49 protein-coding genes and 5 pseudogenes (2 of these 54 running past the window's edge) are annotated in these 57,671 nt (G+C 67.4%); 28 read left to right on the top strand and 26 right to left on the bottom strand.

Annotation, left to right across the window (positions count from 1 at the left end; all coding sequences use genetic code 11):
- The 3 genes in view from H4W31_RS26500 to H4W31_RS26510 are tightly spaced (at most 48 nt apart) and all read left to right on the top strand, a layout consistent with a single transcriptional unit that may run on beyond the window.
- Positions 1-648: the 3' portion of a serine/threonine-protein kinase gene (locus H4W31_RS26500; protein ID WP_225945688.1), read on the top strand. 699 nt of this gene lie to the left of the window's left edge; 648 of the gene's 1,347 nt are visible here — the last part of the coding sequence; its start codon lies beyond the left edge, outside the window; the stop codon is at positions 646-648.
- The gene (locus tag H4W31_RS26505; protein WP_225945689.1) at positions 645-3,569 is read left to right on the top strand and encodes a DEAD/DEAH box helicase; all 2,925 of its coding nucleotides are present in this window, start codon (positions 645-647) and stop codon (positions 3,567-3,569) included. The genes H4W31_RS26500 and H4W31_RS26505 overlap by 4 nt, the downstream gene beginning before the upstream one ends.
- Positions 3,570-3,617: 48 nt before the next feature.
- On the top strand, positions 3,618-4,781 hold the full coding sequence (locus H4W31_RS26510) for a hypothetical protein (protein ID WP_192769133.1): 1,164 nt from the start codon (positions 3,618-3,620) through the stop codon (positions 4,779-4,781).
- An 85-nt stretch (positions 4,782-4,866) separates the two neighbouring features.
- Here H4W31_RS26510 and H4W31_RS26515 read toward each other — a convergent pair whose 3' ends face one another.
- Both H4W31_RS26515 and H4W31_RS26520 read right to left on the bottom strand, forming a co-directional pair.
- The gene (locus H4W31_RS26515; RefSeq protein ID WP_192769134.1) at positions 4,867-5,193 is read right to left on the bottom strand and encodes a hypothetical protein; all 327 of its coding nucleotides are present in this window, start codon (positions 5,191-5,193) and stop codon (positions 4,867-4,869) included.
- The gene (locus H4W31_RS26520) at positions 5,190-6,728 is read right to left on the bottom strand and encodes an EAL domain-containing protein (protein WP_225945690.1); all 1,539 of its coding nucleotides are present in this window, start codon (positions 6,726-6,728) and stop codon (positions 5,190-5,192) included. The genes H4W31_RS26515 and H4W31_RS26520 overlap by 4 nt, the downstream gene beginning before the upstream one ends.
- Positions 6,729-6,736: 8 nt before the next feature.
- Between H4W31_RS26520 and H4W31_RS44860 the strand changes: the two genes are divergently transcribed.
- Positions 6,737-7,519, top strand: a complete 783-nt coding sequence (locus H4W31_RS44860) for a recombinase family protein (protein ID WP_225945691.1) — start codon at positions 6,737-6,739, stop codon at positions 7,517-7,519.
- Positions 7,520-7,632: 113 nt separating this feature from the next.
- Here H4W31_RS44860 and H4W31_RS26530 read toward each other — a convergent pair whose 3' ends face one another.
- Positions 7,633-8,091, bottom strand: coding sequence for a hypothetical protein (locus tag H4W31_RS26530; protein WP_192769136.1), 459 nt, complete (start codon positions 8,089-8,091; stop codon positions 7,633-7,635).
- Positions 8,092-8,111: 20 nt separating this feature from the next.
- On the opposite strand from H4W31_RS26530, the pseudogene H4W31_RS26535 reads away from it, so the two are divergent.
- The 4 genes and pseudogenes from H4W31_RS26535 to H4W31_RS44440 form a co-directional block, all read left to right on the top strand.
- Positions 8,112-8,771: pseudogene (locus H4W31_RS26535) on the top strand (transposase family protein); the annotation flags it as partial.
- Positions 8,772-9,107: 336 nt separating this feature from the next.
- Positions 9,108-9,950, top strand: coding sequence for a helix-turn-helix domain-containing protein (locus H4W31_RS26540; RefSeq protein ID WP_192772403.1), 843 nt, complete (start codon positions 9,108-9,110; stop codon positions 9,948-9,950).
- Positions 9,951-10,061: 111 nt separating this feature from the next.
- A complete protein-coding gene (locus H4W31_RS26545) occupies positions 10,062-10,694 on the top strand; it encodes a hypothetical protein (RefSeq protein ID WP_318783420.1) in 633 nt (210 codons plus the stop codon).
- Between the two features lie 46 nt (positions 10,695-10,740).
- On the top strand, positions 10,741-11,016 hold the full coding sequence (locus H4W31_RS44440) for a chorismate mutase (RefSeq protein ID WP_192769138.1): 276 nt from the start codon (positions 10,741-10,743) through the stop codon (positions 11,014-11,016).
- Between the two features lie 35 nt (positions 11,017-11,051).
- Here the strand turns inward: H4W31_RS44440 and H4W31_RS26555 are convergent.
- Both H4W31_RS26555 and H4W31_RS26560 read right to left on the bottom strand, forming a co-directional pair.
- A pseudogene (locus tag H4W31_RS26555) lies at positions 11,052-11,778 on the bottom strand (ISL3 family transposase); the annotation flags it as partial.
- Between the two features lie 97 nt (positions 11,779-11,875).
- A complete protein-coding gene (locus tag H4W31_RS26560; RefSeq protein ID WP_192769139.1) occupies positions 11,876-12,043 on the bottom strand; it encodes a hypothetical protein in 168 nt (55 codons plus the stop codon).
- A gap of 660 nt (positions 12,044-12,703) precedes the next feature.
- Between H4W31_RS26560 and H4W31_RS44865 the strand changes: the two genes are divergently transcribed.
- Together H4W31_RS44865 and H4W31_RS26570 are read left to right on the top strand one after the other, a co-directional pair.
- Positions 12,704-12,931: a DUF1702 family protein gene (locus H4W31_RS44865; protein WP_192769140.1), complete on the top strand. Its 228-nt coding sequence runs from the start codon at positions 12,704-12,706 to the stop codon at positions 12,929-12,931.
- Positions 12,931-13,755, top strand: a complete 825-nt coding sequence (locus H4W31_RS26570) for a helix-turn-helix transcriptional regulator (RefSeq protein ID WP_192772404.1) — start codon at positions 12,931-12,933, stop codon at positions 13,753-13,755. The genes H4W31_RS44865 and H4W31_RS26570 overlap by 1 nt, the downstream gene beginning before the upstream one ends.
- A 21-nt stretch (positions 13,756-13,776) precedes the next feature.
- Here the strand turns inward: H4W31_RS26570 and H4W31_RS45035 are convergent.
- The 3 genes and pseudogenes from H4W31_RS45035 to H4W31_RS26580 form a co-directional block, all read right to left on the bottom strand.
- Positions 13,777-14,082, bottom strand: a pseudogene (locus tag H4W31_RS45035) (IS701 family transposase); the annotation flags it as partial.
- Between the two features lie 103 nt (positions 14,083-14,185).
- A complete protein-coding gene (locus H4W31_RS26575) occupies positions 14,186-15,883 on the bottom strand; it encodes a reverse transcriptase/maturase family protein (RefSeq protein WP_225945693.1) in 1,698 nt (565 codons plus the stop codon).
- Positions 15,884-16,484: 601 nt separating this feature from the next.
- A pseudogene (locus H4W31_RS26580) lies at positions 16,485-17,135 on the bottom strand (IS701 family transposase); the annotation flags it as partial.
- Between the two features lie 529 nt (positions 17,136-17,664).
- Here H4W31_RS26580 and H4W31_RS26585 point away from each other — a divergent pair.
- On the top strand, positions 17,665-19,440 hold the full coding sequence (locus H4W31_RS26585) for a reverse transcriptase/maturase family protein (protein ID WP_192769141.1): 1,776 nt from the start codon (positions 17,665-17,667) through the stop codon (positions 19,438-19,440).
- An 85-nt stretch (positions 19,441-19,525) separates the two neighbouring features.
- On the opposite strand, the pseudogene H4W31_RS26590 reads toward H4W31_RS26585, so the two are convergent.
- The 5 genes and pseudogenes from H4W31_RS26590 to H4W31_RS26610 form a co-directional block, all read right to left on the bottom strand.
- A pseudogene (locus H4W31_RS26590) lies at positions 19,526-19,837 on the bottom strand (transposase); the annotation flags it as partial.
- Positions 19,838-19,890: 53 nt separating this feature from the next.
- Positions 19,891-20,292: a hypothetical protein gene (locus H4W31_RS44870; RefSeq protein ID WP_192769142.1), complete on the bottom strand. Its 402-nt coding sequence runs from the start codon at positions 20,290-20,292 to the stop codon at positions 19,891-19,893.
- A 705-nt stretch (positions 20,293-20,997) separates the two neighbouring features.
- On the bottom strand, positions 20,998-21,399 hold the full coding sequence (locus tag H4W31_RS26600; protein WP_192769143.1) for an SgcJ/EcaC family oxidoreductase: 402 nt from the start codon (positions 21,397-21,399) through the stop codon (positions 20,998-21,000).
- A 14-nt stretch (positions 21,400-21,413) separates the two neighbouring features.
- Complete coding sequence (locus H4W31_RS26605; RefSeq protein WP_192769144.1) at positions 21,414-22,598, bottom strand: acyl-CoA dehydrogenase family protein; 1,185 nt, start codon at positions 22,596-22,598, stop codon at positions 21,414-21,416.
- Between the two features lie 210 nt (positions 22,599-22,808).
- Positions 22,809-24,044 carry a cytochrome P450 family protein gene (locus H4W31_RS26610; protein ID WP_192769145.1) on the bottom strand — a complete coding sequence of 412 codons (1,236 nt, stop codon included), beginning with the start codon at positions 24,042-24,044 and terminating at the stop codon, positions 22,809-22,811.
- Between the two features lie 314 nt (positions 24,045-24,358).
- Here H4W31_RS26610 and H4W31_RS26615 point away from each other — a divergent pair, with 314 nt between their 5' ends.
- From H4W31_RS26615 to H4W31_RS26650, 8 genes are all read left to right on the top strand, one after another.
- Positions 24,359-24,538 (top strand): hypothetical protein, encoded by a 180-nt coding sequence (locus H4W31_RS26615; protein WP_192769146.1) that lies wholly within the window; start codon positions 24,359-24,361, stop codon positions 24,536-24,538.
- Positions 24,539-24,595: 57 nt separating this feature from the next.
- On the top strand, positions 24,596-26,053 hold the full coding sequence (locus H4W31_RS26620) for a cation:proton antiporter domain-containing protein (RefSeq protein WP_192769147.1): 1,458 nt from the start codon (positions 24,596-24,598) through the stop codon (positions 26,051-26,053).
- Between the two features lie 194 nt (positions 26,054-26,247).
- Positions 26,248-26,547 carry a transposase gene (locus H4W31_RS44875; protein WP_192769148.1) on the top strand — a complete coding sequence of 100 codons (300 nt, stop codon included), beginning with the start codon at positions 26,248-26,250 and terminating at the stop codon, positions 26,545-26,547.
- A complete protein-coding gene (gene hppD, locus H4W31_RS26630) occupies positions 26,528-27,640 on the top strand; it encodes a 4-hydroxyphenylpyruvate dioxygenase (RefSeq protein ID WP_225945695.1) in 1,113 nt (370 codons plus the stop codon). Before H4W31_RS44875 ends, hppD begins: the two co-directional genes overlap by 20 nt.
- Positions 27,641-27,674: 34 nt before the next feature.
- Positions 27,675-28,949, top strand: a complete 1,275-nt coding sequence (locus H4W31_RS26635) for an NAD(P)/FAD-dependent oxidoreductase (RefSeq protein WP_192769149.1) — start codon at positions 27,675-27,677, stop codon at positions 28,947-28,949.
- Between the two features lie 17 nt (positions 28,950-28,966).
- Positions 28,967-30,724 (top strand): non-ribosomal peptide synthetase, encoded by a 1,758-nt coding sequence (locus tag H4W31_RS26640; protein WP_192769150.1) that lies wholly within the window; start codon positions 28,967-28,969, stop codon positions 30,722-30,724.
- A gap of 17 nt (positions 30,725-30,741) precedes the next feature.
- Positions 30,742-30,963 (top strand): MbtH family protein, encoded by a 222-nt coding sequence (locus H4W31_RS26645; protein WP_192769151.1) that lies wholly within the window; start codon positions 30,742-30,744, stop codon positions 30,961-30,963.
- A gap of 40 nt (positions 30,964-31,003) precedes the next feature.
- Positions 31,004-32,092: a DUF2855 family protein gene (locus H4W31_RS26650; protein ID WP_192769152.1), complete on the top strand. Its 1,089-nt coding sequence runs from the start codon at positions 31,004-31,006 to the stop codon at positions 32,090-32,092.
- A gap of 77 nt (positions 32,093-32,169) precedes the next feature.
- On the opposite strand, the gene H4W31_RS26655 is transcribed toward H4W31_RS26650, so the two are convergent.
- The gene (locus H4W31_RS26655) at positions 32,170-33,390 is read right to left on the bottom strand and encodes a cytochrome P450 family protein (protein ID WP_192769153.1); all 1,221 of its coding nucleotides are present in this window, start codon (positions 33,388-33,390) and stop codon (positions 32,170-32,172) included.
- A gap of 465 nt (positions 33,391-33,855) precedes the next feature.
- On the opposite strand from H4W31_RS26655, the gene H4W31_RS43160 reads away from it, so the two are divergent.
- On the top strand, positions 33,856-34,212 hold the full coding sequence (locus H4W31_RS43160) for a transposase family protein (protein WP_264084083.1): 357 nt from the start codon (positions 33,856-33,858) through the stop codon (positions 34,210-34,212).
- Positions 34,213-34,472: 260 nt separating this feature from the next.
- Positions 34,473-35,513, top strand: a complete 1,041-nt coding sequence (locus H4W31_RS26665; protein ID WP_192769154.1) for an NAD(P)-dependent alcohol dehydrogenase — start codon at positions 34,473-34,475, stop codon at positions 35,511-35,513.
- A gap of 224 nt (positions 35,514-35,737) precedes the next feature.
- On the opposite strand, the gene H4W31_RS26670 is transcribed toward H4W31_RS26665, so the two are convergent.
- The 11 genes from H4W31_RS26670 to H4W31_RS26720 all read right to left on the bottom strand — a co-directional run bounded on the left by H4W31_RS26670 (position 35,738) and on the right by H4W31_RS26720 (position 47,435).
- The gene (locus tag H4W31_RS26670; protein WP_192767359.1) at positions 35,738-36,874 is read right to left on the bottom strand and encodes an IS701 family transposase; all 1,137 of its coding nucleotides are present in this window, start codon (positions 36,872-36,874) and stop codon (positions 35,738-35,740) included.
- 65 nt (positions 36,875-36,939) lie between these two features.
- Positions 36,940-37,739 (bottom strand): IS5 family transposase gene (locus tag H4W31_RS26675; protein ID WP_404825733.1). Its coding sequence is split into 2 segments (ribosomal slippage): positions 36,940-37,400 and positions 37,400-37,739, totalling 801 coding nucleotides; the frame shifts between segments, so codons are not numbered across the junction.
- A 61-nt stretch (positions 37,740-37,800) separates the two neighbouring features.
- On the bottom strand, positions 37,801-39,087 hold the full coding sequence (locus H4W31_RS26680) for an IS256 family transposase (RefSeq protein WP_192768751.1): 1,287 nt from the start codon (positions 39,085-39,087) through the stop codon (positions 37,801-37,803).
- Positions 39,087-39,545: a transposase gene (locus tag H4W31_RS44880; RefSeq protein ID WP_404825624.1), complete on the bottom strand. Its 459-nt coding sequence runs from the start codon at positions 39,543-39,545 to the stop codon at positions 39,087-39,089. The genes H4W31_RS26680 and H4W31_RS44880 overlap by 1 nt, the downstream gene beginning before the upstream one ends.
- On the bottom strand, positions 39,496-40,785 hold the full coding sequence (locus H4W31_RS26690; protein WP_192769156.1) for an aminotransferase-like domain-containing protein: 1,290 nt from the start codon (positions 40,783-40,785) through the stop codon (positions 39,496-39,498). Before H4W31_RS26690 ends, H4W31_RS44880 begins: the two co-directional genes overlap by 50 nt.
- Entirely contained in the window at positions 40,778-41,467 is a 690-nt protein-coding gene (locus tag H4W31_RS26695; protein ID WP_192769157.1) for an aspartate/glutamate racemase family protein, read from the bottom strand. The genes H4W31_RS26690 and H4W31_RS26695 overlap by 8 nt, the downstream gene beginning before the upstream one ends.
- Positions 41,468-41,547: 80 nt before the next feature.
- Positions 41,548-42,966, bottom strand: a complete 1,419-nt coding sequence (locus H4W31_RS26700; protein WP_192769158.1) for an FAD-binding oxidoreductase — start codon at positions 42,964-42,966, stop codon at positions 41,548-41,550.
- A complete protein-coding gene (locus H4W31_RS26705; protein WP_192769159.1) occupies positions 42,956-44,530 on the bottom strand; it encodes an MFS transporter in 1,575 nt (524 codons plus the stop codon). The genes H4W31_RS26700 and H4W31_RS26705 overlap by 11 nt, the downstream gene beginning before the upstream one ends.
- Before the next feature lie 18 nt (positions 44,531-44,548).
- The gene (locus H4W31_RS26710) at positions 44,549-45,052 is read right to left on the bottom strand and encodes a DUF6069 family protein (protein WP_318783421.1); all 504 of its coding nucleotides are present in this window, start codon (positions 45,050-45,052) and stop codon (positions 44,549-44,551) included.
- A gap of 13 nt (positions 45,053-45,065) precedes the next feature.
- Complete coding sequence (locus H4W31_RS26715) at positions 45,066-45,878, bottom strand: SAM-dependent methyltransferase (RefSeq protein WP_192769160.1); 813 nt, start codon at positions 45,876-45,878, stop codon at positions 45,066-45,068.
- 105 nt (positions 45,879-45,983) lie between these two features.
- Complete coding sequence (locus H4W31_RS26720) at positions 45,984-47,435, bottom strand: condensation domain-containing protein (RefSeq protein WP_318783422.1); 1,452 nt, start codon at positions 47,433-47,435, stop codon at positions 45,984-45,986.
- Between the two features lie 277 nt (positions 47,436-47,712).
- Between H4W31_RS26720 and H4W31_RS26725 the strand changes: the two genes are divergently transcribed.
- Both H4W31_RS26725 and H4W31_RS26730 read left to right on the top strand, forming a co-directional pair.
- Positions 47,713-48,327, top strand: a complete 615-nt coding sequence (locus H4W31_RS26725; protein WP_192769161.1) for a dihydrofolate reductase family protein — start codon at positions 47,713-47,715, stop codon at positions 48,325-48,327.
- A 165-nt stretch (positions 48,328-48,492) separates the two neighbouring features.
- The gene (locus tag H4W31_RS26730; RefSeq protein WP_404825625.1) at positions 48,493-50,055 is read left to right on the top strand and encodes a 4-hydroxyphenylacetate 3-hydroxylase family protein; all 1,563 of its coding nucleotides are present in this window, start codon (positions 48,493-48,495) and stop codon (positions 50,053-50,055) included.
- A gap of 51 nt (positions 50,056-50,106) precedes the next feature.
- Here the strand turns inward: H4W31_RS26730 and H4W31_RS26735 are convergent, their stop codons facing one another.
- A complete protein-coding gene (locus H4W31_RS26735) occupies positions 50,107-50,784 on the bottom strand; it encodes an O-methyltransferase (protein ID WP_192769163.1) in 678 nt (225 codons plus the stop codon).
- Between the two features lie 210 nt (positions 50,785-50,994).
- On the opposite strand from H4W31_RS26735, the gene H4W31_RS26740 reads away from it, so the two are divergent.
- The 5 genes from H4W31_RS26740 to H4W31_RS26760 form a co-directional block, all read left to right on the top strand.
- Entirely contained in the window at positions 50,995-52,368 is a 1,374-nt protein-coding gene (locus H4W31_RS26740) for an extracellular solute-binding protein (RefSeq protein ID WP_225945697.1), read from the top strand.
- A gap of 224 nt (positions 52,369-52,592) precedes the next feature.
- Positions 52,593-55,079: a bifunctional YncE family protein/alkaline phosphatase family protein gene (locus H4W31_RS26745; RefSeq protein WP_192769164.1), complete on the top strand. Its 2,487-nt coding sequence runs from the start codon at positions 52,593-52,595 to the stop codon at positions 55,077-55,079.
- A 155-nt stretch (positions 55,080-55,234) separates the two neighbouring features.
- On the top strand, positions 55,235-55,672 hold the full coding sequence (locus H4W31_RS26750) for a DUF2306 domain-containing protein (RefSeq protein WP_192769165.1): 438 nt from the start codon (positions 55,235-55,237) through the stop codon (positions 55,670-55,672).
- A 64-nt stretch (positions 55,673-55,736) separates the two neighbouring features.
- Entirely contained in the window at positions 55,737-57,293 is a 1,557-nt protein-coding gene (locus H4W31_RS26755; protein WP_192769166.1) for a 4-hydroxyphenylacetate 3-hydroxylase family protein, read from the top strand.
- A gap of 168 nt (positions 57,294-57,461) precedes the next feature.
- A protein-coding gene (locus H4W31_RS26760; RefSeq protein ID WP_192768751.1) for an IS256 family transposase crosses the window boundary here: on the top strand, positions 57,462-57,671 show its 5' end (the start). The gene runs 1,077 nt beyond the window's last position; the window shows 210 of its 1,287 coding nt (coding positions 1-210); it begins with the start codon at positions 57,462-57,464; the stop codon falls past the right edge of the window.

Below are 57,671 nucleotides of genomic sequence, written 5' to 3' on the forward strand. Positions count from 1 at the left end.
CGCCGCGACGAGGTACGCGCGCAGGGCCACCTGTTGCGCAAACTCGGCGGTAGGGGCGGGCTGCCGTCGCTTGACGATCTCACCGAGGAGGCCGCCGCCACCACGCTGGTCACGGTGCTGCCTTCCGGGCCTAGCTGGCGACAGGCGTTCGGCCCCACCGATACGCGGCTGGCCCGATTTGCCGCCGCTGGCGTACTCGGCGCGGCGGCCGAGGTCTGCGCCACCTTAGCGGTGCTGCACGGAGCAGGGACGAGTCACCGGGCGCTCGGTCCCGACAGCATCGTGCTCACCGGACGCACCCGGCGCGCGGCGCTGGTCGACGGCGGTCTGGCCGTCCTCACGCCGCAGCCGGGCGAGGGAATTCCCGGTTACCGTGCCCCGGAGCAGCACCGGGGTGGCGGATGCGCGACTCCGGTCGACATCTACCAGGTGGCGGCACTGGTCTATCACTCGATGACTGGTCATCCGCCGTCGCCGTACGCGACGCCACCGATCCGGGCCAGCCTGCCCGAGTGGTCCGAACACCTCGACGACCTCCTGCTGCGCTGCCTTGACCCGGACCCGTCCCGCCGCCCCGTCGGGCCACGCGCGCTCGCCGCCGCGTTCCGCGAGGGACGTCGACTGCTCTCCCAGGGAGATACCCGTTGACCATCGCGTATCTGCTTCTGCCCGGCCCGGTCGCGGTCGTACCGTCCGGGAAGGCCATCGACCAACTCGCACAGGCCGGCCTCCGTGATCCGTCCGCGCTGATCAACGAGTTCGGCAGCCTGGCCTCGTTCAACGCGCTGCCGGCTCGGGTCGAGCCGGACCGGTCCAGGCTGGTCGTCTACGGCAAACGTTGGGCGGCCTGGCTCTATCCCAGCGACCACGGTGACGCGTATCGACTCGGTCACGTCTCACCGCTTTCCTTCAAGGACCAGGAACGGCTCCTCAAGGGGGCGCTGGTGCTTGGGGGTACGGCCGGCTGGTGGGCCTATCACCACGTCCGTGACGTTCCCCAGCGGTTGTCGTCACACTGGCCCCTGCTCTGTCGTGCCTGGGCGAATCTCGGCGTCACGCGTTCGGAGGTGACGCCCACGATGCCCGTGCACCACATCGAGTACCTCGATCTGCTCACCGATGTCGTCGAGGCGACCCGGGACATCGAGATCGCCCGACAACGCCAAGCCCCGGCCCTGCCGTACCGCAGGCTCGACAGCACCCGTGAGGAGCGGCACTCCGCCCGTGGCGTCTACACCTTCCAACTGCTTCGTAACGCCACGGTGGGCAGAGGTGCGCAGGTCTTCCTGACCGATCAGCCTGACCTGCGGGGGAGGGTGCTACGGGTCGAGGACCACGAGGTAACCGTGCGGTTCGACAACACGGTGGACTACGCCCGGATACCTAAGCAGGGTGCGTTGCAGGTGCTGCCCAGCGACCGGGTCTACCGCGCGCAACTTGACGCGGTGGAGGTTCTTCGGGAACGGTGTGCCGCCCAGCCCCACCTGCTCACCCAGTTGGTCGACCACCGTGTGGCGCCGTACCGGCCGGACACCGGCGCCCAGCCGCGCGAGATGCTCGACCCGGCGCAGTTACACGCCTTCCGCGCCGCCCTGACCGTGCCCGACCTGCTGTTGGTACTTGGCCCGCCCGGTACCGGAAAGACCCGTGCCATCACCGAGATCGCCGCCGCCAGCGCCGGACGTGGGCAGCGAGTACTGGTCACCTCGCACACCAACCGTGCGGTGGACAACGTACTCGAACGACTACCGCCGGACGTCCGGGCGGTCCGGGTCGGCAACGAGGATGCGATGACCGCGCACGCGCGCGGGTTCATGGTGGAGACGCAGGTCGAGGCCCTGCGGCAGGAGATCCTGGCCGCGACCGAGGGCGCGGCGTCCCGGCTGGCTCCCTTCGTCGGTGTCGAGGACCAGGCTGGGCGGTGGCTGGATTACCTGGCTGCCCGACTCGCCGAGGCCCGACTCGCGGACGGGGACGTCCGGGCCCGCGCGACCGAGTTGGCCGCTGCGGTCGAGCGGGCCGCCGCACCGGTCGCCGCACAGCTCGCCGCCGCCGACCGGGGGGTACGGGAATCACGCGCGAGTCTGGCGCCGCTCGCCGAGAATCACCGCAACCACGAGGTGCGCGCCGAGGCGGCGAGGCGGCGGGCCGCCTCGGGGATGCTGGCGTTCTTCTTCCGTTGGCTCGCCGACCGCCGGGAACGGCGTCTCGCCGCGAGCTTTCAGCAGCTCAGCGCAGCGCAGACGGCGATGCGACTGGCCGAGGAGTCGTACGGTGCTGTTCGTGCCCGAGCCGACGCCCTGATCGCGGCCGACCCTGCAGTCAGAGCGGTCACCAGCGCTCGCGACAGTGCTTGCCAGGTCCGTGAAAAGGTGCTGGGCGAGGCCGCGCGGGCGGTGGAGAAGACGCGCGAGGTGCTCCGTCCGGCGGTCACCGTGCCAGTCGGGGTGCCGGACGACCTAGCCGGCTGGACACGGCTGGAGCAGGAGCTGACCTCGGCGGCGACCCTGGCCCGCCTCCGGGCCGGGCTGCTCACTCAATGGCGTGACCAGGTGGCTGTAGCCGAGCAGGATTTGCATCGAGAACTGGTGCGGTACGCCGATGTGGTGGCCGCCACCTGTATCGGTACCGCCACCACCGCCCTCCTGGCCGAGCTGGAATTCGATGTGGCGATCGTCGACGAGGCCGGGCAGATCTCCACGCCGAATTTGTTGGTGCCGTTGGTTCGGGCACGCCGAGCGGTGTTGGTCGGCGACCACAATCAGCTGCCGCCCTTCCTCGACGACGAGGTACGCGACTGGGCCGACAACCTCGCCACCGATGTGCCTCCCGCAGTCGCGACACTAATCGGTGACGTGCTGCGACGCAGCGCCTTCGAGAGGCTCTATCCCAGCTTGGGCGACACCAACCGGGTCATGTTGCGGGTGCAGCGGCGTATGCCGGCGGAGCTGGCCCAGTTCGTGTCGGCAGCCTTCTATCAGGGACTACTGGAAACCGAGCATCCCGGAGGTCCACCGGATCCGGTGTTCCGCGCGCCGCTGGCGATGATCGACACGTCGGACCAGCCGGCGACGCGGCGGCGGGAACAACCCGATCGCTCGGCGGATGGGTTGGGGCGGCCCGGCTACGTGAACGAGCTGGAGGCCAGATTGATCGTCCAGTTTCTGGGCCGGTACGCCACTCGGTACGCCGACTGGGCGGTCATCGTCCCGTACCGGGCACAGGCCGAGTTGATCACCCAGCTGCTCACGAAGGAACTGGGTGATACCGGGGTGGTCGACAACGTGGGCACCGTCGATTCGTTTCAGGGCGGTGAGCGGGACCTGATCGTCTACGGGTTCACCCGCAGCAACCACCGGGGCGAGATCGGGTTCCTCAGCGAACTCCGACGCCTCAACGTGGCGATCACCCGGCCCCGGCGTCAACTGGTTCTGGTGGGCGACACGGCGACATTGCGTACCGCGCGCGATCCGGGTTTCGCCGCGTTGATCCAATCGTTGACCGACCACCTCGACGCGGTGGGCGACCGCCGGCCCTCCCGGGAAATTGAGTCGGTGCTCGGTGCCTGACGGAACGGCGTCTGCAGTGCTGATCAGCCCGGAGAGCAGGTTGTTGCCATGAGCCGGATCATCTATCCCGCCCGGCGAGCCGTCGAGCACGCGGTCACCGTGCCAGGTGTGCGTCCGTTGCGGCTCTTCCCGGTGCTGTGGCCACTGTGGCAGGTCGAGACGACCGCACAGGTCTACGACGAGCAGCCGTACGAGTTGCTGGATCGCTTCTTGGTGCGGGGCGTTCTGGAGGCTGGGCTGACCCGGTCGGTGGACTTGACCGCGTTCTACGGCCTGCCGCATTCGCTGGTGGAACGCTGCCTGACGTTTCTCACCCTCATCGGACACGTCCGCCAAGGCGAGGGGTTGGTCACGCTTACCCCGCTCGGGGAGAGTTCCGCCCGAGCCGGCATCCGCTACGTTCCGAAGGAAAGCCGTCAGCAGCTTCTCGTCGAACGCTTCACCGCCCGGCCACTTCCACGCAGCCACTACCGGGGTTCGCTGACTTTGCTCCCGACCCCAGACGTGCCGGCCGAGCAGGTCAGCGACGGATCGCGCTTCGTCCCGCTCTTCTCTCCCTGGGCCTTCCGGCCTGAGATCGTCACGCAGCTTGGGGAGCGTCCCGATCGATTCGACTTCAATCTGCCCAAGCAACTGCGGGATCTGCGCGTGCTCGGGGAACAGGACGCCTACCTGCCGGCGTACCTCATCGAAAGCGCCGATGGCCGGTTGCTGGCGTACAGCGGGGTGGCCGGGGAGCGAGACACTTTTCTGGAGTCCGTGTGTGATCGGGTGCCAATGATCAAGCAACTGATCGCCGCCGAGCCGTCGCAGGATCCGCGAGAAATCTGGACCAGTTGGCTCGCCGACGGCAAACGAAAGGGCACTCTGCGGTACCTCCCCAGCGGCGTCTGGCGGGCAACGCTCGTCGCGGAGAGTTTCGGTGGCACCCCAAAGCTGCCGCTCAACCGAATCGGGTCATACCAGTTGCGCAAGCGGCACTTCATACAAGTCTGGACCGACGATACGAAACTACGGCGGCAAGCCGCCATGCAACGGGCTTTGGCCATGACGCAACTCCGCGAGGTCCGTACCCGAGCCGACCTCACTAACCGAATGAGGGCAGTGGCCGAACAACTTGAGGTGACCGTACCCACTTTCGACGAATTACGCCGGTACGCGAAGAGAGAACAGTTGCACGCGTACCTCCTCCACTTCGATGCACTGGAGTAGTGGCGCTTCGGACCGGCGCAGATGTGGTCTAGGAGAGCGGCCCGCTGCGGCTCGAGTGGTGCACCGACTCTGGGATGTGCCGCGTCTACTGGCTCTCCTCATCGAGCAGTGGTTCAAGTTGCCGAAGCAGGGTGGCTCGGTTGACGTTGGGCGGTAGCTCGATCCGCAGGCTGATGTTTGCCCCCTCGACCGTCAGCACCGCCGGCTTCTGATGGTTGCGAAGGCGCCAGTTGCGTATCGAGGAGGCCAGCGCCCCCGCCTGCGGCTGCAGGGTGGCCAGGGTGGCGAGGTTCGCCAGCACGGCGATCCCCTCGATCGCCACGGTGATGCCACCGCCGTCGCGAACCCCCTCATAGGGCAGGTCGAGTTCCTCGATCACTTCCGGTGGTAGCAGTAGCTTGACGCTCGTCACTTTGTCCCTCTCACGAGTGATGCGATCCGCTCCTGGACCGCTGGCTCAAGTTCGCGCAGCGTGGTCGAGGCGACCGCACCGCTGAAGTAGCCCTGCATGTGATGAATGCCCAACTGGAAAATCTCGTACAGACTGACCGGCGCGTCATCGTCGAAACCCTCGACGATGACCGTCCTTGGTTGCCCGGTCTGACCCTGGTCGCTCGCGTAGCGAGCGACGCGCGCCACGAGCGCGAGTTCCTCCAACGCCATGGGATGGTGCAGGATCGCCCGATCGACCTTGATCTGGGTGAGCGGCAACTCGGCCATACGTGCCAGCGATGCGTAGCCAACTCCGAAGTCGTCGACCGCGAAGCTGATACGCAGCTCTCTCGCGAGCGTGGTGAGCCGGTTGTGGAAGTAGACCAGGGGCTCCTGCGGCCATCGCTCGCCCGGCTCAGGTGTGATCGGGTCCTGCTCCGAGATCTCCAGTGTCAGGGTTCGAGGATGCAACCCTGCCTCGGCAAGCGCCTTGCTCACCTGACCGAGGTACGCGTCGCTGAGCAGTGAGCGGACCGCCACGTTGACCGACAACGGCTTGGTTCCCTGCCATCCGGAGGCTGCGTCCGCTTCGGCGTAGGAGTGAATTGCTTTGGCTACGAGGATGGCATCGCGTTCGACGACGAAACGGTCGCCCCAGTCGTGGGCCATCCGTAGCGCGGACCAGGGAGCGCGCAGTTCACCGTCGTTGCGGCGGGCCAACGCCTCGAAGCTCTGGACGCTCACGCCGGTCGCGCGCTGGTCCAGCTCGACGACCGGTTGAAACACCATGATCATCGAGCCGATCAGCTGTTGGTAGAGACTGAAGGCGTCGTCGTACAGCTTGAGTGGTAGTCGGCCGAAGGAGGTGCGCAGGGCGGTCAGGACGGTCATCTCCGACTGCATGGGATCGGCCGCCGGGTCGGATTCCCAGACGGCTCGAAGCATGACGGCAAGCGGTTCACCCATATCCAGCTGGGCAAGTGCTGGGTCGACCACGGCAAGAGTGAGAGTACGGTCACCCGCGAACGAGAGAGGCACGCAGAGCATCTGGCGGCTGACCGCGTGCGACACAACGTATCCCGGTGTCGCCCTCGGATGCTTCGCCGCGTCGACGGCTGCGAGTTCGAGCATCGGCGACAGTGCGTCCTTGTCGAACCGGGCCGTTCTGTTCACTACGCCGAAGCTGCTGCCAGCGAACTCCACGACCGCGGCCGATTCCGCGTCGAGCGCGTGCCGGATGAGTTCGACGCGTCCGTCGTGTTCGCCCTGATGAGACTGGTGCGCTGAACGCATGTCCGCACGGAACATCCGACCCAGTAGCTGCCGGATCGAGCTCGTCTGGTCCTCGAGTGGGTTGAGGCAGGGGCGTGTGATGCCGGGGTTCGCCGGGCTGTTGAGTGCTTGGCGGTCGTGCCGGGACATGGGCGGTTGGGTCAGCACCGTGGTGGCCCCGTAAACGTGCGCCGTGTGCACTGGTGGCGGATCCATACCCTGCTCGGCGACGAACGTCGCCATCTGCGCAAATGACACCCGTCCGGACTCGTCGCCCGCCCTGCCCCGCAACGCCCGCAACACATGGCATCGCCCGTACCCTCAACCACTTGGGCGTGCCGTCACCATCGCAGTGCGATCGCAAGCGCAACCGGCAGCGGGCAGCAGAAGGATGGACGGTGCGGACGGTCGCGGAGATCCTTGCCAACCCCCGCTACACCGGACGGCAGGTATGGAACCGGCAGTACACCGACCACCAGGAAACCGAGCCGGGGGACCGGCGCACCAGCCGAGGATCGGTACGCCGCTGGAATCCACGAGACCAGTGGATACTGTCCGCCCGGTTCGTGCACGCGCCGCTGGTTAGCGAGGCGGACTTTGTCAAGGCTCAAACGGTGAACGCGGTCCCCGCGCCGGAGGACGGCCAGCCGCGCCGGTACCTGCTCACCGGACTGGTCATTTGCCGAGCCTGCGGCCGACGAGCCGACGCGCACTGGGTACACGGAGGCCCGGATACCGGTGCCGACATGGCCGCACCAGCGCCAGCCCGCCCCTACCCGGCCGGCCCAAGCCGCTGTACCTACGCGAAGACCTGCTCCTCGCTCACATCGCACGGCAACTCGACGGCCGCACGACCGAAGCCCGCGACGACGCGCGAGCTACCGCCGCGTACCTGCGGGCGAACCAGATCACCATCACCTGCGACGCCGACACCATCACACTCGGTCGGCAGCCACCGCCGGCACGATTTCCACGTCAGAAGCAACGACCCCCACCCGAACCGCTCGAAACATGAACGGCTTGGTGGGGGTTAACGTGTCCGAGGGGTGATCGATACCGCAACCCCACATGCGGGTCCCGCCGATTCTGGGATCATCTTCGGTCGATAGCGATGGGCAGATGCAATCTGCGCACGCGGAGTAGGTGATTAGCTGACGCGGCCTCCACGCCGATCTGGGACTGCTTGGTCGGCGAGGGGTCCGTCGTCGAGGCGGGCCGGATGAAGATGTGTCCGGGTAACGTCGCACAGCTGCTCTGTGCCGACAGAGGCGATGAGCCGGGTCTGTGTCACGAGCCCGGCGAAGCGGTAATCGTGGTCGGGCGGGTTGACATGTTTGGACTGCTGGATGATCTGGAGCAGGACGAGTCCCTCGCGGTCGAGCACGTTGGCGAGGAAGGCTTCGTCGATGAGCAGTCCCCCGTCGGTGCCGGGCCAGGGCTCGGGATCGAGGTGCAGGAGTTGGTTGTCGCCGGTGATGCCGGCGCCGTCGTCGTGGTGCAGTCCGGAAAACAGGCCGGCGGGCGCGGAGGTGAGGATGTGGACGTTAAGGGTGGCAGATAGGGAGCAGTCGAGGATGCTGCCTTCCCAGCAGTAGCGTTCGGTCATGACGATGGCAGGTATCCCCAGCCCTGCTCGCCCTGGCCCACCTGCGCAACGGCGACACCCTGACCCGCCTGGCCGCCGGATTCGAGATCGGCGTCCCGACGGCCTGGCGTTATGTCCGCGAGGCCATCGACCTGCTCGCCGCGACCGCCGACGACGTGGCCACGGCCATGACCAGGATCCGGCTGCTCGCCTACGCAATCCTCGACGGCACCCTGATCCCGATCGACCGGGTCGCTAACCAGAAGCCGTACTACTCCGGAAAGCACAAGCGTCACGGAGTGAACGTGCAGGTCATCGCCGACGCGGCCGGGCGTCTCGTCTGGGCCTCGGCCGCGCTGCCCGGCTCGACGCACGACCTGACCGCCGCCCGCACCCACGGCATTATCGACGCCCTGACCAGCGCCGACGTGATGACCTTCGCGGACAAGGGCTATCAAGGCGCCCGCGTCAGCGTGCGCACCCCGTTCAAGCGGCGCCGCTTCCGGCTGAAGCTGTCACGCCGGCAAAAAACCGTCAACCGGGCCCACGCGAAGATCCGCGCCCGCGGAGAACGAGCGATCGCCACCCTCAAGACCTGGAAAATCCTGGTCAAGCTGCGCTGCTGCCCACGCCGAGCCACCGCGATCGTCCAAGCCATCCTCGTCCTGCACCACGTCGAAGCCGACCACAACGCAGGATGAAAATGACTCGTTGATAGCAGCCGCGTCCTGGGCCTCACTCGCGGTCGCCCGCCGGGTGGGCATCCGCCTGTACCGCGACCTGCCGGCGGCTCGCGACCATATTTGAATAGCGCTGATATCCATTGCTACTTCGCGATTGCGGTCCGCAATTTGGTGGTGACTGGCTGCTTGCTGCATGAAATATCATCGGTTAGCCTGGCGAAGGAAATGGTGGTCGAGGAGCGCTCGTCGAGCTCTGTTGCCAACCCCCTTTTTCTCCATTTCCAAGGTTTGCCGCAGCAACTGGGGAAGGCCTGCCGAGCTTTTCTTCCTGCGAATCTCGCTAAGGGGAAATTGATGGACGACGTCTCTGAGGCAGCTGTTCTGCGTGCCATTGACGAAATGCATGCCCGGCTCGGCGAGCAGCTCACGGTCGATGACCTGGCGCGTGCGGCCATGTTCAGCAAGTTCCACTTCACCCGCATGTTCCAGCGGGTGACCGGAGTGTCACCCGGCCGGTTCCTCTCCGCGCTGCGGCTGCAACGCGCCAAAGAACTCCTGGCGTCCACCCCGATGAGGGTGGCGGACATCAGCGTCAGCGTCGGCTACAACAGCGTCGGCACCTTCAGCTCCCGGTTCAGCCGCAGCGTCGGCATGTCACCCACCATCTACCGGCGCTGCGCCGGTTACGCCATGGAGATCCGCGACCAGGCCGACGGCCTCCGCCCCCGGCTCGCCGATGCGGGACTCTCCTGCGACGTCGTGCTCGCCGAGCAGGACCACGACGCGATGATCTTCGTCGGCCTCTTCGCCGGCCGGATTCCCGAGGGCCGCCCGGCCCGTTGCGCCGTGCTGCGCGCGTCGGCACGAGTCCGGTTCGACAATCCGCCACCGGGCAGCTGGTATCTGCACGCCCAGTCCATCTCCGTCGGCGACGCGCCGGCCGTCTCGAAGCTGGGTCCGTCGGGCGCCAGCTGGGGCCTGTACGCCGACCGGGCTGACCGGCCGGTCGCCGTGGCGAGCGCCGGGCCGATCCTCCTGCGCCCGGGTACCACCGCCTCCACCAAGCTGATCCTCCGCCCAGGCCGGGTCCTCGACCCGCCGGTCCTGCTCGCGCTGCTCGATGTCCGCACCTACGCGCTCACCGGGCGGGCACAATCGCGGAACAGGGCGGGAAGTGAACTGGCCAGCGTCGCATGAGCGCGACACGGCACGCGCACTCCGCTCACCTATCCGGAGGCCCGGGTGACCACCCGACACCGTGAGCTGACAACCGTTGCTCCCGCCGGACCGGCCCATCGGACCCAAGTCGTGCTGCTCAGCGCTGCCGCCGGCCTGCTGCTCGCGGCGCTGTGGTCCTTCCACTTCGTGGACACGGTCATCGGTGAGAACGTCGCCGACTCCCTGCTGGGCCACTCCGCCCAGGAAGCGACTCTGTCCGGCACGGTGGCTTCCCTGGTCTTCGCGCCCGTCTCAGGCATGGCCGGGACACTGACCGCCTGCAACATCGCCATGGCCGCCGCGCTGGGACCGCTCGGGCAGGCCGTCGGACCGGTGCGTGAGACCGGACGGATGTCGCTGCGGGCCCTGGTGCGCCCTTTGGCGCTGCTGACACTCGGCATGGTGTGCGTCTCGGCCACTTACGGATTCGTCGGGGTACGGAAGTTGTTGCACTGGGCGGTGGACAGCGGCAACCCCTTCTATCGGGCCGCTGCCTTCATCCTGCAATCGATCGGCAACATGCTGCTCGTCGGCGTGCTGTTCGTCGTCATCGCGACGGTGACCCGGGGCCGGGCGATGCGCTGGCTCTCGAACCCGGTGCGGGCCGCCGTGGTCACTGCCGCACTGCACATCGCGCTGGGCGTCTTCAACATCGCCTACTGGGACATCCGGCCGCCGGCGAACTTCGGCTACGGCTGGTTCCCGACGGCGCCGTACAACTGACCGGCGCCGGTGCTCTCGAGAGCATGGCGGTGGGAGAGGAACGACCGTGAACGACTTCAGCGACATCGCGACCACCGAGACCGCGTCCGCGATCGCTGGGCTGCGCGAGCGGATCGACCAGATCGACGAATCGCTCATTCAGCTGTGGCTTCAGCGTACCCGGCTCTCCCGCCAGATCGGCGCCGCCCGCGTCGCCGCCGGCGGCACCCGAGTGGTGCTCAGCAGGGAAAGCGAGATTCTGCGGCGCTTCCGCGAGGGCCTGGGCGACGAAGGCGTACAGGTTGCCTTGTTGCTCCTGCGGGCCGGCCGCGGCCCCCTGTGACGGCGGTCCTGTCATGGTGAACGCGGACCCCGCTGTCAAGCCGCGGGAATAGTAGTCCTTCGAAGTTGAGCGGGGTTGAGGTGTCCGCGGTGGCATCGGGTGGTCGCGGTGCGGATGCGTAGCCGCTGATTCCCGGGATTTCGGCATCCGTAGGCGTCGCGGGCGACGGTTTTGCTGACGCGGTTGGTGCCTTCGAAGCCGGCGTCGGTGATGCCGGTGGTCACGATCGGGGCGCCGATCTTGGCCGGCAGCGGTGTTTGCCGCTCATACGCACCGCCGAGCGGGGCAGCCGGTTGCGGATGCGCCACTCGGGGTCGGTGCCGCGCCCGCGACGTCCGCGCTGGGTGAGCGTCATGCGTCGGCGGACCTCGGTGACCGCGCGATTCGCCAGCTGCACGACGGGGAAGTGGTCGACGACCAGCAGCGCGTGCGGCAGTACCTGCCGGATCGCAGCCCGGAACATGGTGCACATGTCGATCGCAACGACTGCCGTCACCTGCTCGCGCCAGGCCGGTGGGCGCTCGGTCAGCCAGCCGGTGACCGCCGCGGTGGTACGGCCTTCGACCCGGGCCAGTAGCCCTTGACCACCGGACAGGTCGCAGAAGCCGACGTGCCATCGGTCCGCGGTGACGGTCCACGAGCCGGCCTGTTCGTCCCATCTCCGATGCGGGTTGCCGCGGCGGACCTCGTCGATGCCGAGCCCGCAACCGGGTCCGGCCCGGCGGGCAACACCCTGTTCGCGTGCACGGTGAACGCCTCGGCGGCCCGGCGCGGGCGGTGAACTCCTGCAGCGTCTTGGCCAGGTACGGCAGACCGCGTTCGGTGGCGCCGGCGTGGATGCGGTTGGTGACCAGCTCAGTCACTTCGGCACGTCCTTGAGGTGGGGGCGGTTGGTGAACGGGCTGGCCTGGGCGATCTGGTCATAGACCGACAGCGGGCAGGCCTCGACGGTGACCTGAGCGGCCGGGGCCCGGGTGAGCAGGTCTTGCAGCGGCCCGGGGCCGCCACCGGGCCGGCGTCGTGACACGGGCAGAGAGGGCGGGCGGGTTTGCTGGGGTGACGGCCCGGGTGTGTCCGCCGGGCAGGCCGTCCCCCTGCGTTTCCTCGACGATGCGGGTGCCGCAGCCGGCGGCCCGCTGGCGGGGGGCCAGCAGCGTGCTGCCACGCGTCCACCACGTGCGTGAACGCGTCGATCACCTGCCCTCGGGCCGGCCGGCCTGTGCGCCGCGACGGCGCCTCGCCACCATCGGCAGCGAGGTACTTCTTGACCGTGCGCCAGTTCAGGCCGGTCTCGCGGGCAATCTCCGAGACCCGGCTCCAGCCTCATACAGGGTCCAGAACCGGCGAACGTCCCACCACCGCTGCTCATCCAACGCCCCCCATCGCCAGCCGCCGAACGTCTGCCAGGCAACGACCCGAGCGGCCTGACACCCGGCACCCGTGCACACCCTCTGCACGTTTACCCGTACGCAGCTCTGCACTCATAGCCGTACGCCGACAGCAGCCTCAAAGATGACGCGGAAACCCACCTCGCCTAACGTCATGCATGCGGACCGTTCGGGTGTAACGGGCCGATGCGGTTGATTAAATGGTCGACCGTCGTGCCTATACATGGGTGCGGTGGCAAGCAGCAAGACGTCGGCAGGAGTTCATTGTGCGATGCATGGCATCACAGTAGGACTGCTCGATGTCAAATTCCCAGCGTAAATCACGTGCGCGCCTGTTCACGCCGAATCGCGCTATGACAAGAGGGAGGGAAATCCGCGGATTCCATGTCGCAGACGAAGCGGCACGGGCTCGGCTGGAGGCGGTTGGCGCGGATTTCCTGGATGGTTTTCAGTTCGCGCTGGAGGATCGCGACACCGGGGGCGCGGGTCACACGTGCCGACCAGATTCAGTAGAGGAGCGACCGTGATGCAACCCGCAGTCCGGCAGGCGATCTCGACCATGCAGGAAAGATATTTCGAACCACTCACACTGAACGATATCGCGACCGAGGTGTTCGTCAGCCCGTTCCATTTCTCGCGAATCTTCGCGAAGGAGGTCGGGGTCAGCCCGGGTCGCTACCTGACGGCGGTGCGCATGTTCGAGGTCAAGCGACTGCTGCTGACCAGCTCGTTGACGGTGTCGGAAATCGTGTGCAGCGTGGGCTACAGCAGCGTCGGCACCTTCACCAGCCGATTCACCAGAGCGGTCGGACGAACCCCGTCGCAGTACCGGGACGCCGAGGTGCGCGATCTGCTGATGGCGATCGCTCCGCACTATCGGCGGTTGCCGGCCCCGGACGCCATGCATCGGGCGGTCCAGCGGCGCGGCTGCACCGCGCGGGGCGGCAACTCGATCACGACCAGCATCGAGATGCCACCCGGGACGAAGCCGGGAAACGTGCTGGTGGCAGCGTTCGCCGAGCGGGTTCCGCAGTGCGGTCCGGTCGCATTCGCCGGGGTGGCGTCGCCACAGTCGTCCAAGATTGAACTGCCGGACGTCCCGGCGGGTACATGGAACGTGGTGGCTGCCGCGGAATGTGGCTCCGACGATTCCGCGACGCCCTCGATCCTGTGGGGAACTGCGCGCCGGCCGATCACGGTCGGCCTCGGTGGGGCTGCCTCGGCGCACGTCCGTATGCAGTCTCCGCGGTCGACCGACATCCCCATCGCGTTCACACTCGCCTCCTGCCGGTCGTCGTCATCAAACCGCCACGCCATGGGCGACTCGAGAGATCTGCACTTGGTCGCCTAGTACTCCAGCAGGAGATCCGTTTCAGGGTTCTGTGAGGGCTTGCCGGGCGTAATGGCTGGTCTTGGCCGCGTCTTGGTGTCGGCGTCGGAAGATTGACCAGGCGATGACGTCGGTGATGCGTCGGGCGGGTTCGAGGATCAGGGCGTGAAACAGGCGGCGGAGTTCGTTGACGATGATGTCGATCAGGCCGTCCGGGCTGGTGGTGGAGGCGGTGGCTGCGGCGGCGAGGAATGCGTGCGCGGCGAGGACCAGGGTGGTCCAGCGGTGCCAGGCTTTCCAGCGGCGGTGCTGGTGCTGGTCCAGGCCGAGGCCGGTCTTGGTGGCTTGGGTTGGGTGGGCCGCGCAGCGAGGTGCCCTGGTGGGGTCCTTTTCCGCGCGGCCTCCCGCCGAAGCGGACGTGCGAGTTTCCCCGCATCCGGCTCTCCAGTGACTATGCCGTGAGTGTGGTGGGTTGCCTCGCGTGGATGTGGTCGTGGCAGGTGTCGCAGACGACAAGGGCTTTGCGTTTGCGGCGGGCCATGACGGCTGCCCATGCGGGTTGGGCGGGTCCGGGCGGGCCGAGCTCGGCGAGGTTGCGGACGTGGTGCGTGTTCATGTGTCCGGTCTGCTCGCAGAGTTCGCAGCGCCGTTTGAGTAGGCGGGTGATCAGCTCTTTTGGAGGGTGATGCAGCCCGTCCGGTCGGCGGTCGTCGATGACCGCTGTTTTCTGCCGTTGCAGGGGGAAGCCGCCGAACCTGGCGACCAGTGGCTTCCTGTCTTCGCGGTGCAGGGTCGCCTCGAAGCAGACCCGTGGCCCGTTCGGCGTGATGATTTTGGCCTGGTGTTTGCGGGCCATTTTCGTCGGCGTCGAGTGGTGCTTGGAGGCCAGGGTTCGTAGCAGCGAGGACAGCATGACCCATCGCAGCCGGTGAAGTCGCCGGATGTTGCTGGCGAGTAGGTAGTACTGGACGATGCCTCGATATTCGGCCCCGTAGGTCGCGACGATGGTGTAGTCGTCGCGGTTCATGATGGGGGTGCGGCGCGCGGGTTGGCCGCGCTTGAGATATCGGGCGCATTTGGCTTGCACCACCGACCGTGGCACCCGCAGAGCGATCTGACCGTTGACGTTGCGTTTGCCTCGGGTCAGCTTGCGGTCGTTGTGCTGGACGGTGATGTCGTAGCCGAGGAATCTCGCCGCGCCGGTGCGGGCGTGGGTGATCAGCGTCTTGGCGTGGTTCAGTTCCAGCTTGAGGTCGTCACGCAGGAACTGGGTCAGCCGCTGTTTGATCTCCTCGGCTTCGGCCTTGGGTCCGGCGAACCCGAGCAGGTGGTCGTCGGCATAGCGGATATAGCGCAGCCGGCGGTAGCTCGGGTCGTTCGGGTCTGAGCTGGGCAGGGCCAGCATTGCTTTGCGTAGCGCCCTGGCTTGGACGCGGTCGCCGCGTCTGCGTGCCTTGGCCAGTTCGTTGGCCACCTGAAGGTAGGCCGGGTTGCGGGCCCGTCGTTCCCCTCGGTTGTAGTGCGGCATCAGAACTGTCTCGACGTAGCGGTCCAGCCGGTGCAGATAGATGTTGGACAAGATCGGGGAAGCGACCCCGCCCTGCGGTGCACCGCTGAGCGTGGCGTTCCAGGTCCAGTCCTCCAGGTATCCGGCTTGCAGCATGTTACGCAGCAGCCGCAGGAACCGGTTGTCGTGGATTTGCTCCGCCAGCGTGTCGAGCATGACCTGATTGTCGAGCGACCCGAAGCAGTCGGAGATGTCACCCTCGACGAACCATGCCGTCCCCGGCCAGGTGTTCGCCACCTCCCGCAACGCGGTATGGCAGCCCCGGCCGGGGCGGAATCCGTGGGAACGGTCGGAGAATGACGGCTCGTAGTACGACCCCAACAGCAGCCTAACTACCTCGCCCACGAGTTTGTCCGACCAGGTCGGCAGGCCGAGTGGGCGTAGTTTGCCGTTCTTCTTCGGGATGTATACCCGTCTGGCTGGGCTGAATCGGTAACGCTCGTGGCGTATCGCTTCGATGATGCGACCGATCTTGTTTAGCGACATGCCGTCCACGGTCTCCTGCGTGACCCCCGGAGTCATCGCGCCCTGGTTGGCGTAAATGCGTCCGTAGGCCAGCAGATACAACTGCGGATTGAACAACTGTCGATACAGTTCTGTCAGCGGCAGACCCTTCCTGCCGCGCTCACGGAGGACACCCAGTACCGTTTCGGCGTTCTACATTTCGCATACCTCCCGACCTTTGGTATCCGATCACCTGGTCCCCTTCGCCTATGTGGACGGCTTTCCCGTCCTCCCCGGCAGGGCGTGACTCCTGCGACTACTACGGGACCTGCGTCGCCATAGGACTCGCGTCCCGTAGGCGATCCCACGTTCGTCCTTGTCGCACGTCCGAGCGTGACGTAGGCGGCCCACTCATCTCCTTGAATACCCTCGCTGGGCATCGCTTCGTGTTCCGGAAGTTGCCGCGGTTATGCTTCATCACCGCCGCAGAACACGGCACCGGTTTCAGACGTCTTTCCGGTGGATGGGAAGTTGCATCGACTGGAGATTAGGCTTCAGGCAATCCAGCTTTCGCCATATCACGCGGGTCTCCCAGCGCACCGCCCCTGACGTCTGGGCCCAGCCGCTGGTTTCCTGGCATGCTCTTGTCCCCGCCCACCTTTCGGCTGCGGGTAAGCCATTCAGACCCAGAAACCTCCTTCCGAATTCCTCCCAACTGCGTTGGGGATGCGACAAGGCGCCTCGTGGCGCACAAAGATTCCTCGATGCTCCAGCGGCGGCCGGCAACCGTGACGAGGTGGTGCAGAGCAACGGGTTCGGGGCTCCAGCAGCGGTAGAAGGCCAACTCGCCGGTGGTGCGGTTGCGGCGGATCAGCAGCCAGTGGTGACCGGCGTGCTGGTCGGCGGCCAGGGGCAGTGTGATGAACGCCCAGTCGTAGTAGCGGTGCCCCTTTGCTCCTGCGCCGGCGGAAATCCGTTGCCATGCGTGTTTCGGCAGGTCGGCGGCAATCCGGTCGGCGCGCAGGACACCGAGGCCGGTAGGGACTCGGTGCGAGTAGGCGACGGCAAGGACGGAGCCGAGTCGCAGGCCGCGTAACGCTGCGGCCAGGTGGGGGTCGCCGCCGTAGGCTTCGTCGCCGGCGACCCACCGGCAGGGCAGCCCGCCGGTCACCGCCGTCTCGATCAATCGACGTGCCAGCTGCGGTTTCGTGGCGAAGGTGACGGTGTCGGGCACGCCCGCCTCAGCGCGTTGTGCGGTGTCGCCGGTCCAGGATTTCGGCAGGTATAGGTCGACATCGACCAGGGTGTGCCCGAGCGGAGAGGCGTAGGACAGGTGCACGGCGAGCTGGCAGTTCTCGATCTTCCCGGCGGTGCCGGAGTACTGCCGCTGGTGCGCCGCGAGGCGCTCTGTTGTATCCCCAGCTCAGCTGGGAGGAACTGGAGGGAGGTTCCTGGGTCTAATGGCTTACCCGTAGCTGAAAGGTGATCGGGGACAAGAGCATGCCAGGAAACCGGCGGTCATGGTCAGGCGTTGACGTGACGCGTCGTGGGACCCGTGCGATATGGCGAAGGCTGGATTGCTTGAAACCCAATCTCCAGACGATGAAAAGTACCATCCGCCGGAAATGACGCCTGGAACCGGTGCCGCGTCCTGCCTCGGCTTTGCAGCGTGGTCGGGGCATCCTCCGGACGCAGGGCGATGCCCAGCGAGGGCATTGAAGGAGATGAGTGGGTCGCCTACGTCGTGCTGACGTGCAACAGAGACGAACGCGGGATCGCCTACGGGGTGCGAGCCCTATGGCGACGGAGCGCTCGTAGTAGTCGCCGGGGTCACGTCCGGCCGAGGAGGACGGGAAAGCCGTCCGCAGGGCGAAGGAGCGCAGGTGATCGGACACCACAGGTATCGGGAGGTATGCGAAATGCAGAGCGCCGAGACGGTGCTGGGTGTCCTGCGTGAGCGCGGCAGGCGTGGCCTGCCGCTGGATGAGTTGTATCGACAGTTGTTCAACCCGCAGCTGTATCTGCTGGCCTACGGGCGCATCTACGCCAACCGCGGCGCGATGACACCGGGTGCCAGCGCGGAAACCGTGGACGGCATGTCGTTGATGAAGATCGGTCGCATCATCGATGCGTTGCGCCATGAGCGCTACCGGTTTAGCCCGGTCAAGCGGACCTGGATCCCGAAGAAGAACGGGACGCGACGGCCGCTGGGCTTGCCTACCTGGTCGGACAAGCTCGTCGGCGAGGTGATGCGTCTGCTGTTGGAGGCGTACTACGAGCCGGAGTTCTCCGCCCGGTCCCACGGGTTCCGTCCCGCTCGGGGCTGCCACACCGCGTTACGCGAGGTGGCGACGACCTGGACGGCGACGGCCTGGTTCATCGAGGGTGACATCTCCGACTGCTTCGGCACGCTGGACCACCAGGTCATGCTGTCGACGCTGGCGGAGCGCATCCACGACAACCGGTTTCTGCGGTTACTGCGTAACATGCTCACAGCCGGATACCTGGAGGACTGGATCTGGAACGCCACGCTCAGCGGCGCGCCGCAGGGCGGGGTGATCTCACCGATCCTGTCGAACATCTATCTGCATCGGTTGGACACGTTTGTTGAGAACGTACTCATCCCCGAGTACACCCGAGGCGAACGCCGGGCCAAGAACCGCGCGTACTGCCGGGTGCAAGACGCGGCCGCACGGGCTCGTGTTCGTGGTGACCGCACCACGGCAAGGAAGCTGCGCCAGCAGCTGCACCGCCTACCCAGCCGAGACCCGAACGATCCCGGCTACCGGCGGTTGCGCTACGTGCGTTACGCCGATGACACCCTGCTCGGGTTTGTCGGACCACGAGCCGAGGCCGAGGAGATCAGACAGCGCCTCGCTCAGTTCCTTCGTGACGATCTCAAGCTGGAACTGTCCGAGGACAAGACGCTGATCACGCACGCCCGCACCAGCGCGGCGAGGTTCCTTGGCTACGAGATCACCGTCCAGCACGGCGACCACATGCACCATCGTGGGAACCGGACGGTCAACGGCACGATCGCGTTACGCGTGCCCAAAACGGTGATCACGGCCAAATGCGCCCGGTACCTACAACGCGGCAAACCCGCGCATCGGACCCGACTGGTCAACCACGATGACCACACCATCATCGCGACCTACGGGGCCGAGTACCGAGGCATCGTCCAGTACTACCTGCCCGCCGGCGACGTCTGGCGACTGAGCCGGCTTCGCTGGATCATGGAAACCTCCATGCTCAAGACCCTGGCACTCAAGCACCGCTCGGCGGTGTCGAGAATGGCCCGCAAGCACCGGACCACCATCGACACCCCGCACGGCAAACGGCGGTGTTTCGAAGCCCGGGTCGAGCGCGCAGGCAGGCCAGCACTGGTCGCCCGGTTCGGCGGCATACCACTCAGGCGGCAGAAGACAGCGGTCGTCCTCGACCGCCGCCCCGTCCCAATCGCCGCCCGCAAAGAGCTGATCAACCGGCTCCTCGCCGGGCGGTGCGAGGTCTGCGACGGCACGGTGGACATCCAAGTTCACCACGTCCGCAAACTCGCCGACCTCGATCGGGACAAGCAGTCACGCAAGAACACCTGGACGAAGATCATGGTCAAGCGACGACGCAAGACGCTCATCGTCTGCGCTGACTGCCACACCCAGATCCACTCCGGCAACGCCGCAATCACGCAGTAGTCACTGGAGAGCCGGATGCCCGGAAACGGGCCTGTCCGGTTCGGGAGGAGGGCGCCGGAAAAGGACCTGCCCAGGCAGGCACCTCACCAGCGCCCCACCTCACGACACCGACCGTCTTGGTTCCCTTCTTGAGGTCTCCAGTCTCGTCGATCAACAGGATCCCCTCGGGGCGCCCGAGCCGGGCCGCGACGAAATCACGGACGTCGGCGCGCACCAGAGCGTCGTCCCAGCTGGCCCGGCCGATGAGATCCTGCATCCCGCCCGGCCCGGCATCGCCGGCGTGTTCCGCGATCGTCCAGCAGTTCTTCACCGGCAGCGGCGCGAGCAACCCAGCCACGAAGTCCCGGACCCGGCGCCGTGGTTCGGGCCGGGTGAAGCGTGCCTCGATCGTGTCCATCAACTCGCCGAACATCTCAGACCATCGCTGAGCATCTACTCTGTAAGCGGCAGTCACCGCCGCGTCTTCAGTAGTCCACACAACCGCTGAGACTCGACGGTGGCTGCTTGCCGTCCACGGACAAAACCACACCGTCCCCGCAGCTCAGAACGGATCTCCTGCTGGAGTACTAGTGTCGTGAGTCGTTGATGTGCGCGGTAGCGCTTGATGAAGTCGAGGGTCCGGTCGGCGGCCTCGGTCCAGGCGTAGGGCCGGGGGTTGTCGTTCCAGATCCCGATCCAGTCACGGATGTCGCTGTTCAGTGCGCGGACGCTGCGGTGGGTGCCGCGTTGTGAAGCCTTCATATTCGCAGGCCTTTGATGCCGGCTCGGCGCATCAGCATTTCGACCGTGTTGCCCGACGATGATGCCGTGGCCGAGGCGCAGCTCGGCGTGGCGCCGCGCCGTAGGTGCCACGCGAAGCCGTGTGGACCGCGCGGATCCTTTCGGTCAGCAGGCGTGGCGCAGGGAGCGAGCCGACGGTGGCCGGTTGCGCCAGGCGTAGTAGCCGGACACCGAAACGTCGAGCACGCGGCAGCACAGGGAGAAGATCAGAAGCTCCACCAGACGGGGGGGAACTCAGAGGTTTGGTCACGCCACTTCATGACCGTGTTCACGCGTCGAACCCCAACCGGCCGCGACCACGCCAGCAACTGCCCCCGTTCTTGGTCAGTGAGCCCTTCTCACCCTGCGGAGGCCGGGTTTCGGCGTGGTGGTGTGGAGCAAGGATGGGGCAGCGCAGTTTGCTCAGGAATGTCCAGGTCTTGAGAATGCATCGGCGCGTTCGCCGATGGCGCGGATGCGGGCGTGGGCTCGGTCGACCTGTGCGTGAAAGTGTTTCCCGTCGGATGTGACAGTTCGGCCGAGGTCGCTCGGCGGGCGCCGGTTCCACGAAGTCAGGTCGGGATCCTCGTTGTCGGGCCGATCGGGTGGCGAGCGCGCGGAGCCGGTCGAGGCCGTCGACGCGGAAGCCAGCCCAGTCGGGCTGCATCAAGCCGGGGGCCGGCGACCAGCTCCCCGGCCACGACCTCGCCCGCGGTGGGATCCTCTTGCGCTGGGGCACGCCGAAACGGCCGGTGGCCTCTGCCACCGGTCCGTTTCTGTGGCGCTGACCTCTCACCGTCAGGCGTAGAAGGGGCTGTTCTGGTAACTCGCGAGCCGCCAGACGCCGCCGACGTCGGGCACCGCGATCCAAGAGGCCCGGATCTGCGCCTTCGGCGCGACCTTGTTCTCGCCGGCCTGCATGACGCCACCGCTGGTGATCATGACGGCGAGCGAATCGCCGAAGAATTCCATCGACAGCGGCATGCCGGTGACCTGTGTGCCTCGGTACTGCTTGGTGAACGCCTCCCTCATGAAGGCGACGATCTCGGCGCGGCCCTTGCAGAACACGCCGGGCAGGATCATCGAGCCGTTCTCGGTGAAGAGCTCACCGAATGCGTCGGCGTCGTTGGCCGCCCAGGACGAGACGAGCTTCGGGGCAAGCGAGGAGACGCCGATCGTGGCGGCAGTGGGGGCGGTCATGGCGATTACCTCCGTCAGAAGTACATCGTGTTGGGGTGGAGCCCGCAGAGGACCCGGCCGTACAGCTCCGCGTTGGTGTCGGGATGCATGAGCGCGTGCTGGTTGATGGCGCTGATGTCGCGGGTGATGCGCCCGATCGGCACGTGCGTGTAGATCGACGAACCGCCGCTGGCGTTGCCGAGGAGGTCACCGACCTGCTTGGCCAGGCGCACGACGGCGCCCATCTCGGCACGTGCGCGAACACGGGTCTCCATCTTCCATTCTTCGCCGCTCGCGGCGGTGGTGTCCACGAGCTCGGCGAGGGTGCAGGCGTGGAACTCGGCCTCCTCGACGAACATGGCGGCGTCAGCCACCTGCAGGTGCGTAAGCGGGGCGTCCGCCTGGCTCTCATAGCCGGTGTAGGTGATCTTGCGGCCGCCGAGGCGGCTCAGGAAGGTGCTGAGCGCGGCGCGCGCGAGGCCCAGCGTGGCGCCCACCGACGACGCCGACGCCACGGGCAGCAGCGGCGCGTTGTAGATGGCCGACGCCGCGTTGACCTGCGACGAGCAGGGACCCTCCAGCACGGCGGGTAGCGGGAGTACCCGCTCGGCCGGGATGAACAGGTCCTGCGCCACGGTGGTGACGCTGCCGGAGCCACGAAGGCCCGCCGTGTGCCAGTCGTCGACGATCTTCAGTTGAGTCATCGGCACCATCGCGATGACGGGCATCGGCGGAGCGTCGGGGCTGACGAGGATCGCGATGATCTCCTGCCAGTGTGCGTGGTGGGCGCCGCTTATGAAGCTCCACTTGCCGTTGACGACGATGCCGCCGTCGACCGGCGCGGCCATGCCGCCCGGGCTCAGCGTGCCGCAGATGCGCACGTTCGGTGTGGAGAAGATCTCGTCCTGCGCGGCCTCGGGGAACTGTGCGGCCATCCACGTGGGGATGGTGTAGACCGAGGAGATCCACGCGGTGGACCCGTCGGCCGTAGCGATCTCGGCGGCGACGTCGACGAGTGTGCGGGTGGAGGCTTCGTAGCCGCCGTATCGTTTCGGGATGCGCAGCTTGAACACGCCCGCATCGGTGAGCGCCTCGATCGACTCGTCGTGGACGCGACGATTCTCGTCCGCCCACTCGGCATTTTTGGCCAGTGCCGGCAGGATGTCGCGTACTCGGTCGATGACCAGTTCGCGTGCCGGCTTCTCGGTTGATGGCACCATTTACTCCTAAGGCGAATGGCAATGCCGGCTTTTCGGCGGATCTCAATGGTGTCATAAGGAGAGCCTGCCGTGGTCTTCTCGATTGCGCGGAATAATCGGGTGCGGGGCCGTGCCGCCCGTACGCGATGCAGAACGAGTGAAGCCGCCGGCGGGCGGCCACGGCGCCCCGTCAGGGTCCCGCCCGCCCGGTGACCTTTTCCGAATATGCACTCAGGTCGTGAGCCGGACGGGCAGGGCACGGTGGCCGTTCATGATGAAGGTCGGAAGCGGCTGCAACTCCTCCGGCTCGACCGCCAACGCCATCTCCGGGAACGTCGCGAACAGCGTGGAAAGGCCGATCTGGGCGACGGCATAGGCAACGCCGGCGCCGAGGCAGTAGTGCGCGCCGTAGCCGAACGAGAGGTGGCGCTTGTCCTCCCGCGCCACGTCGAAGACGTCGGCGGTGTCGCCGTGCAGGGCCGGGTCGCGGCCGATGGCGGCGTAGTTGACGAGGATCGGGTCGCCTTGTGGGATGGTCACGCCCTCGAGCTCGATGTCGGTCACGGCGTAGCGCAGGGGCAGGTTCGCGAGCGGGGACTCGACGCGCAGGGTTTCATCGATCACGGCGTCCCAGGAGACGTCGCCCGCCAGCACCGAACGCAGCTGGTCGGGGTGCGCGAGCAGCGACGAGATGGCGTTGTCGAAGAAGTTGATGGTGGTCTCGGAGCCGGCGCCGAGGATTGCGAAGATCGAGTCGGCCAGCTCGTCCTCGGAGAGGTGAGAGCCGTCCTCGTCGCGGGCGGCGATGAGGTCGGAGGTGATGTCCTCGCCCGGGGTGGCGCGCTTCTCGGCGATCAGCTTGACCATGGCGCCGCGCCAGCCGGCGAGGGTCTCCTGCGCCTGCTGCGGGGTGACGGTGGTGTCGACCATCATGTCGATCACCTTGGCGGTGGCGCGGCGCTGCTCCTCACCCATGCCGATGAGGTCGGCGACGAGCATGGCGGGCAGCGGGTAGCAGAACGTCTCCCGCAGGTCGACGGTCTCGCCTGCCGGAATCCTGCCGAGCTCGCCAATCAGCATGTCGGTGAGGGACTGGATGTGCGGCTTGATCGCCTCGAGGCGCTTGCGGGTGAACGCGCTGCCGACCAAGCGCCGCAACCTGACGCGGTCGGCTCCGAACGCGGTGACCATGTTGTCCATCGCCACCCAGCTGATCATCTCCCAGTCGGGGCGGATGCGGCCCTCGTAGAAATCGGGCCAGTGGTTGCGGGCGCTCTTGGTCACACGCGAGTCGGCGAGGATGGCCTTGATCACGTCGTGGCTGTTCACTGACCATGCAACGACCCCGCCGGGGAGCTGCACCTGCACGGCCGCGCCCTGCTTGCGCAGGCTGGCAGCCTCGGTGTGGATGTCGCTGCCACTCGTGTCGAGGGCGATAGGGCAGCGCCCAGAGTTGCCAGGTTTCATGGTCCACAGCTCCTTCGTGTCGGCTCGGCGCGCTTCGCCGGTTGTCGTGACGCTCCTCCGGACGGCGATCCCGCGCGTCCTCCCGGTTGCTGGTCAGGACCCGGACAGCAGCGAAGGAGAAGTCGGGTTCGGGCGGGCCGCACCGATGCCACCAGTCCAGGAGGGTCCCCGCGCTGGGCCCAAGTTCGGGGCAGAGCCCATGCGCACTGCGGAGGACGCTTCGAACATCCCCGGGGCGGGACTATCGAGGAGCCGCGGCACGCAGTAGCGGCCGGCGGCGAGGCGATCGTCAGCCGCGGCGTATACCCGTCGAGATGCAGGCCCTCGGTGCACACTGCCGGGACCACCACCTGACGCTGTCCGTGCTCGGCGGCGGGTACGGCTGGGCCGGCCGGACGCTGTGTCCGTGCGGCCTGGTCATCGACATGTCACGTACACGACAGGTCACCGTCCGAGCCGGCTCGGACGGCGACGCTCGCCGACCCGGACGGTGATGCTCGCTGGGCGCCACCAGGCGAATTCCGCCTTCCACATATGACAGGAGCAGATCAATGGTGCGAACCAAGCAGCGGCTCGGCCTGCGTGCGGTGGGTGTCTACGGGCTTCTGGTCGTCCTGCCGGTGCTGATCAGCGTCGTTCTGCTTACCCGCGAGGGCGGCGCAGGGGGCGGGGCGACGAAGGCGGCCGCAGCCGGGCATCCCCTTGCGCAGCTGCTGCTGGCCATCGCGGTCGTCATCGCCGCGTGCCGGCTGGCGGGCTGGCTGATGCGGCGGATCGGCCAGCCCGCGGTGGTCGGCGAGATCATCGCGGGCGTCGTGCTCGGCCCGTCGCTGCTCGGAGCGGTCTGGCCGGCGGGCGCCGCGGCGCTGCTGCCGGACGCGATCCTGCCGCAGCTCAACGTTCTCGCCCAGGTGGGCGTCGTCCTGTTCGTCTTCCTGACCGGGCTCGAGCTGAACACCCGGCTGATCCGCGGCCGGGGGCACCTGGCCGTAGTGGTCAGCCACGTCAGCATCGCGGTGCCCTTCGTGCTCGGCGTGCTGCTCGCCATCGTCGCGTACGCCAAGTTCGCGCCCGAGGGAGTCGGGCCACTGGCCTTCGCGCTGTTCATCGGGGTGTCGATGAGCATCACGGCGCTGCCGGTGCTCGCCCGGATCCTCAAGGACACCGGGATGTTCCACAGCCGGGTCGGTGTCGTCGTGCTGACCTGCGCGGTGATCGACGACGTGACCGCGTGGTCGCTGCTGGCGCTGGTGGTGGCGGTCGTCACGGCGTCGTCTCTCGTCGGCGTGCTCCTGACGCTCGGGTCGGCGGTGGCCTTCGCCGCCCTGCTGCTCTATGCGATCCGCCCACTGATGACCTTGTACTTCGCCAGGACCCCCGACCCGACGTTGCGCCGCCTCGCTCCGCTGGCGCTCGTCGGGGTGCTGCTGTGCGCCATGGCCACCGAGTGGATCGGCGTGCACGCGATGTTCGGTGCCTTCATGTTCGGCCTGGTCTTCCCGCGCGGCAACGTGGTCGAGAGGTGGCTGCACCAGAACGCCAGTGGCCTCACCACCGTACTGATGCTGCCCCTGTTCTTCGCCTACAGCGGCCTCCGGACGAACCTCACGCTGCTCGCCGACGCGTCGCAGTGGCTGTGGTGTGCGGTGATCCTCGTGGTGGCAGTCGTCGGCAAGCTGGTCAGCGCTGCGGTCGCTGCCCGCAGCGTCGGCGAGAGCCTCCCCCGGGCGCTGCAGATCGGCGTACTGATGAATTGCCGGGGCCTCACGGAGCTGATCGTGCTGAACGTGGGTCTCGATCTCGGGGTGCTGTCGCCGACCATATTCACCATGCTGGTGCTCATGGCCCTGATCTCCACGGCCATGACCGCACCCCTCGCGGTCGTCCTCGACAAGCGCGCAAGCCGGCACAAGGCTGCGCTCGCGTCCGTGCAGCAGCAGCCCGCGGTGGCCATGTCCCGGGCCACGCCTGCCGGTGCAGAGGAGCACGACGCGGTGACTGACCGCTGACCTGCGGCTCCCTGCGGCCCGAACCACGGTCAGGCCACCCGGGCAGGGTCTGTGCCCGGCGGCCGCCGCCGGCCGGGTGACCACGATGTCCTGCCGGGGAATGCTCGTGCAGGTCGAGGGCCGCACCGGCGACGACGTCGCGTACTGGCTGGCCATGCCCATCCTCGCCGGCGGGACCGGATCTTCTACGCCTGGTGTGCCGACTCCGGCGTCCCCGACTCGAGTGTCTCGCCACCGGGATCCGGTCCTGGTGGCCCGGCGTCCAGACATTTATCGAGACAAATCTCACGAACGCCGTGAGTGAGGGCTGCAACCGGGTCGGCAAGCCTGACGCCAAGCATGCCTACGGCTGCCGCAACTCCGGCGACGGTCGACTGTGGACATGGTGCGCAAACACCAGACGAGTCCGTGGATGCCGCACCACGACCGACTTGATTGACCCGGCAATCGAGAGGAAGCACGACCGGGTGGCGGATGGCATTCTCGGTGATTGACGGCCATCCCTGTCCCCCCATCTGTGGCAGCTTCTGGAGGTCTGTGACGATGTCGCCAACGCGAGCATCTGAAGACATGACCATCGACCATGTCGAGTTCTACGTCGAGTCCATCGAGAACAACATCGAGTGGCTTGTGAACGGTTACGGCTGCTCGGTCCGCTCGACGTCCGCGGCCGGGCCGGGCGATGTCCGGTCGGTCGTGGTCGGCCAGGGTGACATCGATCTGGTGCTGACCGAGCCGGTCGAGCCCGACCACCCGGTCGCCGCGTACGTCAGGCGACACGGCGACGGGATCGCCAACATCGGCCTGCGGGTGCCGGATGCGGCCGAGGCGTTCGCATGGGCGGTTCGCCGTGGCGCCCGCCCCGTCGCACCGCCGCTCGAGCGGAACGGCGTGGTGACCGCGTCGATCATCGGATTCGGCGACGTCGCGCACACGTTCGTCCAACGTCCGGCCGGCTCGGTCCCGTTCGACGAGCCCGTTCACGCGGGCACCGGGTTGCTGAAGGTGGACCATTTCGCGGTGGTCGTGGAGCCGGGCCAGATCGACGACACCGTCGAGTTCTACCGGCAGGTGCTCGACTTCGAGCTCACGCTGGCCGAACGGATCGCGACCGGAGACCAAGCCATGTTCATCAAGGTCGTGCAGAGCCGTTCGAGGGCGGTCACTCTGACCCTGATCGAGTCGGACGCCTCGACGGAGCCGAGCCACGTCGACGCGTTCCTGAAGGACCACGGCGGGGCGGGCGTGCAACACATGGCCCTGTCCTGCGCGGACATCCGCTCATCGGTGCGGCAGATCATGGACAACGGCATCGAGTTGCTGTCCTCCCCGGACGCCTACTACGCGCTGCTGGCCGAGCGGATGCAGCCCGCCCGGCACAGCGTCGCATCGCTTCGCGAGCTGAACATCCTGTTCGATGAGGATCACGACGGGCAGCTGTACCAGATCTTCGCGAAGTCGGTGCACCCGAGGAACACGATCTTCCTAGAGCTCATCGAACGGGCGGGCGCCACCACCTTCGGCAGCTCGAACATCAAGTCGTTGTACGAAGCGGTCGAAGGCCAGCGCTACCGGGACACCAACTGAGCAGCGTAGTGAGCTGACGGGAGGAATCACGAGGATGCTCCACAACCAAGACTTCGACGTCGTCGTCATCGGCGGCGGCCCCGGTGGTTCGGCCACCGCCGGTCTGCTGGCTCAGCAGGGCCACAATGTGCTCGTGCTGGAAAAGGAGAAGTTCCCTCGCTATCACATCGGGGAGTCGCTCATCACCGGGTCGATGCCCACGATCGAGGCACTCGGCCTGCGCGACAGGCTCGACAAGATGGGCTATGTCCGCAAGTACGGCGGCACCCTGATGTGGGGGCGCAACCAAGGCGCGTGGGACTTCCGGTTCACCGAGGCCTCAGAGTACGAGTACACGTTCCAGGTCCGCCGGGCCGACTTCGACTCGGTGCTCATGGCGCGGGCGCGTGAGCTCGGCGCGCTGGTCATCGAGGAGGCCGCCGTCCAGGACGTGCTCTTCGAGGGTGAGCGTGCCGTCGGCGTGCGGTTCCAGCGCAAGGGTGACGCCGAGGTGACGACCGTCAACTCGAAGCTGGTCGTCGACGCCTCGGGCCAGCAGCACCTGCTCGCGCGCAAGCTCGACCTGATCGAATACCACCAGGACCTGCGCAACATCGCGGTCTGGGCCTATTTCCAGAACTGCAACCGGTACAGCGGCACGCGCTGGGGCGACACGCTCACCGAGAACCGCCCGAAGGGCTGGTTCTGGTTCATCCCGCTCTCGGACTCGACGGTGAGCATCGGGTACGTCACGCCCATCGACGAGTACAAGAAGACCGGCCGGTCGCTGGAGGAACTGCACGCTAGCGAGCTGGCCGCGGCGGACGAGATCACCTCGCTGGTCGGACCCGCCACCCGGGTCAGTGGGTATCGCACGATCAAGGACTGGTCCTACACCTGCAAGAAGTTCTACGGCCCGGGCTGGGCGCTGGTCGGCGACGCCGCGGCGTTCATCGACCCGCTGCTCTCCACCGGCGTCGGCCTGACCCTGCGCGGCGCCCTCGGCCTGTCCGAGACCGCTCATCTCGCGCTGAGTGACCCGGACCAGGAGGTGGCGCTCTACGAGCGCTACGAGACCAACTACCGTGAGTTCCTCGGCTCGCTGCTGGAGTTCATCCGGTTCTTCTACGACCGCACCAAGTCCAAGGAGGACTACTGGGATGCGGCGCAGCAGGCCATCGACTTGCGGCGCTTGCGGCCGCGCAAGATCGACTTTGCTCGGATGCTGTCCGGGGTGTCCGGCATGCGCGACATCTTCGACGGGCCACTTGCACTCAAGGCGTTCAGGGACAGCGATACACAGGATCTGCTCGACACTCGCGCGGGCTAGACAACGGGAGTTCGGACATGGAATCATTCGTCATCTCCGAGCGGTTCGCCGAGCAGGTCGCGCGCACGCCGGAGGAGGTCGCGGTGACCGCAGGCGCGGTCGGCCTGACCTACCAGGAGCTGGACGCGCGGGCCAACCAGCTCGCGCACCGGCTCATCGGGCTCGGTGTCCGTCAGGACGACCGGGTGGCGGTACTGCTCGAGCGGTCGATCGACCTGGTGGTGGCGATCCTCGCGACCGTCAAGGCGGGCGGCGTCTACGTCCCGGTGCACGACGACTACCCGGCCGACCGCCGGCAGTGGGTCGTGGACCACGCCGAGGTCACGGTGCTCCTCGCCGACACGGCCAAGCTCGCGGGCGGTCTGCCGACCGGTGTGCCCGTCGTGGTCGTCGACGACGACCCGGCCACCGCCGAGCAGCCCGTCACCGATCCGGCTGTGCCGATCCACCCCGACCAGCTGGCGTACGTGATCCACACGTCCGGCTCCACCGGGCACCCCAAGGGTGTCGCGGTGACCCAGCGGGACGTCGTACGGCTGATCTTCAACACCGAGTGGACGGTGGCGCGGCACGCGCGGGTGCTGATGGTGGCGCCGTACGCGTTCAACGTGTCCACCTACGAGATCTGGATGCCGCTGCTCCACGGCGGCCGGCTCGTCGTCGCGCCGCCGGGGTACCTCGGAGCCGGCGCGCTGCGCGACCTGATCCGGAGCGAGGGGATCACCGGAATCCACCTGACAGCGGGGCTGTTCCGGGTGCTCGCGGAGGAGTCGCCGGAGACGTTCACTGGTTTGTCCGAGATTCTCACCGGCGGGGACGTGATCGCCCCCAACGCGGTGCGCAGGGTGCTCGACGCTTGTCCGGACATCGTGGTCCGGGCGATGTACGGCGTCACGGAGTGTTCCCTGTTCTCCGCGCACAACCCGCTGACCGCCTCCTTCGTGCCCGGCATGCTGGTGCCGATCGGGAACGCGTTCGACGACGCGACCATCCACATCCTCGACGACCGGCTCACCGCCGTCCCGAACGGGATCGAAGGGGAGATCTACATCGCCGGCCGGGGTGTGTCTCGTGGCTACCTCGGCCGTCCGGACCTGACCGCGGAGGTGTTCGTCGCGGACCCGTTCGGTGCGCCGGGTACTCGCATGTACCGCACCGGTGATCTGGCTCGTCGCAACGACGACGGCCTGATCGAGTTGGTCGGCCGGGCGAGCAGCCAGGTGAAGATCCTCGGCTTCCGGGTCGAGCTGGCCGAGGTGGAGGCCGCGATGGCTTCCTTCCCCGGGCTCGCACAGGTCGTCGTCGTGGTGCGCGAGCTCGAGTCGGGGGAGAAACGGTTGGTCGGCTACGTCGTGCCGGAGTCGGGCGACGTCGATCTGGGGGCGCTACGCGCGCACGTCCGGGAATCGCTGCCGGACTACATGATCCCAGCGGCGTTCGTCCAGCTGGCCTCCCTCCCGCTGACCGCGAACGGGAAGCTGGACCGCAAGGCGATGCCGGAGCCCGACTTCGAGGCCGCGGCGGCTTACCGGGCGCCGGAGACGCCGCTGCAGGAGTCGCTGTGCGCGATCTTCGCGTCGGTACTCGCGGTGCCCACGGTCGGTATCGACGACAGCTTCTTCGACCTCGGTGGTCAGTCGCTGGAGGCGATGCGGCTGCTCAGCCGGATCCGGGCCGAGATCGGTCCCGATCTGCTGATCAACGTGCTTTTTGACATCCCGACCGTGGCCGGGTTGGCCAACCATATCGACGACGTCGCGACCGCGGCGGCCTGAGCCGGAGGAAGGGACCGATGGCAAATCCGTTCGAAGAGCCGGACGCCCAGTATACCGTCCTGCGCAACGAGGAGAACCAGCACTCGCTGTGGCCGGCGTTCGCGCCGGCGCCCGACGGTTGGACCGTCGTGCACGGGCCGGGCCACCGCGAGGAGTGCATGACCTACATCCGGGAGAACTGGGTGGAACTGCGCCCGCGTTCGGTGACCGAGTTCGTCACGGCCCAGGCCGGGACATGATTCGACCGATACTGCTCGGCAACCGGCAAGGAGAGCACGGATGAACGAAGCGGCACGATGGGAACTGCTGTTCAAGCGCGATGATCTCGCGGTCAGTGAGGTGCGCGAGGTCGCGGCGGCGGAGCTCCGGCCGGGTGAGATCGAGCTCGCGGTCGAGCGGCTGGCGCTGACCATGAACAACGTGACCTACGCGCGGTGGGGCGCCGTCCCGCCGATGAACTTCTGGAGCGCGTTCCCCGCGGCGGATCCGCTTCTGGGCCGGCTTCCGGTGTGGGGCTTCGTCCGGGTCGCGCGGTCGAGCCATCCCGATTACTCGGCCGGCGACCGGTTCTTCGGTTACCTGCCGTCGTCGAGCCACCATGTGGTGCGCCCGGCGCCGGCCCCCCAAGGGTTCCTGGACGCCACGCCGGGCCGGTACTTCGCCCACCCCTGGTATCAGACGTTCCAGCCGGCGGGTGCGGTCGACCACCGCGACGACCGCCGGGCCCTGTTGCGGCCCATCTTCCCCGCGTCGTTCCACGTCGCCGATTTCGTTGTCGGCCGGGCCGGCGGCGACGGGCTCACCGTGCTCATCACCTCCGCGTCGAGCAAGGTGGGCATCGGGATCGCGCATCGGCTGCGCAGCAACGCGAACGTGCGCACCATTGGGCTCACCGCCGGAAACCACGCCGAGCTCCTCATCGGCCTCAAGCTGTTCGACGAGGTGGCCACCTATGACGAGCTGCCGGCGGTGCCCGCCGGTCCGGTCCTGTGCGTCGACCTCACCGGTGATGCCCAGGTGCTGGCCGCCGTTCACGGCACCTTCGGGTCCGGTCTGATGCACACCACACTGCTGGGCTGGACCCACGGCGTGCCGACGGATGAGCCGGCGGCGGTCGACCCTCCGCAGCTCACCGCCCCCACGCAGGAACTGTTCTTCACCCCCGCGGTCGAGAGCGCGACGATCGCCGCGGAGGGTGCGGACGCGTTCTTCGCCCGCTATCACGCGGCGGAGGACGAATTCATCGAGTTCACCGAGTCCTGGCTGACCGTCACCGCCGGCATCGGTCCCGAGGCGGTCGCGGCTGTGTTCCAGAGCCTGGCCGAGGGCACGCACGCGGCGGACGAGGTCACGATACTCACTCCCTGATCCGACGCCTCCACCGACAGTTCTGCCGAGGTCCGTGCTGGACCTCGGCAGAACTGTCGGTGGAGGCTGTCTTCGCTTCAGCCCCTCAGCAGCAGCGGGACCTCCGCGTAACCGTTGAAGATGAACGTCGGCGCGGGCTTCAACTCGGCGGCCGGAACGGCCAGCTTGAGGTCGGGAAATCGCTCGAACAGTGCCGGCAGCGCGACCATCGCCTCCATGGTGGCCAGCGCCGGGCCGAGGCAGCGATGCCGGCCGTGACCGAAGCTGAGGTTGCTCTTGTCCGCACGGGTGATGTCGAACTCCGCGGCCGTGTCCCCGTACTTCTCGGGATCCCTGCCGGCCGCCAGATAGTTGATGAGTACGAGGTCGCCCTTCGCGATGGTGACACCCCCGATCTCGATGTCCTCGATCGCGCAGCGGAACGGCATCGATCCGACGGCACCGTCCTTCCTGATCTCCTCGTCCCACGCCGCTTCCCAGCCGACGGCGCCGGAGCGGACCATGGCCAGTTGTTCGGGGTGCGTGAGCAGGTCGACGACCGTGTAGCACAGGACGTTGGCCGTGGTCTCCGTGCCGCCACCGATGAGCAAGTGCAGCGAGCCGATGACCTCGTCGTCGGTGAGGGGCGCCTGGTCGTCCTCTGTCGCCTTGATGATGATGGTGGTGAGGTCGTCGCCGGGTTCCCGGCGCTTGGTCTCTACCAGCCGGCCGATCGCGGACTGCCACTGATGGAGGTTGGCCTCGGACTCCTCGGCGGTGTTCGTCGTCTTGGCGTTCACGACGGCGCCGTGCAGCATGGCCTCCTGATCCGCCTCCGGGATGCCCAGCAGGTCACAGACGAGGATGGTCGACAGCGGGTAGAAGAACCTGGCCTTGATGTCCACCACCTCGTCGGCAGGAATCGCCGCCAGGTCGTCGAGGAGACCGCGCACGATGCCCTCGATGACCGGCCGGGACTTCGCCACCTGGCGGCCGGTGAACGCCTGCGCGACCAGCTTGCGCAGGCGTTCGTGTTCCTTGCCGTCCCTGGTCTGCATGTTGTCCATGGCAACCCAGGTGTAGAGCTCCCAGTCCTGCGGCACCTTGCCCTCGCGGAACTCGGGCCAGTTGTCCTTGGTGTTCTTCGCGATCCGTGGATCGACGAGCAGCTGCTTCGCGATCTCGTAACCGGTCACGGACCAGGCGGTGTATCCGCCGTGCAGTTCCACACGGGTGACCGGGCCTCGGGCGCGCAGGTTCTCCGCCTCCCCGTGCAGGTCACTGCCGCTCCGGTCCAGTACGTATGGGCACTCGGCCATGTTCTGCTCCACACTGTCGGCGACGTTGAGAGCGGTACTGAGGTGATCTCAGCACCGCAAAAGGGCTGATTGGTGCGACGAAACGCCGAACGCGTGGGACCCGCACGGGCACCCCCGCGTTGAACTGCTTCTACCAGGCATGGCTGGTCCTGGTCTGGTACCTTGAGGGCGACGACCGCATGCTGCTGGTTGCCGGGTTCGGGATCTCCCGGGCAACGCGTACCGGTGCCGCGACGAAGGTGTAACCGTGCTTGCCGCCCGCGCGCACGACCTGCACACCGCATTGTGTCCCGCTGCGGCTGACGAGTGGTCGCACGTGATCCTCGACGGGAAACTGTTCGACTCGCCCGTCGGATCAGGGCCGTCTCGAGCGTCGAAGCCGACCTGATCGACGCGTGGTAGCTCGGCAGGCATCGCGACTTCGGCGCGAACGGCCAAGCGATCATGCGCCCCGACGGGTTGCCGATGTGGACCTCGATCGCGATGCCCGGGCGTCAGCACGACACCAGCCGCGCCCACGAGCTCGGTGTCACCACGGCGCTGAACTGGTCCGCGGCCGACCTCGATCTGCCCGCGCCGGCCAACCCTGGGTACGAAAGCACAGGTCACGGCATCAAAACTCCGATCAAACAGCCGACTGGCGACAGCCGGCTCGCCATCGGCGACCGCACTTACGACAGGCTGCAGCGCGAACTGCGCCGGCAGGGCGAAGGCGGCTTCGCGATCCTCGTCGGACGGTGGGAAACGTTACGCCACACCACTACCGGCCCACGCCGGATCGGCGTGATCGTCGCCGCCCTGTACCTGACCCACTTCGAATAGAAACTCCTGCCCGATGCTTACTGTCATCATCTTATTATTCAGTGTTCCCGAACGGTTCGGTTCTCCTGGAGTGCGATTTCAAGAAACTCTCTCCATCCTCCCGCGCTGTCCGGGTCGCTGACATCCTTTATGTTGCTCGAGCCCTGCGAGGTCGCCCTGCGTTCCCGGCAATGTGGCAATTCAGAATACGCGGGTGGGGGTGGGGGCTGGTTGACTCGATGGTGCCGTTGATTCAAGAAATACGTGAGGAGTGCTGAGCCTTGTTCACCACCAACGCGTTTGCCGCGCCCGCCGAGGGCGCTCCGCTAGGGGCAACGACGATCACCCGCCGCGAGGTCGGGCCGCAGGACGTGCTGATCGACGTGGCGTACTGCGGGATCTGCCATACCGACATCCACACCGTGCGCGGCGAGTGGGGGCCGCGGCCCTTCCCGCTGGTACCCGGCCACGAGATCATCGGGACCGTAGCTGCGGTCGGGGCGGACGTGTCGCGGTTCTCGCCGGGAGAGCGGGTCGGGGTCGGCTGCATGGTCAGGTCCTGCGGGGAGTGCGGGAGTTGCCGCGCCGGGCAGGAGCAGGACTGCCCGGCCATGGTCGGCACCTACGGCGGAATCGACGCCGACGGCAGCGTCACCCAGGGCGGCTACGCTGGGAAGATCGTGGTCGGCGAGGATTTCGTGCTGCGCATCCCGGACGCTCTTGACCCGGCCGGGGCGGCGCCGCTGCTGTGTGCCGGCATCACCGTGTACTCGCCGTTGCGCCGTTATGGTGCCGGTCCGGGCACAAAGGTCGCTGTGGTCGGGCTGGGTGGACTCGGTCACATCGGTGTCAAGCTCGCCGTGGCGATGGGCGCCGAGGTGACCGTGCTGTCGCGGACCCTGAAGAAGTCCGAGGACGGCCTGCGGATGGGCGCCGCCCATTACCACGCAACCTCCGACCCCCGCGTCCTCGCCGGTCTCGCCGGTCAGTTCGACCTCATGATCAGTACCCTCAGCGCGCCCCCGGATCTGCCCACCCTGCTCTCGCTGCTGGCCCCCGGCGGCACCATGGTCAACGTCGGCATTCCCCCCGAGCCGCTCGCCCTGCCCGCCTTTTCCCTGATCATGGGACGCAAGACCCTCGCCGGGTCCCTGTTCGGGGGCATTGCCGAGACCCAGGAGATGCTCGACTTCTGCGCCGCCCACCACATCACCGCCGACATCGAGGTCATCGCTCCCGACACCGTCAACACCGCATACGAGCGTGTATTGGATTCCGACGTCCGCTACCGCTTCGTCATCGACACCACCACCCTCTCCTGACATCAAGGGGGGCTGTCTCGCCAACGGTGTTTCCGGCGATCTTAGTTAGTACTGCAACGGCAGTTGTCAGGGGTAGCCGTGTTGTCGGTAGTGGCAGGTTCGGGCTTGGTGTTGGCGTCGTCGTCGCCATCTCGACCAGGACCAGACGTGTTCTGGTGGGTGGGTTTGTCGCACGGCCAGTGCGGTGAGGAGCCTGCGGATCTCCGGTACGGTGTAGCCGATCATCATGCCGGTGCTGCTGTCGGTTCCCCTTTTACGGCAAGGGATCGGGCCACGGACAGCCAGGCGTGGGCGGCCATCGACAGGGTGATGTGGGCGTACCAGGCCCGCCAGTCCCGTACCTGGTACTCATCCAGACCCGCTTCGTTTTTCGCCTGTTGGAAGCATTCCTCGATCGCCCACCTACTGCCGGCGACCCGGGCCAGGTCGACCAGACGGGTCCGCCGGGGTCCGTAACAGACGTAGTAGGCGATCTCCCCGGTGGTGATACTGCGGCGGGCGAGGAGCCAGTACCCGCGTCCCGGTTTCCAGAACACGCGGACCGGCACCCGCGCCCACCAGTACTCCCTGGGGCCGTGCGCTCCAGCGCCGGCGGACAGGCGGCACCATGCCCGGTCCGGCAGGCCCGCGATCAACTCGTCCGCGCGGGCTCGACCCATGCCGGTGGTGACCATGTCGTCGTTGCGGCGGGTCGCGACCACATACGCCACGTCCCGCTGTTCCAGCCAGACCCGCAGCGACTTGCACTGGCCGTAGGCCTCGTCCATCGTCACCCACCCGACCGGCACCCCCGCGTCCAACGCCCGGCCGAGCATCGTGCGGGCCATCTCCACCTTCGTGGCAAATTCCACCTCGTCCGGGATACCGGCGGCCCGGCACCGGTCCCGGTCATCGGTCCACGACACCGGCAGGTACAACTGCCGGTCGATCAACGCGTGCCCACGAGCTGACCGGTAGGCCAGGAACACCCCGACCTGGCAGTTCTCCCTCCGCCCCGCGGTCCCGGAATACTGCCGTTGAACTCCGGCCGACCGGACGCCCTTCTTCAGGAACCCGGTGTCATCCACAATCAGCACACCCCGCGGGTCACCGAGATGCTCGACCACGTAGTCCCGAACGTCGTCACGGACCGCGTCGACGTCCCAGTCCGCCCACCGCAACAACCGCTGCATCCCGTCCGGCGACACATCCCCGGCCAGCTCCGCAAGGGTCCACCCGTTCTTCCGGTCCAGGCTTGTGACCAGCCCACACATGTACTGACGAGCCCGCCGTCTCGGCTCCGCCCGACGAAACCGGGCCGCTATCCGACCGTGGAGCTGGTCCAACTCAGCATGCCACCGAACAACATCGACATCCGTCACGCGATACCCAACGAACGTGAACACAACTCGACTCGGTCAGTGCCGTTGCAGTATTAGGGCGTGTCTCATTTGGTGAGGCGGCGGTAGCAGATCAGGGTGCTGGCGATAGTGGCGAAGGCTTCGCAGTGGTCGCCTTTGCGGTCATAGCGGCGGACCAGACGCCGGTAGCGCATCAGCCAGGACAGGCACGATTCGACGACCCAGCGATGGCGACCCAGGCGTTTGGAGGACTCGATGCCCTTGCGGGCGATCCTGACCCCGATCCCTCGCCGCCGGACCTCGGCGCGCAGGTCACGGGTGTCGTAGGCCTTGTCCGCGTGCAGCTTGTCCGGCCGCCACCGGCGGCGCCCGCTCGGTGTGCGGATCGCCGGTACGCAGTCGAGCATGGGAAGGAGTAGTTGGCTGTCGTGGGTGTTGGCCGCGGTGACCATGACGGCCAGGGGCAGTCCGGCACGGTCACAGATGACATGGATCTTGCTGCCCGGCTTGCCACGGTCGACCGGATTTGGGCCGGTCAGATCGCCCCCTTTTCCGCCCGCACGCTGATCGAGTCGACCACCGCCCGCGACCAGTCGATCCGGCGGTCACTGCCGAGCCGGTCCAGGGTCGCCTCGTGTAGCCGAAGCCAGAACCCGGCCGCGGTCCACTGGCTGAACCGTCGGTGGGCGGTGGCCCGGGTGACCCCGAACAACGCCTCTGGCAGCTTCCACCAGGAACAACCCGCCTGCGTCACGTACACGATCGCCGCCAGCACCGCCCGGTCATCCACCCGCCGCCGACCACCACCTTGCCGCCGAACCGGCGCGGGCGGAATCAACGGCTCCGCGATCTCCCACAGATCGTCCGGCGCCCAGGTACGGATCATCACCTCGTACACGGACACAGATCATGCCCCAGGCAGGCGACCACCCAAATGAGACACGCCCTTAGTAGGTTTCAGTGGTCGGGAAGCGGTCGTTGAAGGTGATGGCGAAGGCGTTCAACGCGGGTTTCCACCGCATCGCCCACCGGGTTCGGCCGGTCCCGGTCGGGTCCAGGGACCGGGTGACCAGGTACAGACACTTCAACGCGGCCTGTTCGTTCGGGAAGTGGCCACGGGCCTTGATCGCGCGCCGGTAGCGGGCGTTCAGTGACTCGATCGCGTTCGTCGAGCAGATGACCTTCCGGATCTCGAGGTCGTAGTCGAGGAACGGGATGAACTCGGACCAGGCGTTGTCCCAGAGGCGGATTACGGCTGGGTAGCGGCCGCCCCACTTCTCGGCCAGGTCGTCGAACGCGGCCCGGGCCGCGGTGGCGTTCACCGCGGTGTAGATCGGTTTGACGTCTCGTTTCAGTTCGTCCCAGTACCTGCGGGACGTCAACCGGAACGTGTTGCGGATCAAGTGGATGATGCATGTCTGCACGATGGCGCGGGGCCAGACGTTCGTGACCACCTCCGGTAGGCCCTTCAACCCATCGCAGACCAGGAAGAACACGTCCTTGACCCCCCGGTTGCGCAGGTCGGTCAGCACGCTCATCCAGAACTTCGCGCCCTCACCACCGGTGCCGGCCCACAGGCCGAGAATGTCCTTCTCCCCGTCGAGGGTGACCCCGATCGCGGCGTAGAACGGCCGGTTGCTCACCTGCCCATCCCGCACCTTGACCACGATCGCGTCGATGAACACCGCCGCGTAGACCTCGTCCAAGGGCCGGTGAGACCAGTCGGTCATCTCCTCGATCACCTTGTCGGTGATCCGGGAAATAGTCTCCTTCGACACCGACGCCCCGTAGATCTCGGCGAAGTGCGCGCAGATCTCCCCGGTCGTCAGTCCCTTGGCATACAACGACAGCACGACCTCGTCGACCCCGGACAACCGCCGCTGACGCTTACGCACGATCTGCGGATCGAACGTTCCCGCCCGATCGCGTGGCACGTCGATCTCGACCGGTCCGGTGGTATCGGTCAGCACCGTCTTCGACCGGGAGCCGTTACGGACATTGCCCGACCCCGCGCCGCTCGGTTCGTGTTTCTCGTAGCCGAGGTGCCCGGTCATCTCCTCGTTGAGCGCAGTCTCCAGAACCGTCTTCGTCAGCTGTTTGAGTAACCCGTCCGGGCCGGTCAGCGACAGCCCCTGTTCCTTGGCCAGCCGCACCAACTCGGCGGCGGCCTTCGCCTCCGCCGACGGTTCGGCCTTGATCTTCCTCGCGTTCACATCGTTCCGCGTCGCGGTCATCACGGCACCCTCCTCACCAGGCACAACGCCCGGTAGGTCAGGCCGGAAACACCGTTAGATCCACAGACCCGGATCGTCCGCCGGTTCGGGACTGTCGACAGCTCCTCCGTCGACCAGTGGGGGTGCAATCGGGGTGGAGTGCTTCGAAGACGACGTCGGACAGGCGTCGCTTGAGCACGCACAGCGCTTCGAGGCCACCCGTCGCCGTCGGCCTTGCGTCGGGTGATGAGGTTCTTGGCGGGCTGGTGGCAGCGCGCCTGAGTCATGGCGATACGGTGCAGAGCGGCATTGAGCTGCCGGTTACCGGTGCGGCTGAGCCGGCGCCGGGAGCGGTTCGACCGATCTCCGTCAGCAGTGGTCGGTGGTGTGGGACCGGGCGGTGAGCTGGACTGATTGGGGCCGACCGCCTCAGACGGTTGCGGCAACCAGCTGTGACAACCGGCGCACGCCCTCGGCAAGCCGGTCCGCTTCCAGGTAACTGCAGGACAGGCGGATCGATTGGTGACCGCCGTCGGCGTAGAAGAAGCTCATCGGGGTCCACAGGACGCCGAACTGCTCGGCGGAGCGCTCGAGCAGCTTCTCGTCGGCCCGAAACGGCACGTCCACGACCACGAAGAACCCGCCACCGGGCACATTCCACCGCACCCCGCGTTCGTCGCGATCCGGCTGTGGGAAGTGCTCGTCCAGCGACGCGAGCAGGACGCGCAGGTTGTTCCGGTAGAACGCGATCTTGTCGCGGTTCGCGGTGCGCAGGCTGCAGTCCGATTCGACGAGAATGCCGCCGATGACGGCCTGCGCGATCGGCGAGGTGTTCACGGTCAGCATGCTCTTGATGGCCGACATCTCGTCGGCGAGCAGGGTGCGCCGGCCGGCCCGGTCGACCACGATCTGGTCGGCGACAAGAAATCCTACGCGGGCACCGGGAAAGCAGGACTTCGCGAACGAGCCGAGGTAGATCACACGACCTCCGGTGTCCAGCGACTTCAGCGTCGGGCGCGGTTCGTCGTCGGTTCCGAACAGGCCGTAGGGGTCGTCCTCCAGCAGCAGCAGGTCCTGTTCCGCGGCGACGTCGAGCAACCTCCGGCGGGTCGCCGTGGGCAGCGAGGCGCCCGACGGGTTCGAGAAGTTCGGCACCAAGTAGAGCGCGCGTGGCCGCTTGCCCGCCGCACGGACCCGGCGCGCGACCTCGGCGACGGTCTCCGGATCAACCCCGCCGATGCTCTCCGGCACGGGCACCGCGTCCACGCCGAGGATCCGAGCCGCACCGGTCAGCCCGACGTAGCAGGGCTCGACGGCGAGGACAACGTCGTCCGGGTCCGAGCACAGCGCGCGAAGCACGATGATCATGGCCTCCTGGCAGCCCGCGGTGACCATCACCGACTCCGGGGATACCACGATGTTCTCGTCGATCTCGAGCATCCGCGAGATCAGCTCGCCGAGCTGACCGTTGGTGCGCCCGTACTGCAACAGCATGCCGGGCACGCGGTCCCAGCTGAGTCCACCGGCGAGCAAATAATCTACATAGGACTGCTGGTACCCCGCGATGTCGTCGACCGAGTAGAATCCGTCGTAGGGACGGCCCGCGGCGAGCGAGATCGCGCGCGGGTGGCGGCCCGCGACCTCGTTGAGGAAGTTCATCGACGACGCCACCGGATCGGATACCGAGACGTGCAGCTCGGCGCGGGCGATCTCAACCATGGTGCTCCGATCCGGTGGCGGCCAGCGAGGTGAGCTCGACGAGCCGGGAGGAGACGTCGACGACGCGCAGGTCGCAAACGGCGGTGATGAACGGCAGGAGGGTCGTGAAGTGCGTGCACGCGAGGACGACGGCTTCGATGCCGAGCCGTTCGGCCATGCGCAGCGTGGTCGGCAGGTGCGATGCGGTGAAGGCCGCTTCGGCGTCGCCTGCCTCGGTGCCGCTTGCCTCGATGGCGCGCACCAACGCGGGGTCCGAAACCCCGAGCACCCGGTGGCCGGGGGCGACCCGCCACGCTGTGCGCTCAACCCCGAGCAGGCCCTGCGTGTTCCCTGTGACTACCAGAGAGGAGCGCAGCTGCGGCAGCAGTTCCCGGTACACGGTGACCGGGGACACCACCGGCAGCGCGGTGTGGTCGTGGTCGACCACCGCGGACATCGAGTTGCAGAACAGCATCGCGAGATCCGTGCCCGCGGCGCGCAGCTCGGCCAGGCATCGATGGAACGTGGCCGCGAGGCCGGCGGGGTCCTGGTACTGCAGCGCGTCCTGTTCGTCCGGCGACGCCGCCATGGCGTGCGGCTGTGCGGGCAGCCCCGCGGCCCGCAGCAGCTCGGCTCCCAGTCCAGAGTCGTACGGGGTTCCGGCGATGACGGCCACGGCGGGGCCGTCGCTCTTCTCCGGCATCGCGTCTCCCGTCCGGGTGGGGACAACCTGTGCATCGATCGTCGCAGCGCGGTGGCTGGCAGTCGTCTCCTCCGGTGCGGTCAGTCCGGCGCGATGACCTTGCCAGGATTGAGGATCCCGGCGGGGTCGAGCGCGGCCTTCAGCGCCCGGTGCACCCGCAGGCCGACCGGTCCCAGCTCGCGGGCGAGCCACTCGCGCTTGAGCAGGCCGACGCCGTGCTCGCCGGTACAGGTACCGCCCAGTGCCAGGCCCAGCCGCATGATCTCGTCGAACACCACCCGCCCGCGCTCGACGCAGGCCGGATCGGCGCGGTCCACCACGATGACCGGATGCAGGTTCCCGTCGCCGGCGTGGCCCACCACACCCACCAGCACGCCGCGCCGCATGGAGATCTCCTCGACGCCGGTCACGAGGTCGACGATCCGCGATCGAGGCACGGCGACATCGTCCACGACGAGACCACCCCGGCCGCCGGGGAAGGCCTGCATCGCGGCCTGTTCCATGGCCGGGTGGGCGAGCCTGCGAGCCGCGGTGAGGGCCTCGGCCTCGGTCGCGTCACCCGCGAGGTACAGCTCGCTCGCCCCGGCCGCGCGGCAGCACTCGGTGATCCGCTCGAGGTCGGCACCCGCGCGGTCGCCGGTGTCAGCCGCGATCAGCAGCATCGCCGCGGCCTCGGTGTCGAGGCCCATCGGCCGGTAAGCCTCGATCGCCCGCAGGTGCGTCCGGTCGAGCAGTTCCAGCATGCTCGGCACGTACCCGGCGGCGATCACCGCGGACACGGCCTGCCCCGCGGCCGCCACCGTCGGGAACATCGCCACGAGCGTCCGGGCCTCCTGGGCCGCGGGCCGGAGCCGGACGGTGATCTCGGTGATGATCCCGAGGGTGCCCTCCGCGCCGACGAACAGGCTGGGAAGGTCGTACCCGGCGACGCCCTTCACCGTGCGCCGGCCACAGCGCAGGATCTCGCCGTCGGCGAGCACGACCTCCAGGCCGAGGACGTACTCGCCGGTGACGCCGTACTTGACGCAGCACATCCCGCCGGCGTCGGTCGAGACGTTGCCGCCGATCGTCGACGACTCCCACGACCCGGGGTCGGGCGGGAAGGCGAGACCCTTCTCGGCGACGGCCCTGCGCAGCTGGGCGTTGACCACGCCGGGCTGCACGACCGCGATCCGCTCCCCGGGGTCGATCTCGAGGATCCGGCTCATCCCGGCCAGCGAGACGAGCAGGGCGCCGTCGACCGCGTTGGCCGCGCCGGCGAGCCCGGTCCGCGCGCCCTGCGGGACGACCGGCACCCCGTGGGCCGCGGCGACCCGGACGATCGCGGCGACCTCGGCGGTGTCCTGCGGGCGGACCACGGCGAGCGGTGCGCCCGCTGCGCACAGGTCGGCCTCGTCGCGGCAGTGGGCAGCGAGCAGATCCGGGTCGGTCGACACCCGATCCGCGGGCAGCACGGCCAGCAGGTCCTCAACCGTTGATCTCCTGTCGTCAACGCCCACCGACGACCTCGGCCCGATCCGGTTCTCCGATGCGGTCTTCGACGCCGCCGTGCGCGTTCTTCGCGTGCCGGAACGCCGTCAGGACCAGCACGCAGAGGCCGGCACACAGGACGGCGCAGATGACGCCCACCACGTGCAGCCCGGATGTGAACGCCTCGCGGGACGCGCTCAGCAGGTCGTCGCGCTGCTGGGCGGGAAGCTGGGTGGCCGCGTCGACCGCTCGGTCGATGCTCTCAGCGGCGGCGTTCGCGGCGGCGGGCGGCAGCCCGCCCAGCGCGCCCTCCACGGTGTACCGGTACACCGCGGTCCCGATCGTAGCGATCGTGGCGATGCCGAGCCCGATGGCGAACTCGGTGGCTGTCTGCACGATCGACGCCCCCGAACCCGCCTTGTCCGGCGGCACGGCTCCCATGGCGAGGTGGTTGGCCAGCGCGGCCAGTGGCGCGGTACCGAGCATGACGACACACATCGCGATGAAGATCGTCGTGGCACCGGACGTCGCGTCGGTGAGCGTGAACGTCAGGTAGCCGAGGCTGGCGACGACCATGCCGCCCGCGATCAGGTAGGCCGGACGGATGCGGTCGGCCACCCGCGGGGCGGTCAGGCTGGCAATGATCATCAGTGTTTGCGGCACCAGCAGGAGCAGGCCGGCCGCCAACGGGGTGCGGCCAATGACGTTCTGCAGGTACAAGGTGACGATCAGAAGGCTGCCCGCGCCCACGAGTGCGGAGATGAAGAACATGATCACCGTGGAGCGGAAGATCCGGTTGCCGAACAGGCGCAGGTCCAGCAGCGGGTGCTCAAGGCGACGCTGCCGCTGGACGAACGCCATCCCGATCGCGACGCCGAACATCAGCGACACCGCGGGGAACCACGTCCAGCCGTCGCGGGCCAACGACTTGATCCCGTAGGCGAACGGCAAGATCGCCGCGAGGGACAGCACGACGCTGAGCGGGTCGAGCTTGCCCGCCTGCGGCGACCTCTGTTCGGAAAGCAGCGCGGGACCGAATACCAACAGCAGCACGATTCCCGGTACGGACACCAGGAGCACCGAACCCCACCAGAAGAACTCGAGCAGCACACCGCCGACCAGCGGGCCCAGCGTCGATCCGGTCATGAAGCAGGCCGTCCAGATTGCGAGAGCGCGGCCACGGTCCTTCAGCCGGGTGAACATCCCCATGATCAGTGCCATCACCGACGGCAGCACCGCGGCGCCGGCCACGCCGAGCAGCGCACGGCTGGTGATGAGCATCTCCGGGCTGACGGAGAATGCCGCCACCACCGAGGCCACCCCGAACACCGCCGCCCCGGCCAGCAGTAGCCTCTTCCTGCCGATCCTGTCACCGAGAGTCCCCATGGTGACCAGGAAGCCCGCGATCACGAAACCGTAGATGTCCACGATCCACAGCTGCTGGATCCCGCTCGGTGCGAGGTCGGCAGTCAGCCGTGGAACGGCCAAGTACAGCACGGAGAAGTCCATCGAGACGAGAAACGTGGGCAGGCAGAGCAGAGCCAGGCCGGCCCATTCCCGCCGCCCCGGTGCGGGCTTCGTGTCTGTACTCATGTCGGCGGTGGTCACGGATCAGTCGGCCAGTCGACGGGCGATGGTCGGGATCACGATCGCGGCCGCGACCAGGTGCGTGAACATCAGCAGCAGCCGGGTCAACGTACCCGCGGGCACCAGCAGATCAGGGACCAACGACAGCACGGTCAACGCGATCGTCGTGCGCACGAAGACCGTGCGGGGCCGGCGGACGGTGCGAGCGAGGATCACCGCCAGGATCAGGCCCAGCCCGGCGAAGATCACGGTGAGCATCGCGAACCCGGACAGCTGGAGCGGCGCTCCCATGACGACCAGGCTGATGCCGGCCAGATCGGCGATGAACGCGATCAGCGCCGTGGCCACCGCAGCCACCACGATCGCGACCAGTCCCCCCTTGACGAGCGACTTTCTTGCCGGTGCAAAAGGGTTCCCGGATCGGGAACCTTGGCCGATGTTGTCGAGAGTGTCGCTCATAATTCCTCCAGCGATGTCACGTCTGGTTGGGCTGCCGACCGCCGAAGGGCGACCGACATTCGTGCTCACACCGAGTCCGGTGCTACTGCTTCCGGGCGCACAGGATCAGGTAGGTCACGTCCTCCGGGCCCAGATGAAATGCTTCCCGCATCCCGTGGCGGATGCCCTCGGTCATCTCTGCACCGAACTCCTCGGTGATCTGATCCCTGACCGACTCGAAGTGCATGAGGTGGCGCTTGCCGGTGTTGACGTACACGCGTCGGCTCTGGATCCGCTCCTCGACCACGAAACCCACGGACTCGAACGCCTTGGTCCAACTCTCCGCGGTCATGGGTTCACGGGCCAGCGGGAAGGGCCTCTTCAGCGGCGAGGCGTCGGTGGTCTTCGAGATCTCGGACATGGCGACCCGACCGCCGGGACGTAGGACCCGGTGGAACTCCCTCAGCGCATGTTCCAGGTCGTAGGCGTTGAACAGCGACTCGAACGCGACGACGGCGTCGAACTCGGCGTCCGCGAAGGGCAACGAGTGGTAGTCGGCGACCTCGAACTGGGTCTGCTCGGCCGCTCCGCTCTGCTGCGCGCGAGCCCGGCTCCTCGCGGCCTCGACAGGGCTGATCGTGATGCCGGTGACCCGGACGCCGTACGCCCCGGCGATGTCGATCGACGCGGTGCCGGTGCCGCAGCCCGCCTCGAGCAGGCGCTCACCGCGATGCAGGCCGAGGGTGTCCACGACCTTGCGGGTGAGGCGCCCGGCGCCTTCCTCCAGCGTGGCGTCGTCGCTGTCGTCGTACCAGTAGCCCTGGCGTTGATAGCCACCGAAGTACTTGTCGGCCAGTGCGCTGGCACCGTCGTAGAACTTAGCGATGTCGGCCGGATTCGCATTCAGTTCGCTCACGGAGTATTCCCTCTGGCGTCGGGTGTGACGTCATGATTTCGTCGTGCCACCGGCCCAGGCATCTTCCCGACTGCGCGGTACAACGTGGCCCGGCCGGCCCGACGATCACGTAGCGGGCGAGACCGCACCGGTTCCTGAACCAAACAATTCCGAATCCGGCGACGCAAGGCCGGCGCGCAGCAGGTCTCGGTATTCGGCGAGCATCGAGAGGATGCTCGACTCGTCGAACTCGAGACTGTTGAACTTCACCACGCCCAGCATCTCGCCGGCCGGGTCCAGGTCGAAGTCCCACAGACTGCCGCTCGGAATCTCGGAGGTGTCGGTGTCCGAGATCAGCCGCCGGCGTAGGCCGGAGTAGCGGAGGTCACCGACAAGCTCCTCGTCCAGCGTCTGCGGGTAGTGGTTGACCTCGAACGTTATGACGACGCCGTGCGGATCCCCGTACGGGCTCATCAGATCGGGTGCGGCTTGGGCCAGTACCTCACGGAACGGCAGTTCGTAGGACATGGCCTCGAACAACGTGGCACGGGTCTTGCTAACCAGGTCGCGGAAGGTCACGCAGCCGGACACGTCGACCCGGATCGGAACGAGGTTGAAGAACAGCCCGACGGTCTCGTGGAACTCCGGCGCCGCACGGCCGGACATGAACGTCGTGGCCAGGATGTCGCGCACACCCGTCCGCCGGTGCAGGAACAGCAGGTAGCACGCGTAAAGGACCATGAACGACGAGCAGCGCATCGATTTCGCCAGCGCGTTCGTGGCGGTGAAGAGCTCCTTGTCGAACGCGAACCGATGCACCGCGTAGCTCGGTCGGGTGTCCGGCCGCCGGACCCGATCGGTGGGGACGGTGACGAACTTAGCGCCGTCGAGCTTGGCCTTCCAGTACTCGCGGGCGGCGACCGCGGACTTGTCGCCCAGCGCCCGCTGCTCCCAGCTCGCGTGCTCGCCGTACTGGCGCATCGCCGGCAGGGTAGGCTCGGCGAAGCCCCGGCGATTCGCGTAGCAGATAGCGATGTCGCGGAGCACCACGTGAATGGACCAGGCGTCGCTGACCGTGTGGTGGGTGACGAGCACGAGCACGGCGTCATCGGCACCGAATCGCCCCAGCGAGGCGCGCAGCAACGGCATGCGCGTGATGTCGCACCTGCTGTCGCCCTCGACCTCGTTGAGGAACTCGTGCGCGCGACGCTCCCGGTCCGCCGCGTCCCCCGCCGGGGTGAGCTCGCTGACCGTGAGGTCCACGGGGCTCGGCGGGTGGACCCGGCCGTAGGGCTCGCCCTCGTCCCGGACGATGAGGGTGCGCAGACCCTCGTGCCGCGCTGCGACGTCGTCCAACGCCGCCTGCAGCGTCGTCAGGTCGAGCTCACCGCGCAGCCGCCAGCCCGCGGTGACGATGTTCCGCGGGCCGAATGCGCCGAAGGTGTCATCGCCCTGGTCGAAGGCGCACATGAACGCCTGGCTGGCCGAGAGGTCTCGCCGGCCGGTCGCGGCACCGGTACGCGGGCGTTCTGTCTCGATGGTCATCGGGCTGCGGTTCCTCTCGTCGGCCGGCGGCACCGTCGCTCTGGCGGGTCTGCCGGGCAGTCGGGTTGCCGATCCACTGTGCCTGCCGCTGCGCCGCGGGCTTCTCGATTGGTGCGCCGCCGACCCGACCCCTCGCGTCCGACCGTATGCTGCCGAGAGATACGGGCTTCTCCATTCGAGCGCTGTTTCGTTGAACCCGTGTGCCCGAGCCGTCAGAAGCTAGAGTGACGGTCGATAGGCGGACCAGGAAAGCATCCACAAGCTGGGGCCCGGACCGTCCACAAGCTGGGAGAAAGGAACACGGGAGAACGTGAAACTCACAACGACCACGTGCGTCACCGTCGACGGCGTGATGCAGGGCCTCGGTGACCCGGACGAGGATCGGCGCGGTGGGTTCGAGCGTGGTGGCTGGCAAGGTCCGCTCTGGGACGACGAGGCCGGCGCTTTCATGAACGACATCTACGCCAGGGCTGACGCCTTCCTGTTCGGCAGGCGCACGTACGAGATCTTCGCCGGTTCCTGGGGACAGATGGCTGATCCCGGCGACAACGCCATCTGGAAGGCCCTCAACACGAAGCCCAAGTACGTCGTGTCGAACTCGATCACCGAACCGTCGTGGGCCGATACGACCGTCCTCTCCGGTGATCTCGCGGCCGCTATCGAGGAGCTCACCTCGAAGCCGGGAGGAGAGCTTCAGGTGCACGGCAGCGGCGCGCTGATCCGCTGGCTGCTCGACCACGAGTTCGTCGACGAGATCAACCTGATGATCAGTCCGGTTGTCCTCGGCCAGGGAACGCGACTGTTTCCCGACACCGGCCTGGACACGTTGCTCGAACAGGTGGAGTCGCGGGCGACCCGCACCGGCATGACGCTCCAGGTCTTCCGCCCCAAGGGCCGCCCCCGATACGCCAGGGCCGATGCCTGATCCGGCGTACCCGGACGCTCCGCCACCTGTGAGACGCGGTGACCGGGAATCTCCGGCATCGTGAACAGGAGACGCCCGGTCCTCGGCCGCGCCGAACCGGCTACGCGCCTCGATGCCTACCGGCTCCTGGCGGCGTGACCCCACCCGACCAAGGAGATGCGGCAGATGGCCGAACTGCCCGAGGCGATCGAATCCACTCGCCCGCTGACCGGCGAGGAGTACCTCGAAACCGTGCGCGACGACCGGGAGATCTACATCTACGGCGAGCGGGTCAAGGACGTCACCGAGCACCCCGCGTTCCGCAACCCGGCCCGGATGACCGCACGCCTCTACGACGCACTGCACGACCCCGAGCACCACGACGTCCTCACCACCGCCACCGACCACGACGGCCCCCGGGGCTACACCCACCGCTTCTACACGACACCGCACACCGTCGACGACCTCGTCGCCGACCAGAAAGCCATCGCCACCTGGGCCCGGCTCAGCTACGGCTGGATGGGCCGCAGCCCCGACTACAAGGGAGCGTTCTTCGGCACGCTCGGCGTCAACGCCGACTTCTACAACCCCTTCGCCGACAACGCCCGCCGCTGGTATCGAGAGGCCCAGGAAAAGGTCCTCTACTGGAACCACGCCTTCGTCCACCCACCCGTGGACCGCGACAAACCAGCACACGAGGTCGCCGACGTGTTCATCCACGTCGAACGCGAGACCGACAGCGGGGTGATCGTGTCCGGGGCGAAGGTGGTGGCCACCGGATCGGCACTGACCCACCACAACTTCATCGCCCACGACCGGTTGCCGGTCAAGGACCGCAAGTTCAACATCGTAGCCACCGTGCCGATGAACGCACCCGGCCTCAAACTGATCTGCCGGCAGTCCTACGCGGCGGCGTCGACGCTCACCGGCAGTCCGTTCGACTACCCCCTGTCCTCCCGGATGGACGAGAACGACGCCATCCTCATCCTGGACAAGGTGCTCATCCCCTGGGAGAACGTCTTCATCTACGGCGACGCGATGAAGGTCGGCATGTTCACCGGACAGTCGGGTTTCAACGAGCGCGCCCAGCTCCACGGAGCCACCCGGCTGGCGGTGAAATTCGAGTTCCTCGCCGGCCTGCTCGCCAAGGCCTTCGAGATCACCGGCGTCAACAACTTCCGCGGCGTGCAGACCCGCCTCGGTGAGGTACTCGCGTGGCGCAACCTCTTCTGGGGACTCTCCGACGCCGCCGCCCGCAACCCCGTACCCTGGCGCAACGGATCAGTGCTACCCAACCCGGACTACGGGTCGGCGTTCCGCTGGTTCTCCCAGCTCGGCTACGCACGCCTACGAGAGATCGTGCTACAGGACGTGGCCAGCGGGCTGATCTACCTCAACTCCAGCGCACAGGACTTCGGCAACGACAACGTCCGGCCGTACCTGGACAAATACCTCCGCGGCTCACACGGCATCGACTCCGTCGAACGCGTCAAAGTCATGAAACTGCTCTGGGACGCCGTCGGCTCCGAATTCGGTGGCCGCCACGAACTCTACGAACGCAACTACACCGGCAACCACGAGAACACCCGGATCGGGATTCTGATGGGGCAGATGGCCGACGGGCAGCTGGACGGCTACAAAAGCTTCGTCGACCAATGCCTCGCCGAATACGACCTCGACGGCTGGACCGTCCCCGACCTCTCCTCCTTCGAGAACATCGGCCGACAGGCCCGCAACCTCCTCTCCTGAGCGGTTGTCGAAGGCCGTCGCCCGGTTCTCACCGGGCGCGGTGCGCGAAGGTCAGGGCACGCGGGGTTCACCGCCGGCCCGCTTGTACGCCAGGGTCACGCCATCGAAGACGGGGAGCATGCTCAGCTCGACCCGCTCGTCGTCGCGCAGCGCGAGGTTCAGCGCGCGCAACGCGTCCGTGTCCGAGTCGCTGACGTCGCTGCGCGCCACCCGGCCCGACCAGAGGGTGTTGTCCAGCACCACCAGTCCGCCGGGGCGGAGCAGTTCGAGGCAGCGCTCGTAGTAGTCGGCGTAGTTGTTCTTGTTGGCGTCGATGAAGGCGAGGTCGAAGGTGCCCGCCGCACCGCCGGCCAGCAGCGCGTCCAAGGTCTCGAGTGCGGGCCGCAGCTCGAGCCGGATACGATCGGTGACACCTGCCCGGTCCCAGTACGGGCGACCGATCTCAGCCCATTCGGAGCTGACGTCGCACGTGACGATCCGCCCGTCCGCCGGAAGCGCGCGGGCCATCAGGAGCGTGCTGTACCCGGTGAACGTCCCAATCTCGACGATGTTCTTCGCGGAGATCAGCCCGACCAGGAAGCCGAGCAGCTGCCCCTCCGCGGGTGGGGCGCACATGCCGTGCGCGAGCAGCTCCATGGTGGCCATCCGCAGCCCGTGCGCGATGTCGTCCTCGCGAAGCGACACGTCCACCACGTACTGCTCGATCACTCCGAGTTCCCCGGTCGCCATCAGCATTCCTCCCAGTCGTGATCAACACAGATTCCGCCCGACGAGGATCAACTCGGCGTGCGTGAACAGATAGTCGCACCTGGGGTCGGCGCGGCCTTCTCGAAAGGTGCGCAGAATCGCAGACTTGGAGACGTCCACACGCCGGACGACCGATACTCTCAGCGCCAGAAAATATGTGGGGAAATGATCATCCGAACGTCGGAGGACGCGATGCCGGATTCGATTCAAGCCGGTCTGCCGATCATCATCGAGGCATGGCTCGGAGACAGCGCAAAGATCGAGGGCACCGACGAGGACATGCTTCCGGGGACCGGAAACCCGATCGTCGACGCGGCGCATTCGTTCAACGTGGCTCATCCGGAGTACGAGGTACGTATCCGCAAGATCGACTATCGGGAGCTGCCAAAGGCGGTCGCCGAGGCGGTCGCGCAGGGCAATCCACCCGCGCTGGCGGAGTACGTGTACACGGCGACCCAGGTCGCGCTCGACACACGCGCCCGCGCGGGCGGTCCGCTGTTCGTGCCGGTGGAGCGGGCGGTCAGGGATCGCACCGAGATCCTCGGCGAGCCCGTGATCCTCGACGACATCGTGGCCTCCGCGCGCGAGTACTGGAGCCGCGGGGGCGAGCTGGTCTCGGTGCCGACGACCGTGACGTGCAACGTCCTGTTCGCCAACAGGGCCATTCTCGAGCGCGCCGGAATCGACCGGATGCCGGCGACGTGGCAGGACCTGGAGGCCGCGTGCGCCGCGGTCGCCGCGCTGCCCGACGGACCGGCGCACGGCGTGACCTGGCCCAACTACGGCTGGCTGTTCCACCGGGAGGTCGTCGGGCAGGGCGGGCTGTTCTGCAACGGCGACAACGGCCGCGCCGGCCGGGCCACCCGGGTCTTCCTGGACTCCCCCGAGATGCTCGCCTACGTCCAGTGGTGGAAGCACATGCACGACCGCGCCTACTACCACTACACCGGCGAGGTGAACGACTACTTCGGCGCCATGGTCGCGTTCGGCCGGCAGGACGTCGCCTTCGCGGTCACCTCGTCGGCGGTCGGCCAGGAGATGCTGGACATAGCCACCGCCGCGGGCTTCGAACTACTCGCGGGTCACCTGCCGCGGTCCGGCGCCGAGCCCTACTCCAGCGGGCCCCTCGGCGGCCAGTCGTTCTTCCTGACCGCCGGCCTGCCTACGGCGGTCGAGGACGGCGCGCTCGCCTTCCTCCAGCACCAGCTCAACCCGCAGCACGCGATCGCCCGCATGCACAGCCGTTCACTCCCGTTGACCCAGCCCGCCCACGAGCAGGCCACCGCGGAGCAGTGGACCGAGCCGTTTCCCGGCTACCTCGTGGCGACCGAGCAGCTCGCCTCACCGAACCGGACTCCGGCAGCAGCCGGGCCGCTGCTCGGCAACCTCAACGGCATCAACGGCATCATGATCGCGGCGATGGATGACGTGCTCAAGCGGGGGGCGGAGCCGGCCGCCCGGTTCCGCGAGGCGAGCAGGGCGGCCCAGGCGCTGCTCGACCGTTACAACGCGTCAGCGCTCGCCTACCCGCCCGTGACCCCCGAAGCATTGACCGTCACGGCCTGAACAATCGGGCGACGTGCGGCGACGACCTCGGGAAATACGTCTTCCCTCGCCGCTTCGCCGAGCATTCGGCAAGAGGCATGATGGGTCAGCTGGACATCGCCCCTGTTCCACCTGATCTTTCCAGCAATTCAGGAGACGCTCGTCCGAGCGGCAGCCTGAAAGACTACCGCAGCGTTTCCGGGCCGCCGCGTTGTCGGCCCCGTGACCGGCTGGGGAGTGGCCCGATGAGGTTTCGCATTCGTTCGAACGGATTGCCCAAGGTCTCGGTGGTCGCCGTTGCGGCCGCCACGGCGGTGGCGGTCGGAGGTGCGGCAGCCCCGGCTCCGGCTCCGGCTCCGGCTCCGGCTCCGGCTCCGGCTCCGGCTCGGGCTCCGGCCCCGGCTCAGGTGGCCGGTCCGCGCGGCGACGGCACGGCCATCACCCCGCTCGGTACCCGGGTGACGCCCGCGGGCACCCAGACCGACCTGGGTGACCGGCCGTTCGGTGCGGTGTTCTTCCCCGACCGCGCGCACTTCCTCGTCGCGAACGCCGGCAACGGCCCGCAGTCGCTGCAGGTCGTGGATGCCGCCACCAGCACGGTGACGCAGACGATCACGTACGACCCACCGGAGGCCGTGTTCACGGGCATGGCGTTCAGCCCGGACGGGTCGCGCGTGTACGTCAGCGGCGGCGGCACCGACAAGATTCACGTGTTCAGCGTGTCCGGCGCGACGCTGACCGAGCAGGCGCCGATCCCGCTGACCGCGAACGCGGGCGGACGACCCATCGATGTCTTCCCCTCCGGTCTCGCCGTCACACCCGACGGCGCGCGGCTGGTCGTCGCCAACCAGCTAGCCGACTCCGTGTCCGTCGTGGACCTGGCCACCCGCCTCACGAGCAGCATCGGCATCGGCAACGCCCCATACGGCGTCACGCTGTCGGAGAACGGCATCGCCTACGTCACCAACCGGGGCGGTAACACGGTCAGTGCGGTGGACACGCGCACGGCCGTACCGGTCCTGGTCACCACGATCACCGTCGGCACGCACCCCAACCAGTCGGTCCTCGACGCCACCGGACGCAGGCTCTACGTGGCCGACGGCGACTCCGACCAGATCAGCGTGGTCGACACGGCAACAAACCGCGTGGTGCAGAGGATCAGTCTGGCACCGTACCCGAACGCACCCGTCGGCTCGAACCCGACCGGCCTGAGCCTCTCGCCGGACGGCCACACCCTTTACGTCACCAACGCGGGCAACAACGACGTCGCGGTGATCGACCTGCGCCGCGGCCGGGTTGCCGGTCTGATCCCGAGCGGGTGGTACCCGTCGGCGGTGCTCGCGTCGGCCGACAGGCTGTTCGTCCTCAACGCCAAGGGTCTCGGCGCCGGCCCCAACCCCGACGGCCCCAGCCCCTACCTCGACACCCTCGAGCTGACCGCGGACCCCGCATGGCGGGCCCAGTTCATCGGCACGATGATGACCGGCACGCTGTCCACCATCCCGCTGACCCACGACGCCGCTCAGCTGGCCAGGTGGACCAAGCAGGTCGCCAGCAACAACGGCTTCGCCGACGCCGACCGCGTACGCGGCGTCCCGGCCACCTCCGTCGTGCCTGGCCGCGTCGGTGGACCGACGCCCATCAAGCACGTGATCTACGTGGTCAAGGAGGGCCGTACCTACGACCAGATGCTCGGCGACCTGGGCAAGGGCAACGGCGACCCGGAGATCACCGAGTTCCGGGCAGACAGTACGCCGAATCTGCGCGCGCTGTCGAACACGTTCGTCACGCTGGACAACTTCTACGCCAACGCCGAGGTGAGCGCGCAGGGCTGGAGCTGGGCCACGGCGGCCAACTCCAACACCTATACCGAGCAGACATGGGGCGCCCCGCCCGGCCGGCACACCGGTGGCACCACGCCCCCGGCCGCGACCGGTGATCCGGCCGTCGCGCCGAACCGCGACCCGGCAGGCGCGTACCTCTGGGACCGGCTGGCCGACAAGCGCATCTCCTTCCGCAACTACGGCTTCGCCGTGGCACCGGACGCCGCGGGCATGATGAGGGCCGCCGATCCGCGGCTGGACGCGAACACCGACCCGAACTACATGGGCTTCCACCCCGACTGCGCCGACTCGGCCGGTACGTTCACCGTTCAGGGCACCGGATGCGGGTTGCCGCGCATCGAGGAATGGAAGCGGGAGTTCGCCGGCTACGTGGCGACCGGCACCCTGCCCACGGTCCAGTTCGTCGCGCTGCCCAACGACTTCACCTACGGAAACTTCGCGGGCAAGCCGACCCCCTCGGCGTATGTCGGGGACAACGACTGGGCCCTCGGCCAGCTGGTGGACGCGGTCTCGCACTCGAAGTACTGGGCCGACACCGCCATCTTTGTCACCGAGAGCAACGCCCAGGCCGGCGCCGACCACGTGGAAGCGCATCGCACCACGTCGTTGGTGATCAGCCCGTACACGCGGACCGGCACCGTGGACTCCACGTTGTACAGCACGGCATCGATGCTGCGCACGATCGAACTGATCGTCGGCGTCGCCCCGCTCACACAGTTCGACGCGTACGCCACGCCGATGTTCAGCTCCTTCACCGACCGCCCGAACCCGGCTCCGTACACGGCCGTCAAGCCGACCACGTCGTTCACCGAGCTGAACCCACCTCGCCGGGCAGCTGAGGCAGCCCGCAGCTTCGAGGACGCCAGATCCCAGGAGGAGCAGTCGTGACGCTGCACGTGAAGAGCATGAGTGACCCGGCAGCGCCAGCGCCGACGGGGGATCCGGCGCGCTCCGGCACGCCGTTCTGGCGGCGCCCGTGAGTCGGGCCGCTGGCCGTCCTGGCCGTCCTGTACCTGTACACGACGTCGAAGCCGTTCCTCGGGGTGCCGGAGAGCAAGGCGCCACTGCAGCCGCACGACAACTTCCCGCTCTACTACCCGGTGCTCATCGTTCACATGATCGGCGGCACGATCGCCATGCTGGCGGTCGTCCCGCAGGTCTGGCCGTGGTTGCGCACGCACCACCCGAAGGTGCACCGGACATTCGGGCGGATCTACCTCGTCGGCACCCTCGTGGCGGTCGCCACGGGACTCGTGGTCGTCTGGTGGGCTCCGAAGCCCGGCAAGACCGGCGCGCTGTGCTTGCTGCTGGTCTGGGGCGCTACGAGCGCGATCGGGTACCACGCCGCCCGCCGCCGGAACTTCGCCAAGCACCGCCAGTTCATGCTGTACAGCTTCGCGATCGCGATGAACAACATCTGGGCCGCGTTCGCCCTGATCGTGCTGGTGGCGCTGCTTGGATCCCCTGGGTCGGCAACCTGATGCTGGTGCAGTGGTGGCTCTACCGCACCGCGCGGCCGGCCGAGGTGGCCGGGACGGCGACGACATGACAGACGCCAGTAGCGCATCCACTCGCCCGCTGACCGGCGAGGAGTACCTCGAAACCGTGCGCGACGACCGGGAGATCTACATCTACGGCGAGCGGGTCAAGGACGTCACCGAGCACCCCGCGTTCCGCAACCCGGCCCGGATGACCGCACGCCTCTACGACGCACTGCACGACCCCGAGCACCACGACGTCCTCACCACCGCCACCGACCACGACGGCCCCCGGGGCTACACCCACCGCTTCTACACGACACCGCACACCGTCGACGACCTCGTCGCCGACCAGAAAGCCATCGCCACCTGGGCCCGGCTCAGCTACGGCTGGATGGGCCGCAGCCCCGACTACAAGGGAGCGTTTCTCGGCACGCTCGGCGTCAACGCCGACTTCTACAACCCCTTCGCCGACAACGCCCGCCGCTGGTATCGAGAGGCCCAGGAAAAGGTCCTCTACTGGAACCACGCCTTCGTCCACCCACCCGTGGACCGCGACAAACCAGCACACGAGGTCGCCGACGTGTTCATCCACGTCGAACGCGAGACCGACAGCGGGGTGATCGTGTCCGGGGCGAAGGTGGTGGCCACCGGATCGGCACTGACCCACCACAACTTCATCGCCCACGCCGGGCTGCCGGTCAAGGACCGCAAGTTCAACATCGTAGCCACCGTGCCGATGAACGCACCCGGCCTCAAACTGATCTGCCGGCAGTCCTACGCGGCGGCGTCGACGCTCACCGGCAGTCCGTTCGACTACCCCCTGTCCTCCCGGATGGACGAGAACGACGCCATCCTCATCCTGGACAAGGTGCTCATCCCCTGGGAGAACGTCTTCATCTACGGCGACGCGATGAAGGTCGGCATGTTCACCGGACAGTCGGGTTTCAACGAGCGATTCACCTTCCAGGGCTGCACCCGGCTGGCGGTGAAATTCGAGTTCCTCGCCGGCCTGCTCGCCAAGGCCTTCGAGATCACCGGCGTCAACAACTTCCGCGGCGTGCAGACCCGCCTCGGTGAGGTACTCGCGTGGCGCAACCTCTTCTGGGGACTCTCCGACGCCGCCGCCCGCAACCCCGTACCCTGGCGCAACGGATCAGTGCTACCCAACCCGGACTACGGGTCGGCGTTCCGCTGGTTCTCCCAGCTCGGCTACGCACGCCTACGAGAGATCGTGCTACAGGACGTGGCCAGCGGGCTGATCTACCTCAACTCCAGCGCACAGGACTTCGGCAACGACAACGTCCGGCCGTACCTGGACAAATACCTCCGCGGCTCACACGGCATCGACTCCGTCGAACGCGTCAAAGTCATGAAACTGCTCTGGGACGCCGTCGGCTCCGAATTCGGTGGCCGCCACGAACTCTACGAACGCAACTACACCGGCAACCACGAGAACACCCGGATCGGGATTCTGATGGGGCAGATGGCCGACGGCCAACTCGACGGCTACAAAAGCTTCGTCGACCAATGCCTCGCCGAATACGACCTCGACGGCTGGACCGTCCCCGACCTCTCCTCCTTCGAGAACATCGGCCGACAGGCACGCACCCTGCTGAGCTGACCACAGATCACAGATCACAGAAGGCCCGCACGGGGGCACGAACGCCCACGTGCGGGCCCTGCCTACCCCGGGGTCGATCGACCTCGGGTTCCTTGATGGGGTCTGTGGATCTAACGGTGTTTCCGGCCTGACCTACCGGGCGTTGTGCCTGGTGAGGAGGGTGCCGTGATGACCGCGACGCGGAACGATGTGAACGCGAGGAAGATCAAGGCCGAACCGTCGGCGGAGGCGAAGGCCGCCGCCGAGTTGGTGCGGCTGGCCAAGGAACAGGGGCTGTCGCTGACCGGCCCGGACGGGTTACTCAAACAGCTGACGAAGACGGTTCTGGAGACTGCGCTCAACGAGGAGATGACCGGGCACCTCGGCTACGAGAAACAC

This window comes from Plantactinospora soyae, assembly GCF_014874095.1.
Lineage (GTDB): Bacteria > Actinomycetota > Actinomycetes > Mycobacteriales > Micromonosporaceae > Plantactinospora > Plantactinospora soyae.

Bases quoted from the DNA above. Each gene is read 5' to 3' on its own strand.
- H4W31_RS26510 (WP_192769133.1), top strand. From the start codon at position 3,618: ATGAGCCGGATCATCTATCCCGCCCGGCGAGCCGTCGAGCACGCGGTC.
- H4W31_RS26520 (WP_225945690.1), bottom strand. From the start codon at position 6,728: ATGGCGACGTTCGTCGCCGAGCAGGGTATGGATCCGCCACCAGTGCAC.
- H4W31_RS44860 (WP_225945691.1), top strand. From the start codon at position 6,737: ATGACACCCGTCCGGACTCGTCGCCCGCCCTGCCCCGCAACGCCCGCA.
- H4W31_RS26530 (WP_192769136.1), bottom strand. From the start codon at position 8,091: ATGACCGAACGCTACTGCTGGGAAGGCAGCATCCTCGACTGCTCCCTA.
- H4W31_RS26540 (WP_192772403.1), top strand. From the start codon at position 9,108: ATGGACGACGTCTCTGAGGCAGCTGTTCTGCGTGCCATTGACGAAATG.
- H4W31_RS44865 (WP_192769140.1), top strand. From the start codon at position 12,704: ATGTCAAATTCCCAGCGTAAATCACGTGCGCGCCTGTTCACGCCGAAT.
- H4W31_RS26570 (WP_192772404.1), top strand. From the start codon at position 12,931: ATGCAACCCGCAGTCCGGCAGGCGATCTCGACCATGCAGGAAAGATAT.
- H4W31_RS26585 (WP_192769141.1), top strand. From the start codon at position 17,665: ATGCAGAGCGCCGAGACGGTGCTGGGTGTCCTGCGTGAGCGCGGCAGG.
- H4W31_RS26600 (WP_192769143.1), bottom strand. From the start codon at position 21,399: ATGACCGCCCCCACTGCCGCCACGATCGGCGTCTCCTCGCTTGCCCCG.
- H4W31_RS26605 (WP_192769144.1), bottom strand. From the start codon at position 22,598: ATGGTGCCATCAACCGAGAAGCCGGCACGCGAACTGGTCATCGACCGA.
- H4W31_RS26610 (WP_192769145.1), bottom strand. From the start codon at position 24,044: ATGAAACCTGGCAACTCTGGGCGCTGCCCTATCGCCCTCGACACGAGT.
- H4W31_RS26615 (WP_192769146.1), top strand. From the start codon at position 24,359: ATGCAGGCCCTCGGTGCACACTGCCGGGACCACCACCTGACGCTGTCC.
- H4W31_RS26620 (WP_192769147.1), top strand. From the start codon at position 24,596: ATGGTGCGAACCAAGCAGCGGCTCGGCCTGCGTGCGGTGGGTGTCTAC.
- hppD (WP_225945695.1), top strand. From the start codon at position 26,528: ATGGCATTCTCGGTGATTGACGGCCATCCCTGTCCCCCCATCTGTGGC.
- H4W31_RS26635 (WP_192769149.1), top strand. From the start codon at position 27,675: ATGCTCCACAACCAAGACTTCGACGTCGTCGTCATCGGCGGCGGCCCC.
- H4W31_RS26640 (WP_192769150.1), top strand. From the start codon at position 28,967: ATGGAATCATTCGTCATCTCCGAGCGGTTCGCCGAGCAGGTCGCGCGC.
- H4W31_RS26645 (WP_192769151.1), top strand. From the start codon at position 30,742: ATGGCAAATCCGTTCGAAGAGCCGGACGCCCAGTATACCGTCCTGCGC.
- H4W31_RS26650 (WP_192769152.1), top strand. From the start codon at position 31,004: ATGAACGAAGCGGCACGATGGGAACTGCTGTTCAAGCGCGATGATCTC.
- H4W31_RS26655 (WP_192769153.1), bottom strand. From the start codon at position 33,390: ATGGCCGAGTGCCCATACGTACTGGACCGGAGCGGCAGTGACCTGCAC.
- H4W31_RS43160 (WP_264084083.1), top strand. From the start codon at position 33,856: ATGTGGACCTCGATCGCGATGCCCGGGCGTCAGCACGACACCAGCCGC.
- H4W31_RS26680 (WP_192768751.1), bottom strand. From the start codon at position 39,087: ATGACCGCGACGCGGAACGATGTGAACGCGAGGAAGATCAAGGCCGAA.
- H4W31_RS26690 (WP_192769156.1), bottom strand. From the start codon at position 40,785: ATGGTTGAGATCGCCCGCGCCGAGCTGCACGTCTCGGTATCCGATCCG.
- H4W31_RS26695 (WP_192769157.1), bottom strand. From the start codon at position 41,467: ATGCCGGAGAAGAGCGACGGCCCCGCCGTGGCCGTCATCGCCGGAACC.
- H4W31_RS26705 (WP_192769159.1), bottom strand. From the start codon at position 44,530: ATGAGTACAGACACGAAGCCCGCACCGGGGCGGCGGGAATGGGCCGGC.
- H4W31_RS26730 (WP_404825625.1), top strand. From the start codon at position 48,493: ATGGCCGAACTGCCCGAGGCGATCGAATCCACTCGCCCGCTGACCGGC.
- H4W31_RS26735 (WP_192769163.1), bottom strand. From the start codon at position 50,784: ATGGCGACCGGGGAACTCGGAGTGATCGAGCAGTACGTGGTGGACGTG.
- H4W31_RS26740 (WP_225945697.1), top strand. From the start codon at position 50,995: ATGCCGGATTCGATTCAAGCCGGTCTGCCGATCATCATCGAGGCATGG.
- H4W31_RS26745 (WP_192769164.1), top strand. From the start codon at position 52,593: ATGAGGTTTCGCATTCGTTCGAACGGATTGCCCAAGGTCTCGGTGGTC.
- H4W31_RS26755 (WP_192769166.1), top strand. From the start codon at position 55,737: ATGACAGACGCCAGTAGCGCATCCACTCGCCCGCTGACCGGCGAGGAG.